The following is a 57,671-nucleotide window of genomic DNA, read 5'->3' on the forward strand; positions in this document are numbered from 1 at the left end:
TTGAGCATGCGTGCGCAGCATCTGCATCACACGCACAGCAACGCGCACCACGACGCAGACGTCATGAAAGTCGCCATGGTCTCGACCGCGGCGGCGCTGGCAGTGGTGCTTGCTGCCCTGCTGGCAGTTGGATTCGGGTCAGAAATGGCCCGATGGATGGGCCTGGAATAAACCGGTGCCCTTGCGCGTCTTGACGGACGCAGCCCCGGCCCTCGCGCAAAGCGAGATACGGCCACCCCTGAACGGCCTGTCCGATGGAAATCGGCAGGCCGTTCAACTTTGGGTGGCGCGGTGAGTTACTTCAGGAACGCCTCAAGCGCTTCGGGCGTGCGACCGATGGTGGCGCGACCGTTGCGAACGAGCACCGGGCGCTGCAGCAGCTTCGGGTGGGCTGCGATGGCCTTGAGCAGCGCGTCGTCTGACGTATCGGCCAGATTGAGCTGCGCGTATTCGTCTTCGTTTTCGCGGATCAGGCTGCGCAGCGGTGTGTCGAGTTGCGCTGCGAGCTGCTTGAGGTCGGCCAGCGTGGGCGGCGTGGTCAGGTATTCGATGACGTCGAGTTGTTCGCCGTTTTTCGCCGCGAAGGATTGGGCTTGTTCGAGCGCAGTGCGGGATTTGGAGCAGCGGGGGTTGTGGTAGATCTGCATGGTTTTTGGGGCTTTGGTGCTGGCTTGGATGTGGTGTGCCGCAATCTTAAGGGGTGGCGGTTGGGTGGGGGTTTCGTTGTTGGTGTTGGGGGGATTCGTGCTTTTTTGTTTTTTGTGGTGCATCCCTTGTTTCATCCCCTGCTGGGACCGAAAGAGGGATGAACCACCAACGCACAAACCCAAAACCCAAAAAACAAAAGGGCCGACCAACGTCGACCCCACAAACCAAAGCCATCAAGCAATATGAATCACCCGCCCAACAACTCCCCCACAGCACACCCCACCACCACAGTCGCGCCCCGCAGATCATTCAACCGCAGGTTCTCATCCGTGTTGTGTCCCCGCGCTTCCATCAACGTACGCGGGCCCGCGCCATACAGAACCGTCGGCACGCCATGCGCCGTGTAATGCCGTGCGTCGGTATACAGCGGCACGCCATGCACCGGCACATCGCCACCAAACACCGCCAACGCATTCCGTCGCAGCGCGCCAATCAGCGCGTCTACGCCAGGCAGTTCGGCAAGCGGCTCGGCCAACAGGATGCGTTCCACCGAAACCTCGATCCCCGGCCGCTCTGCCGCCGCACGCTCGATCACCGCGCGCAGTTCGCCCTCTGCATCTCGCCCGGCTTCTTCAGGAATCATCCGGCGGTCCACGCGGAACGTCACCAGATCGGGCACCACGTTGGTGTTGATGCCGCCCTGGATCAACCCGACGTTGAGCGTTGCGTGGTCGATGCCCGGCACGGCGGATTTGCGCGTTGCGAGTTCCGCGCGATAGGCATACACGGCCTGCAGGATATGCGTGGCCGCTTCGATGGCATCGATGCCCGTATGCGGCATGGCGGCGTGCGCCTGCCTGCCGCGCACCGTCACCTGCACGTGCAGGCAACCGTTATGCGCCGAGGTGATGCCGTACGCAAAGCCAGCGGAGATGGCGTAATCGGGCTTGCTCAAGCCTTGATCCAGCAGCCACTTGGGGCCGATGTCGCCGCCGGTTTCTTCGTCGTACGTGAAATGCAGTTCGACCGTGCCGTTGAGTTTGGCGCCGCGCTTTTCCGCTTCGATCAGCGCAAGCAGCGCCCACGTGTACGTGGCGAAGTCCGACTTGGACACCGCCACGCCGCGGCCGAACATGGTCGGGCCGTGTTCGGTCTCGACGATCTCGCCGCCGTATGGGTCGTGCGTCCACCCCAGGCCTGGCGGGACGACGTCGCCGTGTGCGTTCATGGCGATCGTGGGGCCGCCGCTGCCGAACGTGTGGCGTACGATCAGGTTGGTGGCGCTGACCATGCCGGCGGCACGGACCTGCGCCTGCGGCACGGCATGTGCCTCGACCGTCAGGCCCAGCGCTTCCAGCAGTGCCTTGGCGCGCGCGGCATGCGGGGCGCAATCGCCGGAGGGGTTATCCGACGGCACCTTCACCAGCTCGCGCAGGAAATCAATCTGCTGCGCGTGCGCGGCTTCGACAAATGCGCGGATGTCCGCATCGATGCCGGGGTTGGCAAGTTGGGCCTGGGTCATGTCGATGTCTCGCTGATTGGGTAGGACGGAGATTGAAAGTGACTGAGCCCCCGTTGTGCGGGGGCTCAGGATCGGCACGATGACGCGATGCTTACAGCGCGGCCTGCATGGCCTCGGCGGTCAACCACACCGATTCGGCCAGGTCTTGCTCGTCGCAGTTATGGCCTTCGCCACCACGATCGACAACGAGGAAATCGCTCACCTCGCCCAGGGCCAGCAGCGGGTGGTGCCACACGCCGCGCGCGTAGTTCACGCCTTGCCAGCCGCGCGAGACGAACGCGCGCAACTTCGACGGGTCCAGCTCGCCGGCCGGCGCCACAACCACCAGATACGGCTTGTCGTTCTGCGGGATGAAGGCCTGGCTGCCACGCGGGTGGCGCTCCAGCATCTTGACCTCAAACGGCAGCGTGCGCGGCTGACCACGGAACAGGCTGATCAGCGCACGGCCGCCCTCGCCCACGTCCACGTTGGCGAGGTCATGAAAGCGGATGGTCGTGCCCTGGTTGATGGGGAATTGCTTGGCCCCGTCCAGCTCGATCACGTCGCCGAACGGCGCGAAGGCTTCGCGCGTGAGCGGCTCGATGGTCAGCGCAATGCGTGCTGCGGTCTCTTGACTCATTCGAGCACCCCCCACAGGCGCAGACGCGACACGCCGCCGTCCGGGAACATGTTGAAGCGCACGTGCGTGACGATGCCGAGATCGGCGATTTCCGCTTCGTAGTAGTGCTGCAGATCCATCTGCAGCTTCTGCTCGGGCAGCAGCGTTTGCCAGAACATCGCCTGCGTCTTCAGTGAGCTGTCGGTGCCGCCCACCACGCGCGCGGCCTGGATGGAAACGCGGTCAGCAAAGTTGCCCTTGAAGTGCGCGGTGTCGACTTCGATCTTGCGGATGCGGCCCGGGTTGGCCAGCGCGATCACGCACCAGTCGTTGCCCGGTTCGCGGCGGCGGCGCGTTTCCCAGCCGTCGCCCATGTTCACGCCGCGGCCCGGCATCAGCATGCGCGAGGCCGGCCCGAAGTGTTCATTGTTGGCTTCCACCACATAGGCGCCGTTTTCCATGGCGGCCAAGTCGAACAGCTTGGTGCGATCCGCGCCCTTCCAGTCGACTTGCGGCTGCCCGTACACGCGCAGGCGCGCGATGCCGCCGTCCGGGAAGATGTTCACGCGCAGGTGCGTGAAGGCCTGCGTGTTCATCACGGCCACGTAGGCGTGGCTGTTGCCTTGCAGCGTGGTCGACGGAACGATTTCAGTCCACTGCGTGGCCTCGGTCGGTTCGCCATCCGGCAGATAAGCGGCTTCAATGGAAGCGGCCGGCGGGAAGTTGCCGGTGAAGTGGCTCGTGTCGATATCGACACCCTTCACGACGCCGGGGCGGGCCAGGCGGACGATGCAGTGGTCATAGCCGCCGTTACGGCGACGGCGCGTTTCCCAGCCATCCATCCACTTGCCGTGGTCGTCGTATTTGCCCGGAATGAACACCGCCGGCTCGGGGTTGAGCATGCGGTCTTTCGGCGCGAAGAATTCGTCGGTCGCGAACGTGGCCTCTGCGCCAAGGCGGGGGTCCGCCAGGTTCGGATATCGGCGCGTGAAATCCGGCGCGTTCGGATCGAGCGTGGGCATCGCCATGTGGAACTCCTTGGTGTTTTGTCTCTGGATGTTATACGGCCGGCCCATCGAACAAAAACAGCGAGTAAGGACACTCGAAACTGTAGCGATGGGAACGCCGGAAGTGCAGCGTAAACGGCGGAAGCACAAGGCTTCGCGGGACTGCATGAGTCGATCCTAGCATGTGAATTCAAAAATTGCATACAAAAATTGGATCGCCTATGATGCCGTCAACGCTCAACAATTCATCGCGACAATTTGTTGCGACGCAGCGAGCGAAACAAGGCCGTGACGACAATCGCAACCAACTGAATTAGACGATTGGGCACGGCTTGAGACACCAGTAATCCAAAGGAGGATTCACCATGCAACGCTTTACGCGCCCGTTGTTCGGGCAGGTTTTGATTGCCCTGGCGTTGGGCATCGCGCTGGGCATCTGGGCGCCGGAGTTTGCCCAGAAACTGCAGCCGCTCGGCGATGGCTTTCTGAAGCTGATCAAGATGCTGATCGCGCCGATCGTGTTCTCCGTGGTGGTGGTGGGGATCTGCGGTGCCGGCGAGCTGAAGAAGGTTGGGCGCGTAGGCGGCAAGGCCGTCATCTACTTTGAGATCGTCACGACGATTGCGCTGGCACTGGGCATTGCGCTGGCCTATCTGTTCGGCCCGGGCCACGGTATGAATGTGGACCCGAAGACGCTCGATCCGGCAGCCATGGCGTCGTACATGACGACCGCCAAACAGGTGGAATCGACCGGCGTGGCAGCGTTCTTCCTCAAGCTGATTCCCGATACGTTCGTCAGCGGCTTTGTGAAGGGCGACATCCTGCAGGTGCTGCTGGTGTCGATCCTGTTCGGCTGCTCGCTGTCGCTGCTGGGTGAGCGGACCAAGCCGCTGGTCAACCTGATCGACCAGCTCTCGCATGTGCTGTTCCGCATGATGGCCGTGATCATCCGTCTGGCACCGCTGGGCGTGCTGGGCGCGGTGGCCTTTACCGTCGGCAAGTACGGTGCGGGCTCGCTCAAGCAGCTTGGCTTCCTGGTGCTGCTGTTCTATGTGGCCGTGGCACTGTTCGTGTTCGTCGTGCTCGGCACCATCCTGCGCATGGCCGGCTTCAACATCTTCAAGCTGATCCGCTTCCTGCGCGCCGAACTGCTGGTGGTGCTGGGCACGGCATCGTCCGACGCGGTGCTGCCGTCCATCATGAACAAGCTGGAGAAGATGGGCATCAAGCGCTCGGTGGTCGGCCTTGTCATCCCGACGGGCTACTCGTTCAACCTCGATGCGTTCTCGATCTACCTGACGCTGGCCGCCGTGTTCATCGCGCAGGCGACCAACACGCCGCTGGCGCTGCAGGATCTGCTGCTGATCCTGGGCGTGGCGCTGGTCACCTCCAAGGGCGCGCACGGCATTCCTGGTTCGGCCATCGTGATCCTTGCGGCCACGCTGTCGGTCATTCCGGCCATTCCGGCGATCGGCCTGGTGCTGGTGCTTTCCGTCGACTGGTTCATCGGCATTGCCCGTGCGCTGGGCAACCTGATCGGCAACTGCGTCGCCACGGTGGTCATCGCCGCGTGGGAGAAAGACATCGACCGCGTGCGCGCCAATGCGGTGCTCGACGGCAAGATCGACATCACCGAAGAAGGCGAGGCGATTGCGCACGGCCACGGTGTGGCTGCACAAGCCGCCCACACGCTGCCGCATGCCTGAAGCGGCGCTGCTGTCGGACGGCGGTAAAATCGGCACCATGACCGAAACCACCGCCGCCGACATCTCCTCCGAAGGCATTGCCGACGACATCGCCCAGGCGATCGTCGCGCATCGGCTGCCGCCGGGCACCAAGCTGCGGGAAGAGGCGCTGGCGCGGGTCTACCACGTCAGCCGCACGAAGATTCGCGCAGCGCTGCTGATGCTCGCAAAGGACAAGCTGATCCGCATGGAGCCGGATCGCGGTGCGTTCGTTGCCAAACCTGACGAGACCGAGGCGCGCGAGGTGTTTGCCGTACGCCGCGTGCTGGAAGTCGCGCTGGTGCGCGAGTTCATCGCCAAAGCGACGCCGGCCGACTACAAGCGGCTGGAGAAGCACCTGGCCGAAGAACACAAGGTGGCGGCAAGCGGCGACTTATCTGACGTCCCGCGCCGCAATCGCCTGATGGCCGACTTTCACCTCCTGATGGCCGACGTGGTGGGGAATAGCGTGCTCAAGGAAATGCTGTATGAGCTTTCCGCCCGCAGCTCGGTGATCACGATGATGTACCAGTCGACGTACGACGCCGTGCGTTCGTCCGACGAACACACTGCTTTCCTGGACGCCGCCAAGCGCGGCGACGTGGAAGGCGCCATCGCACTGATGGAAGAGCACATGGCGCACACCGAGGCGTCGCTCAAGTTCGAATCGCCGGGCGGCCGCGCGACGGATCTCGTAGCCGCTCTCCTAGCCTGATCGCGCGTGCCGACGTACACGCTGCGCGCGCCGGTTTCCGCCGAGCTGGAAATCAAGAAAAGCCGCTTTATCGGGTTGGCCGTGCCGGTGGAAGACCGGGCTGCCGCCATGGACGTGATTGCACGCCTGCGCGCCGAACACCCCGCTGCCACGCACGTCTGCTGGGCGCTCCTGGCAGGTGGCCAGTCAGGCATGTCCGACGATGGGGAGCCCTCTGGGACGGCGGGGCGCCCCATTCTGGAAGTGCTGCGCCATCACGATCTGGATGGGACGCTGGGCGCCGTGGTGCGTTACTTCGGCGGCGTGAAGCTCGGCGCCGGCGGTCTGGTGCGCGCCTACACGGATGCCATTGCCACCGCCCTCATGCAGGCCGAACGCGTGGAGCGCATCGCCAGCACCACGCTCACCCTCGCCACCGATTACGCCGATGAGGCGCGAATCCGCCGCTGGATCGACGATGGCGGGTATGCGCTCGTCGATGCTGCGTACGATGCAGGTGTCACGCTCACGGTGCGGTTGCCGGTGACGGACGAGGCCGCCGCGCGGGTCACGCTGCGGGATCTGACGCAGGGGCGTGTGGTGATTACCTAGCGCTTACGCTCGGGAGCGAGCGGAGCGGCGGGCGCGGAGCCCGGGCAACACGGGTTCTGGCAGTCCGGTTGGAAAACAACGTAGGCGGCGGTCGGCATTTTCGGGGCGACGCCCTCGCGTTCAGCGGCACGCAGATGCGTATCGGCTTCGGACGACTCGACTTTCTCGCCCTCGATTCCGACAGCGTCCAGCACGGCCTGGATGCTTCTGAGGCGCAGCACTGCCAGCTCTGGGTCGGACGCAGGCTCCGACGCCTCCCGCAAGCGCACCCGGTACTTGCCGCCGCTGCGAAAATCTTCTTTGAGCTGCGAATCCCATTCCGCCAGTTTCAGGATTTCGGCGGTCGGCAGCGCAGACTCGCCGGGCGAGAAGACCAGCGGGTGCTCAAGCCCGGTCAGATCGCACGCCAGGGCGGAGGTGCTGAGCATGAGAGCGCCGAGAACTGCAGTTCTGTGTAGCATCTTCCGTCTCCGGCATTGAGCGCGCCACCCGCGATGCGTCTGATGACAAGTTTAGGAACCGTCATCCATTTCCGCACGGTCAACGCGTTCGCGACCAATACCCCGCCTGCCCGTACACCGTCTTCAGGTGCTCGATAAAGAACCGGATCTTTGCCGGCACCGGCCGCTGCTGCGGGTACACGGCAAGGATGTCGTAGTCGGGCAGCGCGTAGTCGTCGAGCACCGTCATCAGCGCGCCGGATTCCAGCTCAGGCTGGATCTCCCACGTTGAGCGCCAGCCCAGGCCCAGGCCTTCGCCCATCCAGCGGTGCAGCAGTTCACCGTCGTTGCAGTCGAGGTTGCCGTTCACCTTCACGGTGACGGCCTTGCCGTTCTGCTGGAAATACCAGCCGCGCTGCTGACCGCCCTGCAGGTTGAAGGCGAGGCAGTTATGGCGCGCGAGGTCATCCAGCGTGCGCGGCACCCCGTGCTTGGCGAAGTACGCAGGCGTGCCGCACACCACGCGCTTGTTCGACGCCAGGCGGATCGCCACGAAGTTCGGATCGATCGCGCCACCAATGCGGATGCCCACGTCGTAGCCTTCGCGCACGAGGTCGACCACGCGGTCGGTCAGGTTGAACGAGATGCGCACGTCGGGGTTGGCACGCAGGAAGTCCGGGGCGTGCGGTGCGACGTGCTTGCGGCCGAACGCAGCCGGCGCCGAGACGATCAGGTGCCCGGTCGCCTTGTGACGGCCTTCGGCAACCAGCAGCTCCGCGCGGTCCAGCTCGCCCAGCGCCTTCTTGCACTGTTCCATGAAGACCGCGCCCTGCTCCGTCACCGCAATGCGGCGAGTCGACCGGTGCAGCAGCTTCACGCCCAGGCGGGCCTCCAGCGCGTTGATGCGGCGTCCGATCATGACGGGCGTCACGTCTTGCGTGAGCGCGGCGGCGGCCATGCTGCCGTGTTCCACCACGGCGATGAACGCTTCGATCTGCTTGAGCTTGTCCATTCCATCATTCCAGTTCGCAATGTCTGACCATTTTAGTGAGCATTCCGTACCAGGATTGCGGCTTTCTGGCGCATATCACCTGTGACGAATGGCAAAAATAGTGGACGCCGATGTGATCGATGCGAGCGGGCCGCGCCCCATTGCTGCGTCGCATCAAAGCGCCTGAAAGCGTTTTGAATTCAAGGTTTTCCGGCATATTGGCTGCCTTGGTATTGGTGCAGCACGCAAATCCATTCAGTATTCTCAGTTAGCAATCAACTGACGAAATCTGCGTTTATCCATATCGGCATGCGGGAATAGGATCGGCTCCAACTGATTCCCACCTTCCATTCCTGGAGACACCCCATGCCGAAGATGAGAGCGATTGATGCCGCAGTTGCGGTGATGGAAAAAGAAGGCATCACCACCGCCTTCGGCGTGCCTGGTGCCGCCATCAACCCGTTGTACTCGGCGCTGCGCCGCGCCGGCAACATTGACCACGTGCTGGCCCGCCACGTTGAAGGCGCCTCGCACATGGCCGAGGGCTACACCCGTGCGGAGCCGGGCAACATCGGCGTGTGCATCGGCACGTCGGGCCCCGCCGGCACCGACATGATCACCGGCCTGTACTCGGCCTGGGCAGACTCGATTCCCATCCTGTGCATCACGGGCCAGGCACCCCGCGCCCGCCTGTACAAGGAAGATTTCCAGGCCGTCGACATCGAGTCGATCGCCAAGCCGGTCACGAAATGGGCCGTCACCGTGCGCGAGCCGGCGCTGTTGCCGCGCGTGTTCCAGCAAGCCTTCCACCTGATGCGCTCGGGCCGCCCGGGCCCTGTGCTGATCGACCTGCCGTTCGACGTGCAAGTCGCCGAAATCGAATTCGACCCCGACACGTACAGCCCGCTGCCGGTCTACAAGCCCGCGGCCACGCGTGCCCAAGCCGAGCGCGCCATCGCGATGCTGTGCGAAGCCGAGCGCCCGCTGCTGGTGTGCGGCGGCGGCGTGATCAACGCCGATGCGGCCAAGCTGATGGTCGAGTTTGCCGAGCTGGTGAACGTGCCGGTGGTCCCGACGCTGATGGGCTGGGGCGTGCTGGCCGACGACCACCCGCTCAACGCCGGCATGGTCGGCCTGCAAACGTCGCACCGTTACGGCAACGCCACGCTGCTCGCATCCGACTTTGTGTTCGGCATCGGCAACCGCTGGGCCAACCGCCACACCGGCAGCGTCGACGTGTACACCAAGGGCCGCAAGTTCATCCACGTCGATATCGAACCGACCCAGATCGGCCGCGTGTTCGGGCCGGACCTGGGCATCGTTTCGGACGCCAAGGCGGCACTGGAGAAGTTCATTGAAGTCGCGCGCGAGCTGAAGGCCGCCGGCAAGCTGCCGTGCCGCAAGCGCTGGAACGCCGACGTGCAGAAACGCAAGCGCACGATGCTGCGTCGCTCGGACTTCGACAACGTGCCCATCAAGCCGCAGCGCGTGTACCGCGAGATGAACCAGTACTTCCCGCGCGACGTTCGCTATGTGTCGACCATTGGCCTGTCGCAGATCGCTGCCGCGCAGTTCCTGTCGGTCAACCAGCCGCGCCACTGGATCAACTGCGGCCAGGCAGGCCCGCTGGGCTGGACGATTCCCGCCGCCATCGGCGTGAAGGTGGCCTCGCCCAACAGCGACGTGGTGGCCATCTCGGGTGACTACGACTTCCAGTTCATGATCGAAGAGATGGCGGTGGCCGCGCAGTTCAAGGTGCCGTACATCCACGTGGTGGTGAACAACTCGTACCTGGGGCTGATCCGCCAGGCGCAGCGCAACTTCGACATGGACTACTGCGTCCAGCTCGCCTTCGACAACGTCAACGCACCCGAGCTGAACGGCTACGGCGTCGACCACGTGAAGGTGGTGGAAGGCCTGGGCTGCAAGGCAATCCGCGTGTTCAAGCCCGAAGACATCGAACCCGCCTTCGCGCAGGCCCGCCTGCTGATGGCCGAGTTCTCGGTGCCGGTGATGGTGGAAGTGATTCTCGAGCGCGTGACCAACATCGCAATGGGCACGGAGATCGACAACGTGGTCGAGTTTGAAGAGGTGCTCGACCTGGAAGACACCCTCACGGAAGCCGAAGGCGTCACCGCATAAAGACGGCGCGTCGTTCCCTCACCGTCCGATAACAGGAGAAACCATGACAAAGCTGGCAGCCAACCTGACCATGCTCTTCAACGAGCAGGCCTTCCTCGACCGCTTCGAAGCCGCCGCGCGTGCGGGCTTCCGCGGTGTGGAGTTCCTGTTCCCCTACGCGTTTCATGCCGACCAGATTGCCGATCGCCTGAACCGCTTCCAGCTCGACCTGGTCCTGCACAACCTGCCGGCCGGCAACTGGGACGGCGGCGAGCGCGGTATCGCCATCCTGCCGGATCGCGTGAGCGAGTTTCAGGACGGCGTGGGCGAAGCCATCAAATACGCCAAGGTGCTCGGCGTGAAACAGCTCAACTGCCTGGTGGGCATTCGCCCCGAAGGCGTGAGCGAAGACGCTGCGCGCAAGACGCTGGTGGAGAACCTGAGGTTTGCGGCGAAGGCACTGAAGGCCGAGAAGATCGACCTGCTGATCGAGCCGATCAACACGTTCGATATTCCGGGCTTCTACCTGAACCGCACGCAGCAGGCGCTGGACCTGATCAACGACGTGGATGCGTCCAACCTGTACGTGCAGTACGACATCTATCACATGCAACGGATGGAAGGCGAAGTGGCTAGCACGCTGAAGCGCCATCTGGACAAGATCAAGCATGTGCAGTTGGCGGACAACCCCGGGCGCAATGAACCGGGGACTGGCGAGATCAACTATCAGTTCTTGTTCAAGTGGCTCGATGAGATTGGTTACACCGGGTGGATTGGGTGTGAGTACAAGCCTAAGGCTGGGACTGTGGAAGGCTTGGGCTGGCGCGCTGCGCACAACGTTGCTTGAGACTTTTGTTTCGGTTTGGTTTTGCTCCGGTGGTTCATCCCTTGTTTCATCCCCTGCCGGGGCTGACTCACTTTCTTTGTCTTGCCAAAGAAAGTAAGCAAAGAAAGGCGCGCCCGAGATGGCGAAGGATTCCTTGAATTTCTGTCGCAGGGAGGGAGGAGAGGCAAACTCGCTTCGCTCAAACAGCCTCCCCTCTTTTTCCTCCCTGCAACAGAAATTCAAGGCGCCATCTAGGGCTCCAACGGCCACACCATCGACCACAAGTGCAGTAGGAACCAGCAGCACAACGCGAAGCAAAGCGAGCAACAACAGCACCAAACGAGAGCCAGCTGGGACAGCGCACAGATTGTGTGGCCGTACCCTGCCCTAGATGGCGCCTTGAATTTGTGTAAGCGGGCGGAAAAAGGAAGGAGGCCTGTCTGAGCGCAGCGAGTTTGCCTCCTTCCCCGCACGGTTACACAAATTCAAGGAAGGGGTCGCCATCTCGGGCGCGCCTTTCTTTGCTTACTTTCTTTGGCAAGACAAAGAAAGTGAGTCGCCCCCGGCAGGGGGTGAAAGAGAGTGGACCACCAAGGCCCAATCCAACAACCAACGAACCAACACCCAAACCAAGGAGATCCCTCACCATGGCAAACAATCTCAACCTCGGTTTCATCGGCCTCGGCATCATGGGCGCCCCCATGGCAGGCCACCTGCGCGCCGCCGGCCACACGCTGTTCGTGCACGACGTCAACCCGGCCCCGGCCGCGCTGGTGGAAGCCGGCGTGACGGTCTGCACGAGCGCCGAGGAAGTCGCCAAGCGCGCCGACATCATCTTCATCATGGTGCCGGACACCCCGCACGTTGAAGCCGTGCTGTTCAGCGAGAAGGGCGTCGCCAAGGCGCTGAAGGATGCCGGCAAGGACGCTGCTGCCAACAAGATCGTCGTCGACATGAGCTCGATCTCGCCGATCGCGACGAAGGACTTTGCAGCCCGCATCAACAAGACCGGCGCGCAATACCTGGACGCTCCGGTGTCGGGTGGCGAAGTGGGCGCGAAGGCCGCATCGCTGACGATCATGGTGGGCGGTGAGCAGGCTGCGTTCGATCGCGTGGCTCCGTTGTTCAACCTGATGGGCAAGAACATCACGCTGGTCGGCGGCAACGGCGACGGCCAAACCACCAAGGTGGCCAACCAGATCATCGTGGCGCTGAACATCCAGGCCGTGTCGGAAGCGCTGCTGTTCGCGTCGAAGGCCGGTGCCGACCCCGCAAAGGTGCGTCAGGCGCTGATGGGCGGTTTCGCTGCCTCGCGCATTCTCGAAGTGCACGGCGAGCGCATGGTCAAGCGTACGTTCGATCCGGGCTTCCGCATCGAGCTGCACCAGAAGGATCTGAACTTGGCACTGCAAGGCGCGAAGGTTCTGGGCGTGGCGCTGCCGAACACCGCCACCGCACAGGAGCTGTTCAACACCTGCGCTGCCAACGGCATGGGCAAGCAAGACCACTCGGCGCTGTGCCGCGCGATCGAGATCATGTCGAATCACGACATCGCCTGAATGCGTGCCTAAGTTGTGTGCACTGTCGCAGCCTTCGGGCGGCGGCAGTTCTTTTTGCTGTCTCCCCGCTTCCTGCCATGCACCACGACCAGTCTGCCCAGGCCGCCCTGCGCGCTGTCTTGCCCAATCCGTCGCCGCGCGCGTTGCTGCACGGCCTGTTTGATACCGCGGTGGCTGCGGTCAGCGCTGCGCAATGCCTGCCTGCATTCCTGCCCGAACCGCCGCGTGGCCGCACCATCGTCATCGGTGCGGGCAAGGGCGCAGCGGCGATGGCCGAGGCGGTGGAGCAGCACTGGAAGGGCGAGCTGTCTGGCCTGGTCGTCACGCGTTACGAGCACGGCCGCGCGCCCGGCACGCAAGGCCGCATTGAAGTGGTGGAAGCCTCGCACCCCGTGCCCGATGCCGCCGGCCAACGTGCCGCGCAACGCATGGTCGGCCTGCTCGAAGGTTTGACGAAAGACGACCTCGTCCTGTGCCTGATCTCGGGCGGTGGCTCGGCCCTGCTGGCTGCACCGGCCGAAGGCTTGACGCTGGCCGACAAGCAGTCCGTCAACCGTGCGCTGCTCAAAAGCGGCGCGAGCATCGGCGAGATGAACTGCGTGCGCAAGCACCTCTCATCGATCAAGGGCGGGCGACTGGCACTGGCGTGCGCACCGGCGCGCGTCGAGACGCTGCTGATCTCCGATATTCCCGGCGATGACCCGACGCTCATCGCCAGCGGCCCGACGCTGCCCGACGCGACCACCTGCGTGGATGCGCTGGCCGTGATCGACAAATACGGCATCGACGTGCCCGAAGCGGTGCGCCGTCATCTGGAAACCGGCGCGGGCGAAACACCCAAGCCCGGCGATGCACGTTTCGAAGGCCATCGCAGCCATGTCATTGCGACAGCGCAGCACGCGCTGGAAGCCGCCGCAGCACAGGCACGCGCGCTCGGTTACGAGGCGCACATCCTGTCGGACAGCATTGAAGGCGAAGCGCGCGATGTGGCCGAAGTGCACGCCGGCATCGTGCGGCAGATCGTGGCGCGCAACCAGCCGTTCACCAAGCCGTGCGTGATTCTGTCGGGTGGTGAAACCACGGTGACGGTGCGCGGTAACGGCCGCGGCGGGCGCAATGCCGAGTTCCTGCTGGCGCTGGGCGTGGCGTTGGATGGCCTGCCCGGTGTGTACGCAATTGCCTGCGATACCGATGGCATTGATGGCTCGGAAGACAACGCGGGTGCGATGTTGACGCCGGATAGTCTCGCGCGTGCTGAAGCGCTTGGGTTGAAGCCGAAGCAGTTGCTCGACAACAACGATGGGTATGGGTTTTTTGATGCGTTGGGCGATTTGATTGTGACTGGGCCTACGCGGACGAATGTGAATGATTTTCGGGCGGTTTTGATTACTGGCTGATGTTGGATTGGGGGGATGGATTGATTGATGTTTGTGGTTCATCCCTTGTTTCATCCCCTGCCGGGGCTGACTCACTTTCTTTGTCTTGCCAAAGAAAGTAAGCAAAGAAAGGCGCGCCCGAGATGGCGAAAGATTCCTTGAATTTATGTCGCAGGGAGGGAGGAGAGGCAAACTCGCTTCGCTCAAACAGCCTCCCCTCTTTTTCCTCCCTGCAACAGAAATTCAAGGCGCCATCTAGGGCAGGAACGTCAACGGCCAAACCGTCGATCACGAGTGCAGCAGGAACCGGCAACACAACGCGAAGCAAAGCGAGCAACACAGCAACAAACGGAGCCAACTAGGACAGCACACAGATTGTGTTGCCGTACCTTGCCCTAGATGGCGCCTTGAATTTGTGTAAGCGGGCGGAACAAAGACGGGGAACTGTCTGAGCGCAGCGAGTCTTCCCCGTCTCCGCCCGGTTACACAAATTCAAGGAAGGGGTCGCCATCTCGGGCGCGCCTTTCTTTGCTTACTTTCTTTGGCAAGACAAAGAAAGTGAGTCGCCCCCGGCAGGGGGTGAAAGGGAGATGGACCACCAAGGTCCGCAAACGCAGCAAGCAATAGCCAGCCCACCGGAGCCATCAACGATGCGCCGCTTCCGCAACACCAAAATCCTCGCCACCCTAGGCCCCGCCAGCAGCGACAAAGACACCATCCGCGCCCTCTTCGACGCCGGCGCGGACGTCTTCCGCCTGAACTTCAGCCACGGCTCGCACGAAGACCACCGCAAGCGCTACGACACCGTGCGCGCGGTGGAGGCCGAGACCGGCCGCCCGATCGGCATCCTCGCTGACATGCAAGGCCCGAAGCTGCGCATCGGCACGTTTGCCGACGGCCGTGTCGTGCTCAAGAACGGCGATCGCTTTGTGCTCGACCGCGATCCGACGCCGGGGGATGTCACGCGTGTGCATCTGCCGCATCCGGAGCTGTACGCGGCTGCCGCGCCGGGGCAATCGCTGTTGCTCGATGACGGCAAGATCCGCCTGGCCGTGGAAGCCGCCGACCCGACGGCCATCGTCACGCGCGTGGTCGATGGCGGCCCGCTGTCGGACCGCAAGGGCGTGAACGTGCCGGATGCCGTGATCCCCATCCCTGCGCTCACCGAGAAAGACCTGCGCGATCTGGACTTCGCGCTGTCGTTGGGCGTGGACTGGATTGCGCTGTCGTTCGTGCAGCGCGCCGAAGATGTGATCGCCGCACGCGAGATCATCGGCGACCGCGCCGGCCTGCTCTCCAAGATCGAGAAGCCCGCAGCGCTACTGCATCTGGAAGACATCGTGCAGGCGTCCGATGCGCTGATGGTGGCGCGCGGCGACTTGGGCGTGGAGCTGCCGCCCGAGCGCGTGCCCGGCGTGCAGAAGCGCATCCTGCGCATGGCGCGCCACCACGGCAAGCCGGTGGTCGTGGCCACGCAGATGCTGGAATCGATGATCGAGGCGCCGGTACCGACGCGCGCCGAAGCGTCGGACGTGGCCAGCGCCGTGTACGACGGCACCGATGCCGTGATGCTGTCGGCCGAGTCGGCCAGCGGCAAGCATCCGGTGGCGGCGGTCAGCATCATGAACCGCATCATTGCCGAGACGGAGCGCGACCCGCTGTACCGCAACCTGATCGACGCGCAGCATCAGCCGCCGCTGCCGACGCGCCAGGACGCCATCTGCGCGGCCCTGCGCGACGTGACGCACATCCTCGGCGCAGTGGCCACCGTCACGTATACGTCCAGCGGCAAGACGAGTCTGCGCGCCGCACGCGAGCGGCCGCTGGCGCCTATCGTGAGCATCACGCCGCGCCTGGATACGGCGCGCCGTCTGGCAATCACGTGGGGCGTGCACAGCACGGTCAGCCCCGATGTGAGCAACGTCGACGAGATGGTGGATGCAGCGTGCCGCGCCGCCGCGCGTGAAGGCTTTGCCGTGTCGGGCGACCAGATCGCCATCACGGCCGGCATGCCGTTCGGCCAGGCCGGTTCGACCAACCTGCTGCGCCTGGCGGAGATCTGGCCGCAGACGCTCGTGACTGCGCAGACGCAAGACGCTGCGCTGCAGCCCGAGCCGGCCACGGTCTGACCTGACTACGGCTCGGTAGGTCGATCAGACCACTTTGGAGTAGCGCGGGACGAAGGTGACGGGCTTGCCCTCGGCTTCCACCGCGCGCTCCGTGCCTGCCTCGCGCAGGTGCGCATCGAACACCATCGCGATGCGGCGCACCAGGAGCCGCCCTTGCGGCGTGATGACGATACGCTCGTCGCCCACCCTCACCAGCCCGGCTTCCTCCAGCGGCGCCAGCGCCTGCAGCTCGTTCGCAAAGCTGCGCTTGAAGTCCAGTCCGTGGCGCGCACCGAATGCGCGCATGTTCAATTCGAACCCGCACATCAACTCGCCAATCAGCGCGCGGCGCACGTGATCGTCCGGCGTGAGCGACATGCCGCGCAGCACGGCCAACTCTCCCGCATCGATGCGTGCGTAGTACGCGTCGAGATCCTTCTCGTTCTGCGCATACACATCGCCCACGCGGCTAATCGCGGACACGCCGAACGCCAGCATGTCGCAATCGGCGTGCGTGGAATAGCCCTGGAAATTGCGCTGCAGCCGCCCTTCCCGCTGCGCGATGGCAAGTGCATCGTCAGGCCGTGCGAAGTGATCCATGCCGATGTAGACGTAGCCCTCGGCAACGAGGCGCTCCACCGTCATTGCCAGGAGGTCGAGCTTTTCGTCGGCGGTGGGCAGCGTAAGCATGTCGATGCGGCGCTGCGCCTTGAACAGGTGCGGCAGGTGCGCATAGCTGTAGACGGAAAGCCGATCAGGCGCCATCTCCAGCACGCGGTCGAGCGTTGCGTTGAACGTTTCGGTGCGCTGATACGGCAGGCCGTAGATCAGGTCGAAGCTGATCGACTCGAAGCCCAGCCGCCGCGCCGTGTCGACCACGCGACGTGTCTCTTCCACGCTCTGGATGCGGTGGACCGCGCGCTGAACGTCGGGGTCAAAGTCTTGGATGCCGAGGCTCGCACGGTTGAAGCCGATCTCGGCCAGCACTTCAAGCGTGGCGTCGTCGGCGTGGCGCGGGTCGAGTTCGACGGAGATCTCGCCATCGCTGGCCAGGTCGAAATGCTGCCGTGTGGCGGCCATCACGGCGCGCATCTCATCGTGCGCTAGGAACGTAGGCGTGCCGCCGCCCCAATGCAATTGCGTCACGCGGCGCAGTGGGCCAATCTGGTTGGCCACCATCGCCATCTCGCGGGCAAGGGTTTCAACGTAGCGTGCGCTGCGCGAGCGATCCTTTGTGATGACCTTGTTGCAGCCGCAGTAGTAGCAAAGGTTCGCGCAGAACGGCAGGTGCATGTACAGCGACAGCGGGGCATGCAGCGCGGGTGCAATCGCCGCGCGACGGTGCAAGGCGTCGAGGTAATCGGCGTTACCGAATTTGTTGTGAAAGCGGTCGGCGGTCGGGTACGAGGTGTAGCGCGGGCCGTGCGTATCAAAGCGCTGGGCCAGCGCGCGCACCTCCGGCGCAGACCAGCGGAAAGCGGTGTCATTTGCGGCGGACGGATCATCGGCCGGCTTGGCGAACGGAAACATGGGGCGGTTCTTGTGGGGGCGATGGCTCATCCTAAAACTGCGATGTGCGCGCCGCGTTGATGTGTGTCAACGTCGGTCGATGCCTGTCCCAAAGCGTTGCGTGCTGCACGCGGGCCGTCACGATGGCACAACAGCGCTGGCCTTCGACGGTGTTTTCAGGGTTTTGGGTTGTCGGTGCATCCCTTGTTTCATCCCCTGCCGGGGCTGACTCACTTTCTTTGTCTTGCCAAAGAAAGTAAGCAAAGAAAGGCGCGCCCGAGATGGCGAAAGATTCCTTGAATTTATGTCGCAGGGAGGGGAAGGGAAAAACTCGCTTCGCTCAGACAGTTTCCCTTCCTTTTTCCTCCCTGCAACAGAAATTCAAGGCGCCATCTAGGGCAGGGAAAGTCCAAAGACAAAAGCCGCACCATCTAAGCGCACGCCCAAACGACAAAGGCCAACCGCGCGATGGGTTGGCCTTTCTCTTTTGACGTTGAGCCCTAGATGGCGCCTTGAATTTGCGTAAGCGGGCGGAAAAAAGGTGGGGAACTGTCTGAGCACAGCGAGTTTTCCCCACCTCCGCCCGGTTACGCAAATTCAAGGAGTCTTTCGCCATCTCGGGCGCGCCTTTCTTTTGCTTACTTTTCTTTGGCAAGACAAAGAAAAGTGAGTCGTGCCCGGCAGGGAACGAAAGGGGGATGGACCACCAACGCAAAAACCAAAAACCCAATCACGAAACCACCGGCTTCTTAGCCGCCAGCAACCCTTTCAACGCCCCCAACCGGTCCTTCGGCGACATCGCTGACATCGTGTCCTCCGGCGTCGGCCCCGCGTCTTCGCCAAGCTTCATCTCGGCGATATAGCGCGACGGCTCACACACCACCGTCTCGCGCGCACGCTTGCGCTTCTTGCACCAGCTGATATGCAGGCTGCGCTGTGCCCGCGTAATGCCCACATACATCAGCCGCCGCTCTTCTTCGATCTTCTCGTCGGTCAGGTCGTCGTCTTCGCGGCAATGCGGGAGGATGCCTTCCTCCACGCCCACCAGGAACACGTGCGGATACTCCAGCCCCTTGCTCGCATGCAGCGTGGACAGGCGCACCGCATCCGGGTCTTCTTCCTTGCCTTCGAGCATGCTGATCAGCGCGATGGTCTGCGTGAGTTCCAGCAAGTTCTTGCCAGTGTCCATCAGGCCATCGGCGTTATCGAAACCGGTGGCCTCTTCGTCATCGTTCTTCTCGGGCTTGGTGCCCTTGCGCTTGAGCCAGTCGAGGAACTCCAGCACGTTGGTCCACTTGTTCTGCGCCTGGCGCTCGTCGTAGGTGTCGTACAGGTAGGCCTCGTAGTGGATGCCTTCCATCATCTCGTCGAGCAGCGTGGCGGCCGGCTCCTTCGCAGCGCGGTCGGACAAGCGCACGATGAATTCGCAGAACACCCGCAGCGGCTCCAACTGGCGCGGCGCGAGTTGCGCTTCGATGCCGCCCATCATCGCCGCCTCGAACAGCGACACCTTGGCCTGTCCCGCGAATGCGCCCAGCACTTCCAGCGTCGCATTGCCCACGCCGCGCTTGGGCGTGGTGATGGCGCGAATGAACGCAGGATCGTCATCCGCATTGGCAATCAGCCGCAGGTAGGCGCACAGGTCCTTGATCTCGGCCTTGTCGAAAAAGCTCTGGCCGCCCGAGAGCACATACGGAATGCGCTCGCGGCGCAGGATCTGCTCGAACAGGCGCGCCTGGAAGTTGCCGCGATACAGGATCGCGTAATCGCGAAACTGCGCGCGACGCTCGAACTTGTGGGCGGACAGCTTGAAGACCACGCTCTCGGCTTCGTGCTCTTCGTCATTGGCGCTCGTCACGTTGATGGCGTCGCCCATGCCGTGCTCGCTCCACAGCGTCTTCTCGAACAGCTTCGGGTTCTGCGCGATCACGGCGTTGGCCGCGTTCAGGATGCGCACCGTGGAGCGGTAGTTCTGCTCCAGCTTGATGACCTTCAGGTTCGGAAAATCCGTCTGCAACAGCTTGAGGTTGTCGAGCGTGGCGCCGCGCCAGCCGTAGATGGCCTGGTCGTCGTCGCCCACCGCCGTGAAGGCCGGCGCACGCAGGTGGGAGCCACCCGCCAGCAGCTTCAGCAGCTGGTACTGGCAGGCGTTGGTGTCCTGATATTCATCGACGAGGAAGTAGCGCAGGCGGTTCTGCCACTTCAGCCGCACCTCTTCATTGCGAGCGAATAGCTCGGCAGGAATGCGGATCAGGTCGTCAAAGTCCACCGCCTGATACGCGTGCAGCGTCGCAACGTAATTGCGGTAGACGAGCGCCGCCTGGTGGTCATCGACGTTGTTGTTGGCGAGCGCCTCGGCAATCGCGGTGTCCGGGTCGACGAGACCGTTCTTCCACAGCGAGATCGTGCTCTGCACGCGGCGGATCAACTGCTTGTCGGTCGTCGCCAGCTGCTCCTGGATCATCCCGAAGCAATCGTCCGAATCCATGATCGAGAAACGCGGCTTGAGGCCGACATGCTCGGCCTCAGCCCGCAGGATCTGCACGCCCAGCGAGTGGAAGGTACAGACCGTCAACTGCTTGATGGGAATGCGCTTGCCGTCTTCGCGTGTCTTGCCGTCCATCAGCTTGGCCACACGCTCCTGCATTTCCTTGGCCGCCTTGTTGGTAAACGTAACGGCGGCGATGTGCTTGGGCTCGAAGCCCTTGTCCAGGATCAGGTGCGCGATCTTCTGCGTGATCACGCGCGTCTTGCCCGAGCCTGCCCCGGCAAGCACCAGGCAGGGGCCGTCGAGGTAATGCACACCTTCGGATTGGGCAGCATTGAGCCCGTGGGCGAGACCGGAAGACATGGGGAACAGGCAGAAGAAAAAGCAGGCGGGAACGACAGCGGAGGGCGATGGTAGCACGGCGTCTTTGCATCGATCGGGCCGGTGCCGCGCCACCCGCGTGGGGCCCCACGGACGTGCTCGACACTGCACCGAATGCGTTTGCGCCCCCCGCTTTTCGCACCGGCGTTACACCGCTTACGCGCCGTTACACGAACCCCGTAAGCGGCCGGGCGCGGCACGCCGTTATGGACGGGACAGCGGCTGAATCGGTCGGCCGCCCACCGGAGAAACCACCATGCACCGCATTGTTAAAGCCCTGGCCGTTACCGCCGTCGCCCTGTCTGCCACCACCGGCGCCTTCGCCCAAACGCAGTGGCAAAAAGACCACCCGCGCCGCGCCGAGGTCAACCACCGCCTTGCCAACCAGAACAGGCGCATCCACAACGAAGTGAAGGAAGGCGAGATCACCAAGGGCCAGGCGCGCCAGCTGCACCGGGAAGACCACCAGATTCGCCAGGAAGAGCGCGACATGGCGGCTCAGAATGGCGGCGGCATCACCAAGCAGGAGCAGCGGACGCTGAACCAGCAGGAAAACCAGGTCAGCCGCCAGATCGGCAAGTAAGCCAGAGCACGACCGCCAACACCCGCACTCCGGCCACACCCTTGGAGCTTGGCGACCCCGCCAGCGCCCCGAGGGTGTGGCTGTTGTCTTTGGCATTTGGCCTTTGACGTACCAGCCCTTGATGGCGCCTTGAATTTTCGTAAGCGAGCGGAAAAAAGGCGGGGAACTGTCTGAGCGCAGCGAGTTTTCCCCGCCTCCGCCCGGTTACGAAAATTCAAGGAGGCTTTCGCCATCTCGGGCGCGCCTTTCTTTTGCTTACTTTTCTTTGGCAAGACAAAGAAAAGTGAGTCGGTCCCGGCAGGGAACGAAAGGGGGATGGACCCAAAGCATAAAACCGGCCCTCCTCTCAAAAACCGCCGAATCCCCCCCAATTGACAATCCCATCCCCCTTCCGTACATTCGCGCCATCCATCCGGGAGAGCGTGCCCGCCGTATACGGCAAGGCGCCGCCGAAGGGGTAGCACCCGAAAACTCTCAGGCATCCAGGACCGGGCGGATCGGCGGACATGCGTCCGACCGCACTCTGGAGAGCTGGCGCCGCACGACCACTGCGGGCGCCCACCGAAGGGGCTCACGAACGGCGCGCACCGCTATGCGCCCCGCTTCGCAATCTCTCAGGTACCAAGGACAGAGGGGCCATCTGCGCAGCTTGTTGATCTTCATGGCGTCACCATGAGGGATCAGGCTGCGCGGGTGGCCTTTTTGCTTTTCTGGTTCCCGATCCATGCGCCGCGCCCAAGCCACGGCGGCGCGCTCAGCCGAGAGATTCCATGACGCTCCAACACACGCCGCTCAATGCCATCCACCGCTCGCTGGGCGCCCGCATGGTCGACTTTGGCGGCTGGGACATGCCCGTCAACTACGGCTCCCAGATCGAAGAGCACCACGCCGTGCGCCAGGACGCCGGCATCTTCGACGTCTCGCACATGTGCGTGGTCGACCTCACCGGCGCGCGCGTGCGCGACTTCCTGCGTGGGCTGCTCGCCAACAACGTCGACAAGCTGCAGACGCCGGGCAAGGCGCTCTACAGCTGCATGCTCAACCCCAAGGGCGGCGTGATCGACGACCTGATCGTCTATTTCTTCCGCGAAGACTGGTTCCGCCTGGTGGTCAACGCCGGCACCGCTCCGACGGACCTGGAATGGATCGTCGCGCAGAACGCGGCCGCCGGCACCGACGTGACCATCACGCCGCGCCGCTCCGACAACAACGCTGGCGCCGAGCCGCTGGGCATCCTGGCCGTGCAGGGCCCGAACGCGCGTGCCAAGACCTACGCTGCGCTGCGCGGCACGCAGGCCGTGGGCGATGCGCTCAAGCCGTTCAACGCGGGCTTCGTCACCGTGGAAAACGTGGGCGAGATCATGGTGGCCCGCACCGGCTACACCGGTGAAGACGGTTTCGAACTCGTCGTCCCGGCCTCGCAGATCGCTGGCGTCTGGGAGCGCCTGCTGCAGGCCGGCGTGCGCCCGGCAGGCCTGGGCGCGCGCGACACGCTGCGCCTGGAAGCCGGCATGAACCTCTACGGCCAGGACATGGACGAGCACGTGTCGCCGCTCGACGCTGGCCTCGCCTGGACGGTCGACCTGCAAAGCGAACGCGACTTCACCGGCAAGGCCGCGCTGCAAGCCGGCGGCCAGCGCGAACAGTTCGTCGGCCTGATCCTGCGCGACAAGGGCGGCGTGCTGCGCGCCCACCAGAAGGTCATCACCGCTGCCGGTGACGGCGAGATCACCAGCGGCACCTTCAGCCCGAGCCTGTCGCTCTCCATCGCACTGGCGCGCCTGCCCAAGGACGTGGCCATCGGCACCGACGTGCAGGTCGAAATTCGCGACCGCAAGTTGACCGCGACTGTGGTTAAACTGCCGTTCGTGCGCAATGGCAAGGCGCTGGTCAGCTGAACACCGAATCTGCATCCCCCAATACCCATCTTCCGGAGAAACCTTTCATGAGCAACGTCCCCGCCGATCTGAAGTACACCGAACACGACGAGTGGATCCGCGTTGAAGCCGACGGCACGCTGACCATCGGCATCACCGACTTCGCGCAGGACGCGCTGGGCGACATCGTCTTCCTGGAGCTGCCGGACGCTGGTCGCGCCGTCGCCAAGGACGAGGCGATTGCCGTGGTCGAATCGGTCAAGGCCGCCTCCGACATCTACGCCCCCGTCTCGGGCGAGATCATCGCCAACAACGCCGACGCCGCGGGCGCGCCCGAGTCGGTCAACGCCGGCGCCTACGACGCCTGGCTGTTCAAGATCAAGCCGACCAACGCCGACGATGTGAACGCGCTGATGTCGGCCGAGCAGTACGCCGCCAAGATCGGCTAAGCCGGTCACCGAAGCCGATGTGCCTGACCCGCACATCGGCGCTTTGCCTGAATTTCGAGCCCTTGCCATGAACGCTCCGCACCCCGCTTCCTCGGCGCTTGCTGCCGAACGCCCCACCCTCGCCGCCCTGGAGGCGTGCGACGCCTTCGCGCACCGCCACATCGGCCCGTCGCCGGAAGAGCAAGCGCAGATGCTTGCTGCACTTGGTTTTGATAGCCGCGCCAAGCTGATCGACGCCGTGATCCCGCCCGCCATCCGCCGCCAGGACGGCATGCCGCTGGGTGAATTCACGCAGCCGCTGACCGAAGAAGCGGCGCTCGCCAAGCTGCGCGGCATCGCGGGGCAGAACCGCGTGGTCAAGAGCCTGATCGGCCAGGGCTACTACGGCACGCATACGCCGGGCGTCATCCTGCGCAACATCCTCGAGAACCCGGCCTGGTACACGGCCTACACGCCGTATCAGCCGGAAATCTCGCAAGGCCGCCTGGAAGCGATGCTGAATTTCCAGCAGATGGTGATCGACCTGACGGCCATGGACATCGCCAATGCGTCGATGCTGGACGAAGCGACCGCCGCTGCTGAAGCCATGACGCTGCTGCAGCGCATCGGCAAGTCGAAGTCGACCGTGTTCTTCGTGGCCGACGACGTGCTGCCGCAAACGCTGGAAGTCATTCGCACGCGCGCCGAGCCGATCGGCGTGCAGGTGGTGACCGGCCCGGCGGCCGACGCTGCCAAGCACGATGCGTTCGGCGTGCTGCTGCAATACCCGGGCGCCAACGGTGCGCTGCTGGGCGATCTGGCGACGTACCAGGCGCTGACCGATGCCGTGCACGCTGCCGGCGGCCTGGTGGTTGCCGCCGCCGATCTGCTCGCGCTCACGCTGCTGGCTGCGCCGGGTGAATGGGGTGCCGACGTGGTGATCGGCAACACGCAGCGCTTTGGCGTGCCGTTTGGCTTCGGCGGCCCGCACGCCGGTTACATGGCCGTGCGCGACGCGTTCAAGCGCTCGATGCCGGGCCGCCTAGTCGGCGTGACGATCGATGCGCAAGGCAACCCGGCCTACCGTCTCGCGCTGCAGACGCGCGAGCAGCACATCCGCCGCGAGAAGGCCACCTCGAACATCTGTACCGCGCAGGTGCTGCTGGGCGTGATGGCATCGATGTACGCCGTCTACCACGGCCCGCAAGGCCTGAAGCGCATCGCGCAGCGCGTGCACCGCCTGACCGCCACGCTGGCCGCCGGCCTGCGCGCGATCGGCTACACGCTGGAATCCGACGCCTTCTTCGACACGCTGACCGTCGCCACCGGCGCGCGCACCGCCAACCTGCACATCGCTGCGCAGGCGCACGGCATCAACCTGCGCCAGATCGACGACACCCGCCTGGGCATCTCGCTGGACGAGACGGTCACGCGCGCCGATGTCGTGGCGCTGTGGGAAGTCTTCGCACATGCCGCCCACGCCGCCGCGCCGGACTTCGACCAGACCGAAGCGGGCGTCGCCGATGCGTATCCGGCATCGCTGGTGCGCCAGAGCGCGTACCTGACGCACCCGGTGTTCAACGCACACCACTCCGAGCACGAAATGCTGCGCTACCTGCGCAGCTTGGCCGACAAGGATCTCGCGCTGGACCGCACGATGATCCCGCTGGGCTCATGCACGATGAAGCTCAACGCCACCGCAGAAATGCTGCCGGTGACGTGGCCCGAGTTTTCGAACATCCACCCCTTCGCACCGGCCGACCAGACCGTCGGCTACCGCGAAATGATCGACCAGCTCGAGCAGATGCTGTGCGCCGCCACCGGCTACGCCGCCGTGAGCCTGCAGCCGAATGCCGGCTCGCAGGGCGAATACGCCGGTCTGCTGATCATCCACGCCTACCACGCCAGCCGTGGCGAAGCGCACCGCAACGTGTGCCTGATCCCGTCGTCGGCGCACGGCACGAACCCGGCATCGGCGCAGATGGCCGGCATGCAGGTCGTCGTCGTGGCGTGCGATGAGCGCGGCAACGTCGACCTGGCCGATCTGGAGAAGAAGGCCGCCGAGCACAGCAAGAACCTGGCGGCGATCATGATCACCTACCCGTCCACGCACGGCGTGTTCGAGGAAGGCGTGAAGCGTGTCTGCGAAATCGTGCACAGCCACGGCGGTCAGGTGTACGTGGACGGCGCCAACATGAACGCCATGGTCGGCACGGCCGCACCGGGCCACTTCGGCGGCGACGTCTCACACCTGAACCTGCACAAGACGTTCTGCATTCCGCACGGCGGCGGCGGTCCGGGCGTGGGTCCGGTGGCCGTGGGCGCGCACCTCGCGCCGTTCCTGCCCGGCCGCGCGGCTTCGGGTGAAGACGCCAGCCAGAACATCGGCAACGTGTCGGCTGCGGCATTCGGCTCGGCGTCGATCCTGCCGATCTCGTGGATGTACATCGCGATGATGGGCGCCGCGGGCCTGACCGCCGCCACCGAGACGGCCATCCTGTCGGCCAACTACGTGGCCAAGCGTCTGGCGCCGTACTACCCGGTGCTGTACACGGGCGCGCACGGCCTGGTGGCGCACGAGTGCATTCTCGACATCCGCCCGCTGCAGAAGGAATCGGGCATCAGCAACGAAGACATCGCCAAGCGCCTGATGGACTTCGGCTTCCACGCACCGACGATGAGCTTCCCGGTGCCGGGCACGCTGATGATCGAGCCGACCGAGAGCGAGCCGAAGGTGGAGCTCGACCGCTTCATCGACGCGATGATCGCCATCCGTGGCGAAGTCGACAAGGTGATCTCGGGCGAATTCGACCGTGAAGACAACCCGCTCAAGCATGCGCCACACACGGCAGCCGTGGTGATGGCCGACGACTGGTCGCACAAGTACACGCGTGAGCAGGCCGCCTACCCGGTGGCATCGCTGCGCAAGCAAAAGTACTGGCCGCCGGTCGGCCGTGCCGACAACGTCTACGGCGATCGCAACCTGTTCTGCGCTTGCGTGCCGATGAGCGAGTACGCGCAGGACTGATGCCCCTCGAAGTGAGATGAACGCGGCGGCGGGGCGGCATGCTCCGCCGCCGTGTCATATGTAACGTGGCGCAACCCCTGTAACCTGCTCTCACAACCGCTGTTTTGAGAGTTCCTCGCCGTTTATGGTGACGACAGTTCACCCGATCGACGAGACCCTGCCATGCCGATGCTTCAGCCTGCCCCACTCTTCCGTTTGCTTGCCTGTGCCGCCGTTGTCGCGGTATGCGGTGCGTGCTCGCCGATACAGGCGGGGGCTGCGGCATCGGTGTACGCCGGCACGCACAACACGGCGGGGCCGGCACGCGATTGGTGCAGCATTTCGCCTGCGCTGTCCGGCGAACCTGCCGCTGTCAAGCTGATCGCCCGCGCCACCCAGCACCTCGGGCAGACGCCGCACCCGTTGCCGCGTCTGCACACCGAGGGCACGCTGCCGCACCAGGGCATCTACGACGAATCCGTTGTTGCCGCGCGGGACTTTCCGGTCATGCGCGACGCTGCAATTGCCTGGCGTCTCACCGGCGACAAGCGCTTCGCCGAACAGGTCGACACCTTCCTGCACGCGTGGGTCGGCACGTATGTACCGAGCTTCAACCCGATCGACGAGACGAAGTTCGATGCGCTGATTCAAGCCTACATGCTCGCGCGCGACGGCCTGACGCCAAGCACGCGTGAAGAGACGCAACGCTTCCTGCGTACGCTGGCCGAAGGCTATATCGCCCGCACCGATGCCGCCCGCCAGCCGCTGTCCCATACGTGGATCAACAACTGGCAAAGCCATCGCATCAAGCTGATGGCGATGTCGGCTGCCGCGCTGGGTGACCACGCGTTGCTCGCGCATGTACATCGCCTGTTCCTGCAGCAGGTCGCCAATAACGTGCGCCCGGACGGGTCGGTGGAAGATTTTGAAGACCGCGACGCGCTTCACTACGTCGTCTATGACCTCGAGCCGCTGACGATGGCCGCGATTGCCGTGCAGCCTTTCGGCCAGCAGTGGCTACGTGAGCGCGCAGCCAACGGCGTCTCGCTCGCTGCCGCCCTCGATTGGCTCGTGCCGTATGCCGACGGCAGCCGCACGCACGAGGAATACGTCCACTCGCACGTTGCCTTCGACAAGAAGCGAGCCGATGCAGGCCTCGCCGGTTTCTCCGGCATGTGGGAGCCGAAAAGCGCCGCCACACTGTATTGGCAAGCCGCGCGGCTGGACCCGAAATACCGCACGCTGGCCGAGCGTCTAGCGGCTACTGCGCCCGACTGGCTGGCGCTGTGCGCAGCCCGTTGACTGGCGAAGCGACGCGCTGACAGCGCGCATACAACAACCTGGCGCAAGTGGCCACAAGCCGCTTGCACCCTTTAACGCCCCCGGAGCCTCACCCATGGCTGTTTCTGTTTTCGACCTCTTCAAGATCGGCATTGGCCCGTCCAGCTCGCACACTGTCGGGCCGATGCGCGCCGCGCTCATGTTCGCCTCCGGCCTCGAAGCCGATGGGCTGATGTCGCAAGTCGCCAGCGTGCGTGTCGAGCTGTACGGCTCGCTCGGTGCCACCGGCAAAGGCCACGGCACGGACCGCGGCGTCATCCTCGGCCTGATGGGCGAGGCGCCGGACACCATCGACCCCGACACCATCGATGCCAAGCTGGCGGAGCTGCGTGCATCGCAGTCGCTGTCGCTGCTGGGCCGTCACGCGATGCGCTTTACCGAAAAGGAACACATCGCCTTCTACCGCCGCGAAGCGATGGCAGAGCATCCGAACGGCATGAAGTTCCACGCCTTCGATGCGGCCGGAGAACGGCTACGCGAGGCGCGCTACCTGTCGGTGGGCGGTGGCTTTGTCGTCACGGCTGGTGCACCCAACACGCAGGTGTTGGCGGCGCACGACCAGTTGCCGCATCCGTTCCGCAGCGGCAAAGAGCTGCTGGCGATGTGCGAATCGACGGGCAAATCCATTGCCCGGCTGATGCTCGAGAACGAACTGACGTGGCGCACCGAGGCCGAAGTGCGTGCTGGTCTGCTCAACATCTGGCACGTGATGCAGTCGTGCGTGGCGCGCGGTTGCCGCACGGAAGGCGAGCTGCCGGGGCCGTTCCACGTGCGTCGCCGCGCGGCGGAATTGTATTCACGGCTTACGGTGCAGGCCGAACGCACGCTGTCCGACCCGCTGTCGGTCATCGACTGGGTGAATCTGTATGCGATTGCCGTCAACGAAGAGAACGCCGCAGGCGGACGCGTTGTCACGGCACCGACCAACGGCGCAGCGGGGATCATCCCGGCGGTGATGCATTACTACGACCGGTTCGTCCCCGGCGCGAACGACAACGGCGTGGTGGATTTCCTGCTCACCGCCGGCGCGATCGGCATGCTTTACAAGATGAACGCGTCAATCTCGGGCGCAGAAGTCGGGTGCCAGGGCGAAGTCGGTGTGGCGTGTTCGATGGCGGCGGGCGCGCTGGCGGCCGTGCTGGGCGGCACGCCTGCGCAAGTCGAAAACGCTGCGGAGATCGGCATGGAGCACAACCTCGGGCTGACATGCGACCCGGTTGGCGGGCTGGTGCAGATTCCGTGTATCGAGCGTAATGCGATGGCGTCGGTGAAGGCGGTGAATGCGGCGCGCATGGCGTTGCGTGGGGATGGCACGCATTATGTTTCGCTGGATTCGGTCATCAAGACGATGCGCGAGACTGGCGCGGATATGAAGACGAAGTACAAGGAGACGGCGCGGGGTGGGTTGGCGGTGAATATTGTGGAGTGTTGATTTTTGGTTTGGGTTTTGGGCTGTTGGTGCATCCCTTGTTTCATCCCCTGCCGGGGCTGACTCACTTTCTTTGGTCTTGCCCAAAGAAAGTAAGCAAAGAAATGCGCGCCCGAGATGGCGAAAGACTCCTTGAATTTCTGTCGCAGGGAGGGGAAGGGAAAAACTCGCTTCGCTCAAACAGTTTCCCTTCCTTTTTCCTCCCTGCAACAGAAATTCAAGGCGCCATCTAGGGCAGGAAAGTCAAAGGACAACAGCCACACCCTCTGGGCGCCAGCCCAAACGACAAGGCCAACCTCACGACGGGTTGGCCTTTTGCTTTTGACGTTGAGCCCTTGATGGCGCCTTGAATTTTTGTGAGCGGGCGGAAAAAAGAGGGAGGCCTGTCTGAGCGCAGCGAGTTTGCCTCCCTCTCCGCACGGTCACAGAAATTCAAGGGGAAGTCGCCATCTCGGGCGCGCCTTTCTTTTGCTTACTTTTCTTTGGCAAGACAAAGAAAAGTGAGTCGTGCCCGGCAGGGTACGAAACACAGATGGACCACAAGCAATAAATCTAGAGGACACCCCAAAAAAAACGCACAAGCCCCCGCCCCCATCCACTTCTATAATCCGCGCCACAAGAACCCTCTTTGGAGACCCGCAGGATGCAATCCCTCCATCCTCCCAAGCACATTCCGGCAGCGACCCTGCCGGAGCTGACGCTACGCGGCATGATCCTCGGTGCCATCATCACCGTAATTTTTACCGCTTCAAACGTGTACCTCGGCCTGAAGGTCGGCCTGACGTTCTCATCGGCGATTCCGGCAGCGGTCATTTCGATGGCGGTGCTGCGCATGCTCGGCGGCACGAACATCCTTGAGAACAACATGGTGCAGACACAGGCGTCTGCGGCCGGAACACTGTCTTCCATCATCTTCATCCTGCCCGGCCTGGTGATGATTGGGCACTGGCAAGGTTTCCCGTTTTGGCAAACGTTTGGTGTGTGCATGGCGGGCGGCATGCTGGGCGTGGTGTTCACGATTCCGCTGCGCCACGCCATGGTGGTGCAGAGCGACCTGCCTTATCCCGAAGGCGTGGCGGCAGCGGAAATTCTGCGTGTGGGTAGCGGCCAGTCGGCGGACGGTGAAGACGCCGCCGATGACGACGCGGTGCCGGCCGCCACCGGCATGCGCGACCTGGCCGCGGGCGGCATTGTCGCGGCCATCGTGGCGTTTGCAACGAGCGGCCTGCGCCTGCTGGGCGAAGGGGCAAGCTGGTGGTTCGCGGCGGGGGCCGCAGTGGTGCGCTTGCCGCTGGGCTTTTCAACGGCACTGCTGGGCGCGGGCTACCTGATCGGGCTGGTGGCCGGGCTGGCCATGCTGGTGGGCCTGGTGATCGCCTGGGGTATCGCCGTGCCGTATCTGACGTCCATCACGCAGATTCCGGCGGGCAAGGCGCTCTCGGCGTTCGGCACGGATGTGTGGCGCACGCAGGTGCGCTTTATCGGTGCCGGCGTGATTGCAGTGGCGGCCGTGTGGACGCTGGGCACGCTGATCGGCCCGGTGGTGCACGGCGTGAAGCGCTCGTTCGGTAGCTTGCGCCCGAAAGCCGATGGCGCGCTGCGTACCGAGCAGGACATGGCGCCGCGCTGGATTCTGCTGGTGACACTGGCCATGGTCGTGGTGCTGGTGATCACGTTTGCCGCGTTCCTGGCGCCGACCATGCTGTCGGCCGGCTCGCGCTGGACGCTGATCACCTGCGCGGTGATCTTTGCGGTGGTGTTCGGCTTCCTGGTGGCAGCGGCGTGCGGCTACATGGCCGGGCTGATCGGTTCGTCGTCGAGCCCGATTTCGGGCATCGGCATCATCGCTATTACGTTGGTGTCGCTGCTGCTGTTGGCCATCGGCGCGGACAACGGCATCGTGGGCTCGCCGGAAGCGAGCAAGCTGGGCATTGCGCTGGCCATTTTCACAACGTCGGCCGTGGTGGCCGTGGCGACCATCTCCAACGACAACCTGCAAGACTTGAAGACCGGCTGGCTGGTCGGGGCCACGCCGTGGCGCCAGCAGGTTGCGCTGCTGATCGGCTGTGTGGCGGGCGCGGCGGTCATCTCGCCGGTGCTGGAGCTGCTGTACAACGCGTATGGCTTTCCGGGCGCGCTGCCGCGTGCCGGCATGGACGCGGCGCAGGCGCTGTCCGCCCCGCAGGCGACGCTCATGACGGCCATTGCCACCGGCATCTTCACGCACCAGTTGGAATGGAACATGGTGATTGCGGGCATCGTCATCGGCATGCTGCTGATCGCCGTCGACTGGGCGCTCAAGCAGCGTGGCGGCGTCGCCCGGCTACCGGTGCTGGCGGTGGGCATCGGCATCTACCTGCCGCCGACGATCAGCACGGTGCTGGTGACGGGCGCGGTGCTGGCGTGGGTCATCGAGAAGATTCTCGCCAAGCGCGCGCAGGCGGCCGGTGTGCCGTACGCGCGCTATGCCGAGGTGCCGAACCGCCACGGCGTGCTGCTGGCGTCGGGCCTGATCGTGGGTGAAAGCCTGGTGGGTGTGCTGATGGCAGCCGTCATCGGGGCCACCGGCAAGGATGCTCCGCTGGCGATCGTGGGCGCCTCGTTTGAAGGCACGGCGCAATGGCTCGGGCTGATCGTCTTCGCCTTGGTATGCTGGGCGTTTGCGCGCCGCGTTCTGGCGGTGCGTCCGACTCATTGACCCCGCCACGCACCATGCTGCTCCGAGACGCAACGCAGGCCGACCTGCCGGCCATCGTCGACATCTACAACGATGTGATTGCCAACTCCAACGCGATCTACACCGAAACACCGGTCACGCTGGAAGACCGCACCGCATGGCTGGCCTTGCGCGGCACGCAGGGGTATCCGGTGCTGGTGGCTGACGATGACGGGCAAGTCGCAGGCGTTGCATCGTTTGGGGATTTCCGGCCGTACCCGGGCTTTCGCACCACCGTCGAGCACTCGGTGCACATTCACCGCGACTGGCGCGGCAAGGGACTGGGCAGCCTGCTGGTCGAGGCGCTCTGCGAGCGTGCCGCGGCACTGGGCAAGCACCTGATCGTCGGCGCCATCGACGGCGCCAATGCAGGCTCGATCCGCCTGCACGAAAAGCTCGGCTTCAAAGAAGTGGGCCGCATGCCCGAGGCCGCCATCAAGCACGGCCAGTGGCTCGACCTCGTGTTCATGCAGCGCTGGCTGGAAGCGCCCGGAACGGTCCGCAACGGCTGACCGTTCCGGGATGCATCAGGCGGGCTGCGTTGCCGCCTGCGTCCAGCGCCCGCAACCGCGTCGCACGGTCTCGTGCAGGTTGCGGGTTTCACGTTGCGCCGCGCGGATCCATTCGGCATCCGCATCGCGCGCCTCCACCACCTCCCGCACCATGTCGAGCGCGCCTTCGGACGACAGCGCTTCGGCGTGTGCCGACAGCACCTTGCTCGTCTCCAGGATGTGATCGGCCAGCGCCCCACGGTTGCCCGTGGCCGGGTCGACGTATTCGCCGGCCAGCCCGAAGCGGCACGCCTGGAAGCGGTTGAAGGTGTAGACGAGGTAATCGTCTTCCACGGGCATGAACGGGCGATCGAGCAGCAGCCAGCGGCCCAGCGCCTGAATGTAGGCGGCGATGGCGGCGGCGCGTTCGACGGTCAGCGGGGTGTCCATCACGCGGACTTCGATCGTGCCGAATTCGGGCTTGGGGCGGATGTCCCAGTAGAAGTCCTTCATGCTCTCGATCACGCCGGTGGCGTGCATCTTGTCGAAGTACGCGATGAAGGCGTCCCACGTGAGCACGAACGGCGCACGGCCCGACATCGGGAAGGCGCTGACCGAATTCATGCGTGCCGAAGCAAACCCCGTATCCACGCCCTGCACGAACGGCGACGACGCGGCCAGCGCAATGAAGTGCGGTACGTAGCGCGACATGGCGTGCAGCAGGTACAGCGCATCGTCGGGATTCGGGCAGCCAATGTGCACGTGCTGGCCGAATACCGTGAACTGCTTGGCGAGGTAACCGTATAGATCCGAGATGTACTGATAGCGCGGCGATTGCGAAATCTGGCGCTGGCTCCACTGCTGGAACGGATGCGTGCCGCCGCCGCAGATGCCGATGTTCAGCGCCGTGGCGGCTTCGGCCATGCGGTCGCGCATCTCGCGCAACTGCCAGAGCGCTTCATCGTGGCTGTGGCAGATGCCGGTGGAGATCTCGATCATCGAATCGGTGATCTCCGGCTTGATGTCGCCGGGGTATTCCTTGCCCTTGAGCATGCGCAGCAGGTCGGGCGACGCCGAGGCGAGGTCGTAGTCATGGCGATTGACGAGCTGCAATTCCAGCTCGACGCCAAACGTCAGGGCTTCGGATTTCGAGAACGGTTCGAGGGACATGGGGCTCAGTGCCTCCCTTCTTCTTGTCGCACCTCACCTGCCCAGCGCAGCGAACGCGCGGTCAGGATCGGCGCGGCAATCTGTTGGATCGCCAGCGTGCACAGGATGATGGCCGCCAGCGGCCCGCCGGTTTGTGGATACAGTGCCGCCGTATCGTGCATCAGCAACCATGACAATCCCGACATGGGGCCGAGCGCCAGGCCGAGCGCAATACTCTGCCGCATCGACAGCCCCGAGAACGAGCCCAGCGCCGTCGTGGCCGCCAGTTTGGCGATGAAGCGCGAGAGCACCAGCGCCACCGCCGCCACACCGCCGATCGCCCAGTCCGACGCCTTGAGCGGCAGACCGAGCGACACGATCATCACCACAATCAGGATGCTGCCCGCGCTGCCGAAATGCGACGGCCACACACGCGGATGATCGTCCTGGTGCTTGAACACCACGCCTGCCAGCAGCAGCGTGAGCGGCACCGACAGCTTGAGCAGCTTGGCCATCGCCAGCGCAAACAGCACCAGGCCCACCAGCACCAGGAACGCGTAGTGATCGTCACCTGCCATGCGGTGATACAGCGCGTGGCCCACCTTGCCGACCACCCAGGCTAGAAGCACGGACCCTGCCAGCAGGTACAGGGGATGGAACAGCGCCGCCGCCCAATGGCCGTATTCGCTGTGCAGCCACCCGGCGGTGAGCGGCGCCAGCACGCTTGCGTAGATGCTGTTGAGCGCGCCCAACGAGAGCAACCGCTCCGTCACCTGGCCTTCGGCGCGCAGTTCGTTCTTGAGTTGCAGCAGCACCGTAGGGGACGTGGCCACCGCGATGGCGCCCGCAGCCACCGCCACCGGTGCCGCCACGCCAAACAACTGCAGCACCCAGGTGACGAGGCCCCAGGTCAGCAGGCTCTCGAAGCCGCTGGTGAGCAAGAGCCAACGATTGGCACGCAGCCACTCGAATGACAGCCGGTGCCCCAGTTCGAACAGCGCCAACGCCAGCGCCATCTCGATCAGGATGTGGGTCTGGTCGAGCATGTCGGCGTCGATGAGCGGGCGCCCGAGCACGCCGGCCACCAGCCCCGCCGCCGCATAGCCGACGATGCGGGGCAGCTTGAGCGCGGCGCGCGCGAACTCGCCGCACAACGCCGCGCCGACCAGCGCCAGCCCGATCCAGAAGAGACCGCCAGGTGCGGGCGGCCACGAAGGGAAGAGATCGTGAAGTCCTGTCATGGCCGACATGGTACCCGAAGCACCCGATCGGAAAAGTCAGCCAAGCACTGACACGCGTTAGACCCGTGTTACGCGCTATTTAACAATGGATAGATGATTTTCGGCGCAGAAAGCGACAACTCTGCGTTTGGAGTCATTCGCTACCGGCAAAGAAAAACCGCCCCGGAGGGCGGTTTTCATACTGCGAATGGCTGAGAGCCGGTCGGATTACTTGCCGCCCACGCTCTCCAGCGGCGTCCACTTGCCACCGGTGACCTTGTAGACGGTGATGCCGCCGTCCTTCAGGTCGCCCTTCTCGTCATAGGCGTAGTGCTTGGCGGTCACGCCTTGCATGTTGGTCGCAGCCAGGATCGGCAGGTACTTGCTCGGATCCGACGAGCCGGCCTTGACCATGGCTTGCATCAGGGCCATTGCGCCGTCGTAGGCGTACGGCGAGTACGTCTGCACCGGCGTGCCGAAGCGCTTCTCATAGCGGGCCTTGTAGGCGGCGCCGCCCGGCATCTGCTCCAGCGGCAGACCAGCCAGCGAGCACACCACGCCTTCGGCCGATTGCGCGCCAGCCAGCTTGATGAAGTCGTCGGTCTTGGACATTTCGCCCGACATCAGCGTGGACTTCATGCCCAGTTCGCGCATCTGCTTGACCAGCGGAGCCGATTGGCCTTCCGCGCCGCCGTAGAACACGGCGTCAGGCTTCTTGGACTTGATCTGCGTGAGGATCGACTTGAAGTCGCTGGCCTTGTCGTTGGTGAACTCGCGACGCACGATGGTGGCGCCGGCAGCCTTGGCGGCCTTCTCGAATTCGTCTGCCAGACCTTGGCCGTAAGCCGTGCGGTCATCAACGATGGCGATGTTCTTGTAGCCCAGCTTCTTGACGGCGTACGTGCCGACCACCGAACCCTGCTGGGTGTCGGAGGTCATCATGCGGAACGTCGTCTTGTAGCCTTGCTTGGTGTATTCCGGTGCCGTTGCCATCGCGATTTCTGCGATGCCCGCGTTGTTGTAAATGCGCGAGGCCGGGATGGTCGTACCCGAGTTGAAGTGGCCCAGCATGCCCTTGATGCCGCTGTCCACAAGCTTCTGTGCGACGGTGGTGCCGGTCTTCGGGTCAGCTTGGTCGTCTTCCGAGATCAGCTGGAACTTGACTTCCTTGCCGGCGATCTTCGGATGCGTGGCGTTGAACTCCTCGACCGCCAGCGTCAGGCCGTTCTGCATGTCCTTGCCGTACTGGGCTTGAGGACCGGTCATCGGGCCGGCGTAGCCCAGCTTGATGACTTCCTGGGCCGATGCCCCACCCGCCAGCGCGCACAGGGCGGCGGCCAGACACAGTTGCTTCAATTTCATTTGTGCGTCTCCTAGTTCAAACGCAATTTGGATCAATAGCGCGACGGGATCACCGTCGCCCTCCTCCCGCTTCGCGCTCCATCCGCACCCGTCGTGCGGATGGCGCTGCGAATCCTGCTCGTGCTCCCCGTCAGCCGATGGTCATCAGGCTGGCGTTGCCACCCGCCGCGGCCGTATTGACCGACAGCGAACGCTCGATCAGCAGGCGCTCCAGCGCCAGCCCCTCCCCGCCATGCGGCAGGCCTTGCACGCCCACGATGGGGCCGGCACGTCGTGCCAGTCCTTCGCAAATGGCGCGCAGATGGTCCGAATCGCCGTGGTGCAGCACCGCATCAAACGCCGCTTCGTCGGTCGACCCGACCACGCGGACGCGCGATTGTACTGCCGCCGGCAAGCCCCGAAGTACCGCTTCGATGGCAGGGTTTTCCTGCACAACGGCCACGCTGCCAACGGCCAGAATCGCCGCCAACTGGCGCAGCCAATCGGCCGGATCGGCCGCCACGCACAGCACCGCTTCGCGCGGCAGCAGCGTGTAGGTGTTGCGCTCGCCCGTCGGGCCCGGCAGCGTGGCCGTGGCGCCCGTGGCAGACGCCGCAGCCAGGCGTTCGCACAGCGATGCCAGCTCAGGCGCCTGCTTGTGCGCCCAGTCCTTCAGTGCATCGAACGGCGCCAGCAGCGCGCGGCGCGCATCGGTATCGATGTCCGTACCGGCACCTGCGGTCAGTTGCAGCGCGGTGCGCATGCCGTCCTGCGGGCACGTCGAGAGCAAACGCAGCAGATACAGCGGGCCGCCAGCCTTCGGGCCCGTGCCCGACAGCCCTTCGCCGCCGAACGGCTGCACGCCCACCACCGCGCCGACGATATTGCGGTTCACATACAGGTTGCCGACGTGCGCGCGGTCGACCACGTGCGCGATGGTCTCGTCGATTCGCGTGTGGATGCCCAGCGTCAGGCCGTAGCCCGTGCCGTTGATCTGCTCGATCAGCTTGGTCAGGCCCGCGTTGTCACCCGAGCGCTTCCAGCGCACGACGTGCAGCACCGGGCCGAAGATCTCGCGCGTCAGGTCCGACAGGCTGTCGAGTTCGATCACCGTCGGCGGCACGAAGGTGCCGTGTGCGCACGCAGCCGGCACAGGCGCCTGATGCACTCGACGGCCCTTGGCGCGCATCGCTTCGATGTGGCCGACGATGTTGTCGCGGGCTTCGGCGTCGATCACCGGGCCAACGTCCGTGGCAAGGCGATCCGGATTGCCCATCGCCAGCTCGGCCATGCCGCCCTTGAGCATCGCGAGCACCCGGTCGGCAACGTCATCCTGCAGGCACAGCACGCGCAGCGCCGAGCAACGCTGGCCTGCCGAATCAAACGCAGACGACAGCACATCCGCCACCACCTGCTCGGCCAGCGCAGAAGAATCGACAATCATCGCGTTCTGACCGCCAGTCTCGGCAATCAGGGGGATCGGCGCGCCGTTGGCATCCAGGCGGCCGGCCAGCGTGCGCTGCAGAATGCGCGCGACTTCGGTCGAGCCGGTAAACATCACGCCCTTGGTGCGCGTGTCCTTGACCAGCGCGGCGCCGACGGTCTCGCCGCGGCCCGGCAGCAGTTGCACGGCACCGGCCGGCACGCCGGCTTCGCGCAGAATGCGCACAGCCTGGGCCGCAATCAACGGGGTCTGTTCAGCGGGCTTGGCCAACACCGGGTTGCCGGCGGCCAGCGCGGCGCTGACCTGGCCGGTGAAGATCGCCAGCGGGAAGTTCCACGGGCTGATGCAGACCACCGGGCCCAGCGGACGGTGCGTGTCGTTGGAGAAACCGCCGCGCACCTGCGCCGCGTAGTAGCGCAGGAAGTCGACGGCCTCGCGCACCTCGGCGATGGCGTTGGACAGCGTCTTGCCCGCCTCGCGGATGATCAGCCCCATCAGGTGCTGCATCTCGCCTTCCATCAGGTCGGCGGCGCGATCGAGCAACGCGGCGCGCGCTTCCGGCGGCGTGGCTTGCCAGATCGGGGCGGCGGCGGCGGCGGCCGACAGGGCGGCATCCACGTCGGCTTCGGTGGCTTCCGTCACATGGCCGACGATATCGCGCAGGTCGGACGGATTGCGTACCGGCTGTGCCGTGCCGCCCACGTACGGCGCATCGCCAATGGTCGGCTCGGCGTTCCAGACCGTGCTCGTGCCCGCAAGAAGCGCGGACGACAACGACGCCAGGCGCTGCTCGTTCGCCAGGTCGATGCCCGACGAGTTGGCGCGCACGTCACCGTAGAGGTGGCGCGGCAGCGGAATCTTCGGATGCGGCAGGCCGAGCGTCCCTTCATCGGCGTGCATCTTTTCCACCACCGCCACCGGGTCGGCGACGAGGTCGTCCAGCGGAATCGACTCGTCCGCAATGCGGTTCACGAACGAGGTATTGGCGCCGTTTTCCAACAGGCGGCGCACGAGGTAGGCCAGCAGCGTTTCGTGCGTGCCGACCGGCGCGTAGATGCGACACGGGCGGTTCAGCTTGCCCGGCTTGTTGCCGACCACTTGCTCGTACAGCGGTTCACCCATGCCGTGCAGGCACTGGAATTCGTATTGGCCGGGGTAATAGTTCTGGCCGGCCATGTGATAAATGGCCGCCAGTGTGTGTGCATTGTGCGTGGCGAACTGCGGGAAGATCGCCTCCGGCGCGGCCAGCAGCTTGCGGGCGCAGGCCAGGTACGACACGTCGGTGTAGACCTTGCGCGTGTAGACCGGATAGCCCTCCAGGCCGTCGACCTGGGCGCGCTTGACCTCGCTGTCCCAGTACGCGCCCTTCACCAGGCGGATCATCAGGCGGTGCTTGCTGCGGCGGGCCAGATCGATGATGTAGTCCAGCACGAACGGGCAGCGCTTCTGGTAGCCCTGCACCACGAAGCCGATGCCGTTCCAGCCGGCAAGCTCAGGCGCAAAGCACAGGCGCTCCAGCAGATCGAGCGACAGCTCCAGGCGGTCGGCTTCTTCCGCATCGATGTTGATGCCGATGTCGTATTCACGCGCCAGCATCGCCAGTGCCTTCACACGCGGATACAGCTCGTTGATCGTGCGGTCGTACTGCGCGCGGCTGTAGCGCGGATGCAGCGCCGACAGCTTGATCGAAATGCCCGGCCCTTCGTAGATGCCACGCCCGCCCGAAGCCTGCCCGATCGCGCGGATGGCCTGCTCGTACGACGCGAGGTAGCGCTGGGCGTCTTCCTCCGTCATCGCGGCCTCGCCGAGCATGTCGTAGGAATAGCGGAAGCCCTCGGCCTCGAACTTGCGCGCGTTGGCCAGCGCTTCGGAAATGGTTTCGCCGGTGACGAACTGCTCGCCCATCAGGCGCATCGCCATGTCCACGCCCTTGCGGATGAGCGGCTCACCGCTCTTGCCGATGATGCGCGTGAGCGCCTTCGACAACCCTGCTTCGTTGTGCGTGGCAACCAGCTTGCCCGTGAGCAGCAGGCCCCAGGTGGCAGCGTTCACGAACAGCGACGGGCTCTGGCCGACATGCGAATACCAGTTGCCGTTGCTGATCTTGTCGCGGATGAGCGCGTCGCGCGTGGCCTTGTCGGGAATGCGCAGCAGTGCCTCGGCCAGGCACATCAGCGCCACGCCTTCCTGACTCGACAAGGAAAATTCTTGGATCAGGCCCTGCACCAGGCCTTCGCGGCCGGTGCCGACCTTTTGCGTGCGCAGCTTGCCGGCCAGATCGCGGGCGAGCTGCTTGGCTTCCGAGGCGAGCGCGCCCGGCAGGCGAGCCTGCTCCAGCAGCATCGGAATGGCTTCGGTTTCGGGCCGGCGGTAGGCGGCCGTGATGGCAGCGCGCAAGACCGACTGCGGTTGCACGCTCTGTGCGAATTCGAGGAACGGTTGCACCGCAGGTTCATCACCCTCGTGCACGTCCGAGACGGCTGCGGCGGCGGACGGGAGGCCATCCGCCACCGGGCCGTTTGCATCAGTTGGCAGCTGCCCCCGCTCCACTTGATCCAGATACGTGAAGATCGCCTGCTTGATCAGCCAGTGCGGCGTGCGGTCAATGGACTGCGCAACGCGCTTGAGGCGTTCACGCGAAGCATCGTCCAGCTTGACCCCGAGGGTGGTTGTAGCCATGTGGGTTCCTATCCTTAGCTGCCATTGCCAAAGCTTGTGGCCGGCAAATCGGAGCGGATCATACGCCCGGCAACTCAGAAGGTGCAACCTAGTAGAACCCCTTGCTTCAAAAGGGCTAGATTTGGTGCAACCGCACATGGGCCAAGGTGGGGAAATGCGCACCTTCGGGGGAAAGTGAAGGAGACCCAGGCGCGCCACGGTTGAACGCTGACCGTTCAGCCTCCGAGCCTCGTGCTCGAGCGTTTTCTTGTGGCGTTCCACGGTCTGAGCCTCGCATTTCACCGTTTCAGGCTCATGCATGATGCTCGGACGGTCGCGCTCCAGGGTTTTATCGTGGCGTTCGAGGCTTGGATGGTCGATCGCCACGGTCCGAGGCTCATGTTCCGACCCTGGACCGTGGCGCTTCAGTCTTTTCGGGTCGCGCCCCAGCCTCGGAGATTCGTTGAGTTCATGGTTTTCGGCCCATGCGCAGGCCTCGGACCGTCGCGCTCCGCGGTTTCAGGGTCGCGCTCCACGCTTGAAGGCTGACGTGCCACAGTTTTAGGTCGAGATTTTGGAGCTCGGACAGTGGAGCATCGCGGTTTGACCCTCGCGTTTCGCGGGGTGGGGTCCACCGCCCGTGTTCCGACCCCGGGATCAGATCCGCAGTGGATCGATCTCCAACTGCCAGCGCACGCCTTTCACGGTCTTGCTGATGCCGGCAAACCCGTCCGTCCAGGCGGATAGCAGCTTTTGCAGGGCCGCGCGCGAGGCACTTTCCACCAACAGTTGCGCGCGCTCCCGGTTGGCCAGCCGCACCATGGTCATCGGCACCGCGTCATGCAGGAAAACGGGCGCCCCCAGCTCGGCCGCCAGCGCTTCGCCAGCCTCCCGCGCGGCGCAGAGAAATTCCAACGCCCGCGCGACCTCTTTGTGTTCAGCCGTCAGCAACGCCTGATACGCAAACGGCGGCAGCCCGGCCTGCTTGCGCTCACGCAGAAGCTGGCGCGCGAACCCGGCATAGTCGTGCCGGACCAGCGCCTGCAGCGCCGGCGCATCCGGATACCGCGTCTGGATCAGCACCTCGCCGGCCAGCCCGGCCCGGCCGGCACGGCCCGCCACCTGCATCAGCGAGGCAAATAGGTGCTCGCCGGCGCGAAAGTCATGGCTGAAGAGCGAGGGGTCCGGCGCCACCACGCCCACCAGCGTCACGCGCTGAAAGTCATGCCCTTTGGCGACCATCTGCGTGCCGATCAGGATATCGACGCTGCCTTCGTGCACGGTGTCGAACAGCGCTTCGGCGCTGCCCTTGCGGCGGGTGGAATCGGCGTCGATGCGGGCGACGCGGGCTTGCGGAAACAGTTCGCCCAGCGTCTCTTCGATGCGCTGGGTGCCGCGCCCGAGCGGGGCGATATCAACGTTGCCGCAGTCGGGGCAGTGATGCGGAATGCGGGATTCGTACCCGCAGTGGTGACAGCGCAGGCGCCGCTCCGGCTTGTGCAGCACCAGGTACGCCGAGCAACGCGGGCAACCCGAGAGCCAGCCGCACGCGTCGCAGGACAGCACGGGCGCGTAGCCGCGGCGGTTGAGGAACAGCAGGCTTTGTTCGCCACGCGCCAGACGATCGGCAATCGCATCGACGAGCGGTTTGGACAGCCCATCGCGAATCTGGCGCCCGGCGCGGCGCTCGAGGTTCAAATCGATGAGCGACACGCGCGGCAGCACGGCTTCAGCCTGCGCGCGTTGCGAGAGCGTCAGACGCGTGGTGGCGGTCTGCTCGGCGCGCCACCAGGTTTCCAGCGACGGCGTGGCGGAGCCCAGCACCACGGGGATGTTCCGCTGCTTGGCACGCCATAGCGCCAGGTCGCGTGCGGAATAGCGCAGCCCCTCCTGCTGCTTGTACGACGTGTCGTGTTCTTCGTCGACGAGGATGAGCGCGAGGTTGGGCAGCGACGCCAGCATCGCCAGCCGCGTGCCGAGCACGATGCGGGCCTCGCCGCGATGCGCGGCCAGCCAGTTCAGCGCACGCGGCTGCTCGGCCAGGCCGCTGTGCAGCGCCGCCATCGGCACGCCGGGAAAACGTGCGGCGATGCGCGCTTCCAGTTGCGGCGTCAGGTTGATCTCGGGCACCAGCATCAGAACCTGTGCGGCCGGGTCGCGCGCCAGGGCATCGGCGATCGCGTGCAGGTAGACCTCGGTCTTGCCGCTGCCGGTGACGCCGTACAGAAGGAACGGGCTGAATGTGCCAGCCGCGCCAGCTTGGGCAATGGCGGCCACGGCGGCAGCCTGTTCGTCGTTCAGGGCGGGTGCGACCGAAGGCGCAGGCAATTCGAGCGGTTGCGGCAACAGCGCCTTCGGCCGCAGTTCTGCGCGCAGCCATCCGACCGTCGCCCAATCCCGCAGCTTGGCGACGGCTTGCCCGTGCAATTCGACGGCAGCGCTGGTGGTCAACTCGCCATCGCCGGTGAGCGCTTCAACCAGGCGCATCGCGCCCGAGGCTCGTTTCGGAATGCTGTCCAGCAACGCGGCCCGGGCCGGCTCGAACATCACATAGACGGTTTCGTTGGCCTGTCGGGCAAGGTTGTCCCAGCTTCCGGGCGTGCGCCACAATGGCGGCAGCGCCGGCAACGTCACCTCGCCCAGTGCACGGTGGTAGTAGCCGGCAGCAAATTCGGCCAAGGCACGCCATTCACCATCGAGCGGCGGTACCCAGTCGAGCACGCGCTCCACATCGCGCAACTTCTCTTGGGGCACATCGGTGGTCGCGGCAGTGTCGACCACCAACGCCACCACGCGCCGGTTGCCAAAGGGCACCACAACCAACTGCCCCGGCAGCACAGGCGACGCACACCGGTAGTCGAACACGGCATCCAGCGGCGTATCGATCACCACCCGCACGATGGCGGCCGACGCCTTGGCATCAGAAAACGCAGCGTCGACTTGGGTGGTGGTCATGCAAAGCGCAAACGGTTGAATTGCAAAGGGATTGTTGCGATGCAGCGGCGGATTGTGCACCTGGGAAATGCGTCTTGCCCATCTCACCTTGCCTTCACAGCCATTGCCGTGGTCGGCTCAATGTTCAAGTATTACTTGAGGTTTGTGCCTTGGCGCCCTGATCGGCGACCGTTTTCCCGGCTATCCACACGGCCTGTGGATAACTTTGTTGAAAAGTCGCCTGCCGCGCCCGTGAAGGCCAATGGATTCACCGTTTTTCTAGCTTGCACGATTTACGCGCACGCGGCTTTCTTTTATAAAAATCAAACACTTATGCGTTGGATGCACACAGGCCGCCCTGCTGCGCCGCGGAAAGAACCAGCCGCGACAGCTTTGTGCATAAGTCAAGTCTTGACAGCCGGCTTACGCACCAGAAAGCGCGAAATAAATCGCTTGACACCCCTTTCGGGCCAGATGGGGCCACCAGCACGCGAGTAGTCACTCACCCCGACTGCACCAAAGCGGCGAAGATTCCACCCGTGCCCCCGGCTTCACGCACAACTGCGGCCCAATTCAAACGCTATCGCACCGCAACATTGATCTCAATCGTGTTATTTCGCTTTCGTGCGAAGCGCGCGGCTGAAGCTGTGCACTTCGTCCACCAGCACCGTCACGGCTTCGGGTGGCGTGAACTGCGAGATGCCGTGGCCGAGGTTGAAGATGTGGCCGTCGCTGTCGCCGCTGGCGGCGTAGTCTTCCAGCACGCGGCGCACTTGGGCGCGAATGGCGTCGGGTTCGGCAAACAGCACCGTCGGGTCCAGGTTGCCCTGCAGGGCGACGCGCCCTGCCGTTCGCTGGCGGGCGAGCTGCAGGTTGACGGTCCAGTCCACGCCCAGCGCGTCGGCACCGGTCTCGGCCATGGCTTCAAGCCACAGGCCACCGCCCTTGGTGAACAGGATGACCGGCACGCGCTGGCCGTCGGCCCCGGGGCGGATGCCTTTCACCACGCGTGCCATGTAGGCCAGCGAAAACTCCTGGTAGATGCCGTCGGCAAGCGCCCCGCCCCAGGTATCGAACACCTGCACAGCCTGGGCACCCGCCTCGATCTGGGCGTTCAGATAGTCGATCACGGCTTGCGCGTTGATCTCCAGGATGCGGTGCATCAGGTCCGGGCGCGCATAGAGCATCGACTTGACGGTGCGGAAGTCGTCCGAACCGCCGCCTTCCACCATGTAGCAGGCGAGCGTCCACGGGCTGCCCGAGAAGCCGATGAGCGGCACGCGCTGGCGGCCGTCCTGCACGAGCGCACGGCGGATTTCCGCCACGGCATCGAACACGTATTGCAGCGACGACATATCCGGCACCGACAGCGCCGCCACATCGGCTTCCGTGCGCACCGGCTTGGCAAAGCGCGGGCCCTCGCCCTGCGCGAACGACAGGCCCAGGCCCATGGCGTCGGGCACGGTCAGGATGTCGGAAAACAGGATTGCCGCGTCCAACGGGTAGCGATCGAGCGGCTGCAGCGTCACTTCCGTCGCATACGCCGGCGACTTGGCCAGACCTAGGAAACTGCCGGCCCGCGCACGCGTGGCGTTGTACTCGGGCAGATAGCGGCCCGCCTGGCGCATCAGCCACAGCGGCGTGTAGTCGGTCGGCTGGCGGCGCAGGGCGCGCAGGAAGGTGTCGTTGGCGAGCGGGGCGGACATGGCGATGGACTCTTGAGGAGGGCGCCATTGTAAGGGATGGTGTTTTTATCCCGCCCTGACCCAGGCCAACATGTCGCAGATCACGGGTGCAGATATCACGGCACCTTGTGCGTATCGCCCGCGCGCTGCGGCGGCAGCTTGATCGCCATCGCCTTGAAATCCGTGCTGGTGGTCAGCGTTCCGTGCACCACACCACGCGGAATCACGATCAGATCGCCCGCCCGCACCTCGCGCGGCGCGCTGTCGAGCCAGACGGTGGCCGTGCCGGACATCACGTACTGGATCTCGTCGGAGTACGTATGCGTGTGCCTGGCCACGGTCCCCACCTGGATGCCCACCGTGCCGTTGGCCGCCGTCACCAGTGTTTTCGTGCGCAGCGTGCCCATCTCGGCGATGACGGGGCCGATCTCGTCCGGGGTCATGCTGCCCATGTTGACGATCTGCGCCGAAAGCGTCGGCGCCGAGGCTGGAGCCGCTGCCGCAGCCGGTTGGGACGCTTGCGCAAACGCGCCGGCGCAGCCGGCAAAGATGGCGGCGGCAGAAACCGCCCGGATCACAGCAACAGGACGATGGCGATTCATGGTTGGGCTCCTCATGACGCGGTCGCCGTCAAGGCGCGGCGGTCAGCGGCGCGCTGGTTGGCTCATTCGTTTGGCGCGCTCGCGGCGATTGTCGCATCGGCACGCGCAGGCGTAGACCTAGGGCGATTCCCGAGAATCCGGGGCGCCGCCCCCAAACCGGCTCGCCTATAGTGGACGGCGCCAAGCCCGCCACAAAACGCACATCACAGGAGACCGGCATGACACACAAAGGAAGCTGCCACTGCGGCAACGTCGCGTTCGAAGTCGAAGGCCATCCGGAAAGCGCGATGGCATGCAACTGCTCGATCTGCCAGCGCAAGGGCTCGCTGCTGTGGTTCGTCGCGCGCGACAAGGTTCGGCTGCTGACGCCCGAAGACAACGCAAGCACCTACCTCTTTCGCAAGCACGTGATCAAACACCGCTTCTGCCCGACCTGCGGCATCCATCCGTATGCCGAGGGCGTCATGCCCGACGGCACGCCGATGATTGCCATCAACGTGCGCTGTCTGGAAGACATCGATCTGGCCAGCGTGCCGGTAACCCAGTTTGACGGGCGGTCGATGTAGCGCCGCAGTGCGCTACAGCCACATCTGCATCACCCGCTCGCCCGCCTCGACGGGGTTGCCGCCCGGCATCCACACCGCATCCAGCATCGGCCGCACGAGATCGAGTTCGGTGGAAATGCCGTCCTGCCGGCCAAAGCGCACGCTGTTGGCGGCCTGCGCTTCAACAATGCGACGGTCCTGCTCCGCCACCCGGTACAGGAACGGCCAGACGAACCAGCGCACGGCCCAGGCCGGGGCCCAGCGGTTTTCCACGTGCAGCGTGGCGAACAGGCGCGTGCGCATCTCGTCTTCGGGCGTGAAGTGCAGCGTGAAATACAGCGAACTGCCGTTGGCGTAGCGGTATTCGAGCTGGGCGGTCGCCGGGGCGGCGATAGCGAAATGTGCACGCTCCATCGTGCGCGGCGATTCGAACAGGCGGTACAGCAAGCCGCTTTGCTGCGCCTGGCCGGCGTAGTCGACCTGCAGGCCATCTGCCGATTGAGTGACGGTCACCGTCATCGGCTGGCGCGCGCCGTGGTTGCGCACGAGGCCCGGATGCACGAGATGCGTGTGCAGCGGATCAAGAAAATTCTCCAGCGCATCGGCCGGACGCGCCTGCCACAGCGTGCTCCAAAGAAAGCGACGGCTCCCCGCCGGTAACCGATTCAGGAATACGGGCAAGGCAGCAGGCGCAGCCTCACTCGGCGCCCGCGCGCTCATCCAGATCAGCCCGTCGTGCTCGAACGCCTGCCAGGCATTCACTTGCACGGCGGGCACGGCGGCGCCTGGGCACATGCCCGGCATGGCCGTGCAACGGCCATCGGCGCCGAACGTCCAGCCGTGGTACTTGCACTGCAGTGTTTCGCCAACGAGCTGGCCGTCGGACAACGGCACATGCCGATGCGGGCAGCGGTCATCGAGCGCAAGCAGTCCGCCCGAGGGCAAACGCGCAAGCACCACTGCGCGGCCAAACAGGGTCACGCGCATCGGCCTGTCGCGCAGCCGATGGGCCTCGGCGACGGGGTACCAACCGCGCAGCAGCGTAGCGTTCCAGGCGGTCATAACTGAAAGCGTTGCATGATCGGCACGCCGATCCGGGTGGTGAGAGCACGCAGCACGGCGATGGCACGGCGGGTGGCGGGTGGCAGGTGCCTGCAATAGACGGCGCTCATTTCAATGGCCGGCACGCCGCCGCGCAGGCGTTTGAAGTGCGCGGCGCCGGCGCTCAGGTTCAGCTCGGCATCGCGTGTGATGGTCAACCGCAGCACGTGCGCCATCAGCAGGCGATACAGCCCTGCTTGCTGGGGCCACGTCGTGTCGTAGCCGACGATGGGTGCAGTCAGCAACGGCCCTTGCCCAAACACGCCAACCACCGCGCGCAGCACGCCGTGCGCATCGCGAAAGCCTGCGCACTCCAGCAGCCCCGCTGCGTGCCATGCGCGCAGAAACGCTGCCGTGTAACGCGGATTCAGCGCGGAATACTTGTCGAGATAGAGCTGCGCATACAGCTGCTCGGCCTGGGCGAAATCGGCATCGGTAAAGCCGTCGTGCGGCACGAACGTCAGCGGGGTCGCGTCGAGCAGCTTGAGGTCCCGCCGCAGATCGCGACGCAGCTCCGACGTGCGCGAAGCACGCTGCAGGTGCCGAAACAGATAGACCTGCCGCGTGGGGATCAAATCGAAGCCGGCAGCGGTGGCAGCGCGTAGCCAGTCGGCATGCTGGATCGTGTTGAGTGAACGCAGCCAGATCGCGCGGTCCGGCCAACGCTCGCGGCACGTACGCACCAGCGCACCCAGATCGAAGCCCGCTGCCGATGGATACAGGTTCGTACTGACGAGCCAGTTGTTGACAACCACCGCGCGATCCAACTGCGCACGCCGCATCCACGCGTCGGCCAAGCCGATGGCGCCACGCAGCAGCGGCCGCACCATGCGCGGCATCAGACGCTCGGACTCTTCCGCCGCATAGCGGCCGTATGTCGTGATGGGCGAGCAGACCCAGGCGTTTTCGCCATGGCCGGCGCGATCCTCACTGCCGTTGATGGTCACGGGCAACGGCAGACCACCAGCCTCCACCACATCGACCTGCGTCACCAGGTTGGCAACGAACGGCGCCGACGCCTGCCCGCGATGCACGTGCAGGAACGCGCCGGCCTTGTCGGCAAAGCACGCATGGGGCACGGCGCCAGGTGCGTTCATACCTCGGGCAACTCCTGACCGTCCCACTCGATGTCTTGCGTGGCGGCTTCGCGCATGTTGCAACGCTGGGCGATGGCCATGCGCGCATAAGCGGCGAGATCGCACACGCCGCCCCACAGCGGGCGGCGGTCGCCTGGTGTGGCGATGACGTCGGTGGCGGCGCGCCAATCCTGGCGCCATTGGCGCAGCGTGCCGTGGCGCAATGCATCGAACAGCCCTGCCGATGCCATCACCGCCGCCGCCATGCGCGGTGCACCCAGCGACGGTTCGATGCAGCCGTCGAGCGTGCCGGCCAGCGCGGCGGGCAACGCATCGTCCAGGCCGAACAGGTGGCACCCGCTGGTGGCGCGCGGATTGCATTCGAGCGGGCTCACGCGGCCATCGGCCTGCTGGATCCAGTCAAACGAGAGCTGCCCTGTGAAGTCGAGCTTGCGCGCGAAGTTGGCAACGAAATTGCGTACCGCGTCGATGCGTGCGGGCGCGAAGTAGAAGCTCGCGCTGGTCGACATGCGCCAGTCGGGGCGATACAGCGCATGGGCCACGAGCCGACCGCGATCGGCCACGCTATACGAGCAGAACTCCTGGCCCGCCACCAACGTCTGCACCACCCAGGCGCCGAGGTCGGCCAGCGGCGGCCCATCATCGGGAATGCCGTCGCGGTACAGGCGCACATGCACGCCAAAGCGCGAGAACTCCGGCTTGAGCACAACAGGGCGGCCGGCTGCCCAGGCGCGCGCTTCCTCCAACGTACGCACCAGCGCGGAGACCGGTACATCGGCCCCGCAATCCTGCGCGAGTTCAAGGAACGTCCATTTGCTGTGCACCGCGCGCAGCTTGTCGAAGTCTTCGGCCAGCACCCGCACGTGGGTCGGCAAGTGATGCCGGTAGCGCGATACGAAGAAGACTTCCTCGCAGGTCGGCACCAGCAGATCGATGGAACGTTCGTGCACGATGCGTGCGAGGTCGGCCGCAAACTGCGCGGGCGCATGGCGCGGCGATGCAATGCGAAAGCTGGCCGAAACCGCCTTGGAAGCGCCGCTGATCTGGCACGGAATGCTGTCGGCAATGCAGACCGTCCACCCCTGGTGGGCAAAGCGGCGGGCGTGGTCGAGCGCCACCGGCGCGCGGCCACCGAGGATCAGCACATTGGGCATGCAGGCGGAGCGTTGAGGTCAGGCAACGTCCGCCGAAAGCGAGGGGCGCGGGGAAGTTGCCGGGGCTCCATTCTAGGCAAAGGCGCACCCGGCCCGGGCGCGTTGAAGAGGGGTACGGTGCGTCAGACGCCGCGCAGCTTGAACAGGCCCACTGTGCGTGCCAGCCCCTGCGCTTGCTCGTTAAGCATCGACGATGCGGCCGTCGACTGCTCCACCAGTGCGGCGTTCTGCTGCGTGGCCTGGTCCATCTCGGCCACGCTGCGATCGATCTGGCTGATACCGGTGCTCTGCTCGTGCATCGCGCCGTCGATCTCGCCGATGATGCGCGCGACACGCTCGATGCCCTGCACGATCTCCTGCATCGTGGCGCCGGCGGCCTGCACGCGTTGCGCGCCGGTCTTCACGCTGGCTTCCGATGCCTGGATCAGGTCTTTGATCTCGCGGGCGGCCGTGGCGCTGCGTTGTGCCAGCGTGCGCACCTCGCCGGCCACCACGGCAAAGCCGCGGCCGTTCTCGCCGGCCCGAGCGGCTTCCACTGCGGCGTTCAGCGCGAGGATGTTGGTCTGGAACGCGATGCTGTCGATCACGCCGATGATCTCGGTAATACGCGCCGACGACTTGGCGATCTCGTCCATCGTGCTGACGGCGCTGGAGACCACCTCGCCGCCGCGCGTGGCGGCATCGCTTGCATCGCTGGCCAGCCGCGTGGCCTGCACGGCCGCATCGGCGGAGTTCTTCACGCTGGTCGTCAGTTCGGTCAACGCGGCAGAGGTTTCCTGCAGGTTGCTGGCGGAGACCTCGGTGCGGTTGGACAGATCACGGTTGCCCGCTTCGATCTCGCCGGTGGCGGATTTCATGCTGTCGACGCTGGCGCGCACGTCCAGCAGCACTTCGCCGATCTTGTCGATGAACGTGTTGAACGACGCGCTGATCTGCGCGACTTCATCGTTACCGACCACGGGCAGACGGTGCGTCAGGTCGCCGCCGCCGGAGCCGATGGTGTCCATCGCATCACGCACCTGCGACAGGCGGCGGAACGACTGCGACGTGAAGAATGCGGCAATGCCCAGCGCCGCCAGCGTCAGCAGCACGATGGCGATGGCCAGGGCACGTACGACACTGCGCAAACCCGCGGTGGCCTCGGCCTTGTCCAGTGCGATCACCAGGCTCCAGTCGGTCCCCTGCACGGCCTGGGCCTTCAGCAGCTTCGGCGCGCCAGCAAGCTCCACTTCCAGCGGAGCATTCGCTTTGGCAAGCGATGCCAGCACATCGGCATTGAGCGCCGCCGACACATCGGACACCGGCTTGAGCATCAGCTTGGCGTCGGGGTGGGCGATGACTTGCCCGTCCTTGGCCACGACAAACGCCAGGCTCGACGGGGTCGGGTGCACGGCGGCCACCACGTCGCGTACACGGTCCAGCGGCACGGCGCCGCTCACAGCGCCGGTGGCTTCGCCATTGCGCATCAGCGGGGCAGAGAACGAGACGTACTTCACGCCCGTAGACACATCACCGTAGGGCTTCGTGACGAGCAGCTTGCCAGCGGCAATGGCTTCCTTGTACCAAGGGCGGACGGTGGGGTCGTAGTCCTTGGGGGTGGTGCTGCTGGTGGACAGGAACGATTTGTCGGTCCAACCAATGGTGGTGATGGGAAAGCCGTCCGCATCGCCCATGTGCTTGACCAGGCCGCGCGGGTCGCCATGTTCGACGACGTCCGCCGTCGTCTTTACAGCACGCGCTTTGGCCGCCACCCATTTGTCGATGACGAGCGTGTTGGCGCTGGTGATGGCGGCAAGATTCTGATCGATCGATTCCATCGTGTTCGAACGCACGATGGAATACGTGGCGGCGCCGGACAGCGCCAGGGCACCGACCACGGTGGCCGACGAGATGAGGAGAATTCGGGTGCGGAGAGAGGAGATCATGTTTCTTCTAGGCCAAACGTTTTCCATGAATCTGACTGCGTACGGTATTTGCCGCAGCGCCCTCCAGATCCGACTGCCGGCTGTCGGGGGCCACTCCAAGCTGCTACGGCACCGCGCAAGCGAACTTGAGGCGGCGAAACCCTCCCCCACGAAGGGATGACTGCTATAAAAGGAAGCGCCCCGCATGATTGCCCAGGCAATCCATTCCCCTGAAACTGAAGCCCATGCACGACGCCGTCCACATCGACCCCGCCACCGGCGAAATCCGGCTTGCCGACATCCGCATCACACCGCAGACAAAAGCGGATGCCCTGCCCGCGCGCTTTACAGTCGGGCCTGTACGGTCCGTGAGCGTCGAAGGCAGAGACGTCCCCTGCCAATTCGCGACAGTGGCTGCGCTGGACGACGCCACGCCCGTGACCGTCAGCCTGCGGTTTGAAGCCGATGCGCTCGTCAGCGTATTCGTCGAGCTGGCGCAGCCGGTCTCGTACGACGACATCGACGTGGTGGAACAACGCCACCGCCGCTGGATTGCCGGCAAACTCGGCCAAGACCCGGGTGGCCTGACCCGCTACTCCTGGGGCAGCGCCGGCGTGGCGCAAGACAAGAGCGGCGGCGTGCACATCTTTCTGCACAACTGCAACAACACCTGGGGGCGATGAATACGTTGTAAGAAGCCCCGGCGTCGGCCCCAATTGCCGCTCCGGTATCGTTTGCAGTACCGTCGCTGGCATTCCTACGGAGCCGGGAGCCCTGCGCCATGGCCGTGCTGTTCACCATCCTGAAGATTGCCGTCGTGCTCGTGCTGGTGTCGTCACTGGCCGAGGCCGTCGTGCTGTCATTGAGAAAAGGCTGGGCCAACTACGATTGGAAGGCCGCTGGCGTGTCGGTGGTGGATTTCCTCGTACGCGAGTACCCACTGCGCTGGCTGCTGCCGCTGGCGTTCTGGATGCAAGGTCTGGAATGGGTCTACCAGCATCGTCTCTGGACGCTGCCGATGGACCACTGGACGGGCTGGGCTGCGTGCTTTCTTGGCCAGGAGTTCTGCTACTACGGGTACCACCGTGCCGCGCACCGCGTGCGCTGGTTCTGGTGTACGCATGCCATCCACCATTCGCCCAATGACCTGAACCTGTCGGCGGCCTACCGCTTCGGCTGGACAGGACGGTTGACCGGCACGCTCGCCTTCTTTGCGCTGGCGCCGCTGCTGGGCATGCCGCCGCGCATCGTGCTGATGCTGCTGTCGCTCAATCTGCTGTACCAGTTCTGGATTCACGCCACGTGGATCCCCCGCCTGGGGCCCCTGGAATGGGTGCTGAACACGCCCTCGGCACATCGCGTGCATCACGCGTCCAACCTCGAATACCTCGACGGCAACTACGGCGGCGTGCTGATCGTGTTCGACCGGCTGTTCGGCACCTACATCCCCGAGCGCAAGGACGTGCCCTGCCGCTACGGCCTCGTGCACCCGATGCGCACATACAACCTGCTGGTGATCGAATTCGCACATTGGCGCGCGCTCTGGCAAGACCTGAAGACCGCACGCTCGGTCAGCGAAGTGCTGGGTTACCTGTTCCGCCCACCGGGCTGGCGGCCCGATGGCAATGGCGACACGACGGAGGATTTGCGCCGCCGCGCCGCGCTCATTCCCGAAGAGCAACCAATCGCCCCGGCCGTTGCAGCCAACTGAATCAGGGCAAACGCAACGTCTGCGCCAGGTGGCCATACACCACGGCAATCCGCCGCAGGTGGCGCGATTCCGGATGCGTCAGCAGCCACAGCTCCGACTGATTGGCGTCTTGCAGATCGCGCAGCGCGACCAGATCGCTGCGCTCCTGCGCCATCACCACGGGCAGAATCCCGACGCCCATGCCCATGCCGACCATCTCGGCCGCAATCTGCAGGCTGTTGACGAAGTACGTGGGTATGACCTTGGGGAAATGCCGTTTGCGCCAACTCACTGACGGGTGATCCGGAATTGCATCGTCAATGGCGAGCCACGGCGTGCGGCCCGCTTCGACATCGGCGTAGGTGATGCCGCTTGCGCGCCCGGCGTATAGCCCCACGCGAATCGACCCGATGTGTTTGCCCACCAGATGCTGCGGCGGGCGCCGCGTGGCCCGCACGGCAATGTCGGCATCGCGCCGGGTCAGGCTGGCCAGCTCATTGCTCACACGAAGGTCGTAGCTCAGGTTCGGATGCTCGGCTTGCAGCGCCTTTAACGCGGGCGCGACCATGCCGACCAGGATCGTGTCCGTGGTGGTGATGCGCACGGTGCCGGATACCTGATCCGGCACCGCATGCACCGCCGATCGCGCAACCTCGAGCGCCGACTCCACCTGCTCGGCTTGTTCCGCCAGCGCGTGCGCCAGGTCGCCCGCCAGATAGCCCGTGCGGGAGCGCGCAAACAGCGTGGCGCCCAGGCCGCGCTCGATGCGCTGCAATGAGCGGAACACGGTGGACGCATCCACGCCAAGCCGTTCACCGGCCCCCGCCAGCGTGCCTGTGCGCACCATCGCCAGTACGATCTCAAGGTCGGCTGCGCTCAGCCGGTATTGCGTCTGCGCAAGCATGATTTGCTGTTCTGCCTATTTCATTGGCAACGGCGCAATCCTACAGTGTCGTCACCGCCGCCGTTGGCGGCTTTCCCAACCGTTCACGAGACCAAGACCATGAAGCTCTATTACTCCGCCGGCGCCTGCTCGCTGGCCGTGCATATCGCCCTGCGCGAAGTGGGCGCGAAGTTTGACCTCACCGCTGTCGACCTTGCCAAGCACCTCACCGCCGACGGCACGGATTTCTACACGATCTCGCCGCGCGGTTACGTGCCGCTGCTGGAGCTGGCCGATGGCTCGCGCCACACCGAAGCCGCGGCGCTGCTGCAATACGTGGCCGACCTCGACCCGGCGCAAGCACTGATCGGCAAGCCGGGCAGTGCGCATCGCCTGGCCGTGATCGAATGGCTCACGTTTGTCAGCACCGAGCTGCACAAAGGCTTCGGCCCGCTCTGGTACAAGGAAACGCCCGAAGCCACCCGCCAGGGCGCCAAGGACAAGCTGGCCAAGCGCTTTGCCGAACTCGATGCCCGCCTTGCCAAACAGCCTTACCTGGCCGACACCTACAGCGTGGCCGACGCCTATGCCTTTGCGGTGCTGAACTGGACGAACTTCCTCTCGCTGCCGATGGGCGCGTATCCGAACGTGCAGGCGTATATGGCGCGGGTGGGTGCCCGGCCGCAGGTGGTTGAAGCCTTGACGGCCGAGGGCCTGATCAAGGCCAGCGCCGTCGCCTGACCGATCGTCCGGATCGGCGGTCCTAAACAAAACCGCCGATCCCACCCCCTACTCCGCCTAACGTTTGCGGAACGTCTTACAACACATCTCCATGTTGTAGATGGGCTCTATCCGGGCTGCACGCCGTGCTGTCACAGGTGCGTCGCTACAATCGCACGCTTTGCGTCTTCTGCAGTCCGCAGCTCTCCCATGTTCAAGCACATTGTTCTCGCCGTGGCCGTTGCGGCTGCCGGCTTGCCCCTCCTCGCTCGCGCAGATGTGCGCGGTGCAGGTTCGACCGCCGCTGCGCCGGTCTATCGCGTCTGGTCGGAGGGGTATGCCGCATCGTCGGGCGTGACGCTCAGCTATGACGCGGTGGGCTCAGGTGAAGGCCTGAAGCGCATCCGCGCGGGCGCGGTGGATTTCGGTGCGTCTGACGTGCCGCTCTCCAGCGCAGAGGCTGCCAAGGCCGGCCTCGTCTGCGTGCCGTCGGTGGTGACGGGTGCGGTGCCGTTCGTGAACGTGCCAGGTGTGCCGCGCGGACAACTCAAACTGACGGGTGAACTGCTGGCGCAGATCTTCCTCGGCAAGGTCGAGAGCTGGGATGCGCCTGAACTGCGTGCGCTGAATCCGGGCGTGACCCTGCCCAAGCTGAAGATCCATCCCGTCGTGCGCTCCGATGGCTCAGGCACGACGTACCACTTCACCGACTACCTGAGTGCCGTCAGCGCCGACTGGAAACGCACTTACGGCACCAAGTCGACCATCAACTGGCCGGCAGGCTTCACTGCCGCAAAGGGCAGCGGCGATGTGGTCAAGGCGGTGCAGGCCACGTCCGGCGCCATCGGCTATGTCGACTACAACTACATCCTCGACAACGACCTGAGCGGCGTGCAGTTGCGCAACCTGGCAGGCCGCTTTGTCAGCGCGCAGGTGAGCGGCTTTCGCGAAGCGGTGATGCAGAGCGCGTGGAACCGCAAGGGCGATTTCACCGCGCCGCTGGTCAACCTGCCGGGTGCGGAGACATGGCCGATCACCATGGGCACCTTCATCGTCGTGCCGGCGGTCAGTGCATCGGGCCCGCGCACGCTGGCCGCGCTGAAGTTCCTGACGTGGGGTTACTTCCACGGCGACGAGCTGGCCGCGCGTGCGAAGTTCGTGCCGCTGCCCGAGCGCGTACAGGCGATTGCGTATCGTGAGCTGGCGCGCGTGACGGATGCGTCGGGCGTCGCCATCGGCCTGCAGAGCATGCCCGCGAACTGGAGCAAATGATCCTTGCCGGCGCGGTGTCTGTGCCGGCAACCGCACCGTTTTGATGCCGCACGGGCACCCCGCCGAAAGCTTTGCAACAAGGCTGGATTGTTCCGATGCGTTTCCTATAGTGGTCACTCGCCGCGCAAGCAGCCCCGCGCGTCATTGCCAAAGCAAGGACGGGAAGCAAACATGGGCACCGCCATCGCAGACCAGGACGAGCAGATCCACCAGATCGCACAGGACACCGGCGTACCGGCCGATGTCGTCCGCGAGCAGTACATGCAGACAATGCGCACATTGGCGGCCGACGCCAGCGTGCACGACTATCTCTCGCTGTTTGTCACACGCCGGGTGCTTGCCGCATTCCGCCCGCGCCGCACGCCGACGCGTTAGCCCGGCCCTGCTTATTCCTCGCTATTCCTCGCTGATCATTCCGACGAATGCGTGCGCTGCGCGGCGCATCCATTCGCGTGCGCGCTCGGCCTCGAACTGGATGCGCGCAAAGGCGTGCGTCATGCCGGAGGCTTCGATGGTGATGACCTGCGCGCCGTGCTGCACGAGGTAGTCGGCGTATTGCAGGCCGTCGTCGCGCAGCACGTCGTGCGCGGCCACGATGACAACGGTGTCGGGCGGCGTATAGGCCGGCGCGCGCGCCATCAGGAAAATGCGGGGGTCGTGCTCGGCGAGGGGCTTGGCGAGTGCTTCGGCACCGATGTATTTCTCCCAGTACCAGCGCATTTCATCGCGCGTGAGGCCGGGGCCCTGTGCAAACGCGTTGTAGCTTTCGCTGCCGAAGGCCGGCGTGGTGACGGGGTACAGCAGCAGCTGCGCATTCACGAGGCCGGGGCGCATGCCCTGCGCGGCCTGCACCGCAAGATGGCCGCCCGCGCTGTCGCCGCCCACGGCCAGGAAGTCCGGATCAAGGTCGAGGTCCGCGCGCTGCTCGGCCAAGTACGCGAGCGCGTCGCGTGCATCGTCCGCCGGCGTGGGAAACGCATGCTCGGGCGCGAGGCGGTAATCGACACTCACCACGGCGCAGACGGTGTCTTGCGCGACCAACGCGGCCAGCATGCGATGCGTTGTGCGCGGCGCGCCAACCACCCAGCCACCACCGTGGAACCACACCAGCAGGCGGGGCGTTGTCACGCCTTTTGGACGAAAGACGATGGCGTCGAGCGTGCGCCCCGCAAGCGGCAGGCTGAGGTCCGAAACGTCAACGCCATCAGGATCGGGGCGGTCGGATACCGCAGCAATCGCCTCGAAGCGCGCGCGTTGCGCGGCGGCGTCTTCAGGCGGAGGCAAGGCGCCGAACTGTTCGGCAAGGCGTTGATAGAACTGCAGGATTTGCGGATCGACGGCCATGATGTAAGCAGGATGCGATGACCGCCAGAGTGTAGCGCGCCGGGTCGGCTTGAACCTTCAGATGGGCCCGGACCCAACCCACGCGAGCGGTGGGGAAGCGTCAGTCCGGTGCGCCGCCGCATCGGTCAAAAGGCCGGGGGGCCAGCGCTTATTTTTGCTCGGCGACACCGAGTCGCCAGTGCTCGATCTTCGTGCAGCGGTCTTGCACGGCCGGAATGCCTGCGTTGCGCGCGACGGCCATTGCCTCGTCATTCACGATCCCAAGCTGCACCCAGATGCCGCCCACGCCCAGGGTCACGGCTTCCTGCACGACAGGCAGGACTTGTTCCGAGCGACGGAAAATATCGACCAGATCGATGCGCTGGCCGGCGGCGGCAAGGGTTGTCGCCGCTTCGGTGAGCGAGGCATAGCAGGGCTCACCGAGCACGTCTTCGCCCGCGTGTTGCGGGTTG

At 64.9% G+C, this 57,671-nt stretch carries 46 protein-coding genes and 2 riboswitches (2 of these 48 cut by a window edge); of the genes, 23 read left to right on the forward strand and 23 right to left on the reverse strand.

The window, feature by feature from the left end:
- Positions 1-171, forward strand: the 3' portion of a protein-coding gene (locus ACTJK6_RS21565) for a hypothetical protein (RefSeq protein WP_313903712.1). 96 nt of this gene lie to the left of the window's left edge; only the last 171 of its 267 coding nucleotides appear in the window; its start codon lies beyond the left edge, outside the window; the stop codon is at positions 169-171.
- Between the two features lie 125 nt (positions 172-296).
- Here the strand turns inward: ACTJK6_RS21565 and arsC are convergent, their stop codons facing one another.
- From arsC to alc, 4 genes are all read right to left on the reverse strand, one after another.
- Positions 297-647 carry an arsenate reductase (glutaredoxin) gene (arsC, locus tag ACTJK6_RS21570; RefSeq protein WP_322018709.1) on the reverse strand — a complete coding sequence of 117 codons (351 nt, stop codon included), beginning with the start codon at positions 645-647 and terminating at the stop codon, positions 297-299.
- 248 nt (positions 648-895) lie between these two features.
- Positions 896-2,170 (reverse strand): M20/M25/M40 family metallo-hydrolase, encoded by a 1,275-nt coding sequence (locus ACTJK6_RS21575; RefSeq protein WP_343620507.1) that lies wholly within the window; start codon positions 2,168-2,170, stop codon positions 896-898.
- A gap of 91 nt (positions 2,171-2,261) precedes the next feature.
- Positions 2,262-2,789 carry an ureidoglycolate lyase gene (locus ACTJK6_RS21580; RefSeq protein ID WP_232041351.1) on the reverse strand — a complete coding sequence of 176 codons (528 nt, stop codon included), beginning with the start codon at positions 2,787-2,789 and terminating at the stop codon, positions 2,262-2,264.
- Entirely contained in the window at positions 2,786-3,796 is a 1,011-nt protein-coding gene (gene alc / locus ACTJK6_RS21585; RefSeq protein WP_260803943.1) for an allantoicase, read from the reverse strand. Before alc ends, ACTJK6_RS21580 begins: the two co-directional genes overlap by 4 nt.
- A gap of 344 nt (positions 3,797-4,140) precedes the next feature.
- On the opposite strand from alc, the gene ACTJK6_RS21590 reads away from it, so the two are divergent.
- The 3 genes from ACTJK6_RS21590 to ACTJK6_RS21600 are packed head-to-tail and all read left to right on the forward strand — an operon-like array spanning position 4,141 to position 6,805.
- Entirely contained in the window at positions 4,141-5,481 is a 1,341-nt protein-coding gene (locus ACTJK6_RS21590; protein ID WP_232041353.1) for a C4-dicarboxylate transporter DctA, read from the forward strand.
- A 37-nt stretch (positions 5,482-5,518) separates the two neighbouring features.
- Entirely contained in the window at positions 5,519-6,214 is a 696-nt protein-coding gene (locus ACTJK6_RS21595; protein ID WP_024977277.1) for a GntR family transcriptional regulator, read from the forward strand.
- A gap of 6 nt (positions 6,215-6,220) precedes the next feature.
- Positions 6,221-6,805, forward strand: coding sequence for an IMPACT family protein (locus ACTJK6_RS21600; protein WP_440840138.1), 585 nt, complete (start codon positions 6,221-6,223; stop codon positions 6,803-6,805).
- Here the strand turns inward: ACTJK6_RS21600 and ACTJK6_RS21605 are convergent.
- Positions 6,802-7,233 carry a hypothetical protein gene (locus ACTJK6_RS21605; protein WP_440840139.1) on the reverse strand — a complete coding sequence of 144 codons (432 nt, stop codon included), beginning with the start codon at positions 7,231-7,233 and terminating at the stop codon, positions 6,802-6,804. The genes ACTJK6_RS21600 and ACTJK6_RS21605 overlap by 4 nt on opposite strands.
- A 112-nt stretch (positions 7,234-7,345) precedes the next feature.
- The gene (locus ACTJK6_RS21610) at positions 7,346-8,257 is read right to left on the reverse strand and encodes a LysR family transcriptional regulator (protein ID WP_004628698.1); all 912 of its coding nucleotides are present in this window, start codon (positions 8,255-8,257) and stop codon (positions 7,346-7,348) included.
- A 345-nt stretch (positions 8,258-8,602) separates the two neighbouring features.
- Here ACTJK6_RS21610 and gcl point away from each other — a divergent pair, with 345 nt between their 5' ends.
- The 4 genes from gcl (at position 8,603) to ACTJK6_RS21630 (ending at position 14,139) form a co-directional block, all read left to right on the forward strand.
- Positions 8,603-10,378 (forward strand): glyoxylate carboligase, encoded by a 1,776-nt coding sequence (gene gcl, locus ACTJK6_RS21615; protein ID WP_440840140.1) that lies wholly within the window; start codon positions 8,603-8,605, stop codon positions 10,376-10,378.
- Positions 10,379-10,421: 43 nt separating this feature from the next.
- On the forward strand, positions 10,422-11,204 hold the full coding sequence (gene hyi, locus ACTJK6_RS21620; protein ID WP_440840141.1) for a hydroxypyruvate isomerase: 783 nt from the start codon (positions 10,422-10,424) through the stop codon (positions 11,202-11,204).
- A 626-nt stretch (positions 11,205-11,830) separates the two neighbouring features.
- Positions 11,831-12,742: a 2-hydroxy-3-oxopropionate reductase gene (gene glxR, locus ACTJK6_RS21625; protein ID WP_232041358.1), complete on the forward strand. Its 912-nt coding sequence runs from the start codon at positions 11,831-11,833 to the stop codon at positions 12,740-12,742.
- 77 nt (positions 12,743-12,819) lie between these two features.
- The gene (locus tag ACTJK6_RS21630; protein WP_232041359.1) at positions 12,820-14,139 is read left to right on the forward strand and encodes a glycerate kinase type-2 family protein; all 1,320 of its coding nucleotides are present in this window, start codon (positions 12,820-12,822) and stop codon (positions 14,137-14,139) included.
- Here the strand turns inward: ACTJK6_RS21630 and ACTJK6_RS21635 are convergent.
- Entirely contained in the window at positions 14,129-14,476 is a 348-nt protein-coding gene (locus tag ACTJK6_RS21635; RefSeq protein WP_440840142.1) for a hypothetical protein, read from the reverse strand. The two genes, ACTJK6_RS21630 and ACTJK6_RS21635, sit on opposite strands and share 11 nt — an antisense overlap.
- Positions 14,477-14,768: 292 nt before the next feature.
- Here ACTJK6_RS21635 and pyk point away from each other — a divergent pair, with 292 nt between their 5' ends.
- A complete protein-coding gene (pyk, locus tag ACTJK6_RS21640; protein WP_232041360.1) occupies positions 14,769-16,247 on the forward strand; it encodes a pyruvate kinase in 1,479 nt (492 codons plus the stop codon).
- Between the two features lie 24 nt (positions 16,248-16,271).
- Here pyk and hemN read toward each other — a convergent pair whose 3' ends face one another.
- Both hemN and ACTJK6_RS21650 read right to left on the reverse strand, forming a co-directional pair.
- The gene (hemN, locus tag ACTJK6_RS21645) at positions 16,272-17,756 is read right to left on the reverse strand and encodes an oxygen-independent coproporphyrinogen III oxidase (protein WP_440840253.1); all 1,485 of its coding nucleotides are present in this window, start codon (positions 17,754-17,756) and stop codon (positions 16,272-16,274) included.
- A 709-nt stretch (positions 17,757-18,465) separates the two neighbouring features.
- A complete protein-coding gene (locus tag ACTJK6_RS21650) occupies positions 18,466-20,586 on the reverse strand; it encodes a UvrD-helicase domain-containing protein (RefSeq protein ID WP_440840143.1) in 2,121 nt (706 codons plus the stop codon).
- 274 nt (positions 20,587-20,860) lie between these two features.
- Here ACTJK6_RS21650 and ACTJK6_RS21655 point away from each other — a divergent pair, with 274 nt between their 5' ends.
- The 8 genes from ACTJK6_RS21655 to ACTJK6_RS21690 all read left to right on the forward strand — a co-directional run bounded on the left by ACTJK6_RS21655 (position 20,861) and on the right by ACTJK6_RS21690 (position 32,497).
- Positions 20,861-21,187, forward strand: coding sequence for a hypothetical protein (locus ACTJK6_RS21655; RefSeq protein WP_232041362.1), 327 nt, complete (start codon positions 20,861-20,863; stop codon positions 21,185-21,187).
- A 403-nt stretch (positions 21,188-21,590) separates the two neighbouring features.
- A riboswitch (glycine riboswitch) is annotated at positions 21,591-21,688 on the forward strand.
- 12 nt (positions 21,689-21,700) lie between these two features.
- A riboswitch (glycine riboswitch) is annotated at positions 21,701-21,828 on the forward strand.
- A gap of 129 nt (positions 21,829-21,957) precedes the next feature.
- Complete coding sequence (gcvT, locus tag ACTJK6_RS21660) at positions 21,958-23,085, forward strand: glycine cleavage system aminomethyltransferase GcvT (protein WP_440840144.1); 1,128 nt, start codon at positions 21,958-21,960, stop codon at positions 23,083-23,085.
- A gap of 47 nt (positions 23,086-23,132) precedes the next feature.
- Entirely contained in the window at positions 23,133-23,513 is a 381-nt protein-coding gene (gcvH, locus tag ACTJK6_RS21665) for a glycine cleavage system protein GcvH (RefSeq protein ID WP_260803953.1), read from the forward strand.
- 67 nt (positions 23,514-23,580) lie between these two features.
- Complete coding sequence (gene gcvP, locus ACTJK6_RS21670) at positions 23,581-26,520, forward strand: aminomethyl-transferring glycine dehydrogenase (protein WP_316658149.1); 2,940 nt, start codon at positions 23,581-23,583, stop codon at positions 26,518-26,520.
- A 162-nt stretch (positions 26,521-26,682) separates the two neighbouring features.
- Positions 26,683-27,801, forward strand: coding sequence for an alginate lyase family protein (locus ACTJK6_RS21675; RefSeq protein WP_440840145.1), 1,119 nt, complete (start codon positions 26,683-26,685; stop codon positions 27,799-27,801).
- A 94-nt stretch (positions 27,802-27,895) separates the two neighbouring features.
- On the forward strand, positions 27,896-29,272 hold the full coding sequence (locus ACTJK6_RS21680; protein ID WP_440840146.1) for an L-serine ammonia-lyase: 1,377 nt from the start codon (positions 27,896-27,898) through the stop codon (positions 29,270-29,272).
- Between the two features lie 640 nt (positions 29,273-29,912).
- A complete protein-coding gene (locus ACTJK6_RS21685; protein WP_440840147.1) occupies positions 29,913-31,967 on the forward strand; it encodes an OPT family oligopeptide transporter in 2,055 nt (684 codons plus the stop codon).
- A 14-nt stretch (positions 31,968-31,981) separates the two neighbouring features.
- The gene (locus ACTJK6_RS21690) at positions 31,982-32,497 is read left to right on the forward strand and encodes an N-acetyltransferase family protein (protein ID WP_440840148.1); all 516 of its coding nucleotides are present in this window, start codon (positions 31,982-31,984) and stop codon (positions 32,495-32,497) included.
- A gap of 15 nt (positions 32,498-32,512) precedes the next feature.
- Here ACTJK6_RS21690 and ACTJK6_RS21695 read toward each other — a convergent pair whose 3' ends face one another.
- The 7 genes from ACTJK6_RS21695 to ACTJK6_RS21725 all read right to left on the reverse strand — a co-directional run bounded on the left by ACTJK6_RS21695 (position 32,513) and on the right by ACTJK6_RS21725 (position 45,509).
- Positions 32,513-33,646 carry a YbdK family carboxylate-amine ligase gene (locus ACTJK6_RS21695; protein ID WP_232041369.1) on the reverse strand — a complete coding sequence of 378 codons (1,134 nt, stop codon included), beginning with the start codon at positions 33,644-33,646 and terminating at the stop codon, positions 32,513-32,515.
- A gap of 5 nt (positions 33,647-33,651) precedes the next feature.
- Positions 33,652-34,875 (reverse strand): cation:proton antiporter, encoded by a 1,224-nt coding sequence (locus tag ACTJK6_RS21700; RefSeq protein ID WP_260804353.1) that lies wholly within the window; start codon positions 34,873-34,875, stop codon positions 33,652-33,654.
- 198 nt (positions 34,876-35,073) lie between these two features.
- On the reverse strand, positions 35,074-36,207 hold the full coding sequence (locus ACTJK6_RS21705) for a branched-chain amino acid ABC transporter substrate-binding protein (RefSeq protein WP_232041371.1): 1,134 nt from the start codon (positions 36,205-36,207) through the stop codon (positions 35,074-35,076).
- Between the two features lie 130 nt (positions 36,208-36,337).
- Positions 36,338-40,309, reverse strand: a complete 3,972-nt coding sequence (putA, locus tag ACTJK6_RS21710; protein ID WP_440840149.1) for a trifunctional transcriptional regulator/proline dehydrogenase/L-glutamate gamma-semialdehyde dehydrogenase — start codon at positions 40,307-40,309, stop codon at positions 36,338-36,340.
- Between the two features lie 636 nt (positions 40,310-40,945).
- Positions 40,946-43,243 (reverse strand): primosomal protein N', encoded by a 2,298-nt coding sequence (locus ACTJK6_RS21715; protein ID WP_440840150.1) that lies wholly within the window; start codon positions 43,241-43,243, stop codon positions 40,946-40,948.
- 590 nt (positions 43,244-43,833) lie between these two features.
- Positions 43,834-44,928, reverse strand: a complete 1,095-nt coding sequence (gene hemE / locus ACTJK6_RS21720) for a uroporphyrinogen decarboxylase (RefSeq protein ID WP_232041374.1) — start codon at positions 44,926-44,928, stop codon at positions 43,834-43,836.
- A 95-nt stretch (positions 44,929-45,023) separates the two neighbouring features.
- Complete coding sequence (locus tag ACTJK6_RS21725; RefSeq protein WP_440840151.1) at positions 45,024-45,509, reverse strand: cupin domain-containing protein; 486 nt, start codon at positions 45,507-45,509, stop codon at positions 45,024-45,026.
- A 218-nt stretch (positions 45,510-45,727) separates the two neighbouring features.
- Between ACTJK6_RS21725 and ACTJK6_RS21730 the strand changes: the two genes are divergently transcribed.
- The gene (locus ACTJK6_RS21730) at positions 45,728-46,075 is read left to right on the forward strand and encodes a GFA family protein (protein WP_232041376.1); all 348 of its coding nucleotides are present in this window, start codon (positions 45,728-45,730) and stop codon (positions 46,073-46,075) included.
- A gap of 12 nt (positions 46,076-46,087) precedes the next feature.
- Here ACTJK6_RS21730 and ACTJK6_RS21735 read toward each other — a convergent pair whose 3' ends face one another.
- The 4 genes from ACTJK6_RS21735 to ACTJK6_RS21750 all read right to left on the reverse strand — a co-directional run bounded on the left by ACTJK6_RS21735 (position 46,088) and on the right by ACTJK6_RS21750 (position 51,331).
- Positions 46,088-47,116 carry a Rieske 2Fe-2S domain-containing protein gene (locus ACTJK6_RS21735; protein WP_440840152.1) on the reverse strand — a complete coding sequence of 343 codons (1,029 nt, stop codon included), beginning with the start codon at positions 47,114-47,116 and terminating at the stop codon, positions 46,088-46,090.
- Complete coding sequence (locus ACTJK6_RS21740) at positions 47,113-48,252, reverse strand: hypothetical protein (protein ID WP_440840153.1); 1,140 nt, start codon at positions 48,250-48,252, stop codon at positions 47,113-47,115. The genes ACTJK6_RS21735 and ACTJK6_RS21740 overlap by 4 nt, the downstream gene beginning before the upstream one ends.
- Positions 48,249-49,406 carry an ATP-grasp domain-containing protein gene (locus ACTJK6_RS21745; RefSeq protein ID WP_440840154.1) on the reverse strand — a complete coding sequence of 386 codons (1,158 nt, stop codon included), beginning with the start codon at positions 49,404-49,406 and terminating at the stop codon, positions 48,249-48,251. Before ACTJK6_RS21745 ends, ACTJK6_RS21740 begins: the two co-directional genes overlap by 4 nt.
- Positions 49,407-49,528: 122 nt before the next feature.
- Positions 49,529-51,331: a methyl-accepting chemotaxis protein gene (locus ACTJK6_RS21750; RefSeq protein ID WP_440840155.1), complete on the reverse strand. Its 1,803-nt coding sequence runs from the start codon at positions 51,329-51,331 to the stop codon at positions 49,529-49,531.
- Between the two features lie 224 nt (positions 51,332-51,555).
- Between ACTJK6_RS21750 and ACTJK6_RS21755 the strand changes: the two genes are divergently transcribed.
- Positions 51,556-51,993: a hypothetical protein gene (locus ACTJK6_RS21755; RefSeq protein WP_440840156.1), complete on the forward strand. Its 438-nt coding sequence runs from the start codon at positions 51,556-51,558 to the stop codon at positions 51,991-51,993.
- A 98-nt stretch (positions 51,994-52,091) separates the two neighbouring features.
- Complete coding sequence (locus ACTJK6_RS21760; protein WP_440840157.1) at positions 52,092-53,021, forward strand: sterol desaturase family protein; 930 nt, start codon at positions 52,092-52,094, stop codon at positions 53,019-53,021.
- A 1-nt stretch (position 53,022) separates the two neighbouring features.
- On the opposite strand, the gene ACTJK6_RS21765 is transcribed toward ACTJK6_RS21760, so the two are convergent.
- Positions 53,023-53,904: a LysR family transcriptional regulator gene (locus ACTJK6_RS21765; RefSeq protein WP_414561272.1), complete on the reverse strand. Its 882-nt coding sequence runs from the start codon at positions 53,902-53,904 to the stop codon at positions 53,023-53,025.
- Positions 53,905-54,003: 99 nt separating this feature from the next.
- On the opposite strand from ACTJK6_RS21765, the gene gstA reads away from it, so the two are divergent.
- From gstA to ACTJK6_RS21780, 3 genes are all read left to right on the forward strand, one after another.
- Positions 54,004-54,624, forward strand: coding sequence for a glutathione transferase GstA (gene gstA / locus ACTJK6_RS21770; RefSeq protein ID WP_316880621.1), 621 nt, complete (start codon positions 54,004-54,006; stop codon positions 54,622-54,624).
- A 189-nt stretch (positions 54,625-54,813) separates the two neighbouring features.
- Entirely contained in the window at positions 54,814-55,875 is a 1,062-nt protein-coding gene (gene pstS, locus ACTJK6_RS21775; protein ID WP_433865718.1) for a phosphate ABC transporter substrate-binding protein PstS, read from the forward strand.
- A gap of 171 nt (positions 55,876-56,046) precedes the next feature.
- Positions 56,047-56,250, forward strand: coding sequence for a DUF3562 domain-containing protein (locus tag ACTJK6_RS21780; protein ID WP_232041386.1), 204 nt, complete (start codon positions 56,047-56,049; stop codon positions 56,248-56,250).
- 21 nt (positions 56,251-56,271) lie between these two features.
- Here the strand turns inward: ACTJK6_RS21780 and ACTJK6_RS21785 are convergent, their stop codons facing one another.
- Together ACTJK6_RS21785 and ACTJK6_RS21790 are read right to left on the reverse strand one after the other, a co-directional pair.
- The gene (locus tag ACTJK6_RS21785) at positions 56,272-57,219 is read right to left on the reverse strand and encodes an alpha/beta hydrolase (protein ID WP_440840158.1); all 948 of its coding nucleotides are present in this window, start codon (positions 57,217-57,219) and stop codon (positions 56,272-56,274) included.
- A 148-nt stretch (positions 57,220-57,367) separates the two neighbouring features.
- A protein-coding gene (locus tag ACTJK6_RS21790) for a CoA-binding protein (RefSeq protein ID WP_322016925.1) crosses the window boundary here: on the reverse strand, positions 57,368-57,671 show its 3' portion. Its footprint extends 158 nt past the window's final position; the window shows 304 of its 462 coding nt (coding positions 159-462); the start codon falls outside the window, past its right edge; the stop codon is at positions 57,368-57,370.

Origin of the sequence: Ralstonia sp. 22086, assembly GCF_052045975.1 — a bacterium.
Classification (GTDB): Bacteria; Pseudomonadota; Gammaproteobacteria; order Burkholderiales; family Burkholderiaceae; genus Ralstonia; species Ralstonia wenshanensis.

What these genes read in the sequence shown, in the direction of transcription:
- ACTJK6_RS21700 (WP_260804353.1), bottom strand. Translation starts at nt 34,875, where the DNA reads ATGTCGGCCATGACAGGACTTCACGATCTCTTCCCTTCGTGGCCGCCC.
- ACTJK6_RS21785 (WP_440840158.1), bottom strand. Translation starts at nt 57,219, where the DNA reads ATGGCCGTCGATCCGCAAATCCTGCAGTTCTATCAACGCCTTGCCGAA.
- gcvH (WP_260803953.1), top strand. Translation starts at nt 23,133, where the DNA reads ATGAGCAACGTCCCCGCCGATCTGAAGTACACCGAACACGACGAGTGG.
- ACTJK6_RS21590 (WP_232041353.1), top strand. Translation starts at nt 4,141, where the DNA reads ATGCAACGCTTTACGCGCCCGTTGTTCGGGCAGGTTTTGATTGCCCTG.
- ACTJK6_RS21680 (WP_440840146.1), top strand. Translation starts at nt 27,896, where the DNA reads ATGGCTGTTTCTGTTTTCGACCTCTTCAAGATCGGCATTGGCCCGTCC.
- ACTJK6_RS21575 (WP_343620507.1), bottom strand. Translation starts at nt 2,170, where the DNA reads ATGACCCAGGCCCAACTTGCCAACCCCGGCATCGATGCGGACATCCGC.
- hyi (WP_440840141.1), top strand. Translation starts at nt 10,422, where the DNA reads ATGACAAAGCTGGCAGCCAACCTGACCATGCTCTTCAACGAGCAGGCC.
- ACTJK6_RS21650 (WP_440840143.1), bottom strand. Translation starts at nt 20,586, where the DNA reads ATGTCTTCCGGTCTCGCCCACGGGCTCAATGCTGCCCAATCCGAAGGT.
- pyk (WP_232041360.1), top strand. Translation starts at nt 14,769, where the DNA reads ATGCGCCGCTTCCGCAACACCAAAATCCTCGCCACCCTAGGCCCCGCC.
- alc (WP_260803943.1), bottom strand. Translation starts at nt 3,796, where the DNA reads ATGGCGATGCCCACGCTCGATCCGAACGCGCCGGATTTCACGCGCCGA.
- ACTJK6_RS21750 (WP_440840155.1), bottom strand. Translation starts at nt 51,331, where the DNA reads ATGATCTCCTCTCTCCGCACCCGAATTCTCCTCATCTCGTCGGCCACC.
- gcvP (WP_316658149.1), top strand. Translation starts at nt 23,581, where the DNA reads ATGAACGCTCCGCACCCCGCTTCCTCGGCGCTTGCTGCCGAACGCCCC.
- ACTJK6_RS21705 (WP_232041371.1), bottom strand. Translation starts at nt 36,207, where the DNA reads ATGAAATTGAAGCAACTGTGTCTGGCCGCCGCCCTGTGCGCGCTGGCG.
- gstA (WP_316880621.1), top strand. Translation starts at nt 54,004, where the DNA reads ATGAAGCTCTATTACTCCGCCGGCGCCTGCTCGCTGGCCGTGCATATC.
- gcvT (WP_440840144.1), top strand. Translation starts at nt 21,958, where the DNA reads ATGACGCTCCAACACACGCCGCTCAATGCCATCCACCGCTCGCTGGGC.
- gcl (WP_440840140.1), top strand. Translation starts at nt 8,603, where the DNA reads ATGCCGAAGATGAGAGCGATTGATGCCGCAGTTGCGGTGATGGAAAAA.
- ACTJK6_RS21695 (WP_232041369.1), bottom strand. Translation starts at nt 33,646, where the DNA reads ATGTCCCTCGAACCGTTCTCGAAATCCGAAGCCCTGACGTTTGGCGTC.
- ACTJK6_RS21730 (WP_232041376.1), top strand. Translation starts at nt 45,728, where the DNA reads ATGACACACAAAGGAAGCTGCCACTGCGGCAACGTCGCGTTCGAAGTC.
- hemN (WP_440840253.1), bottom strand. Translation starts at nt 17,756, where the DNA reads ATGTTTCCGTTCGCCAAGCCGGCCGATGATCCGTCCGCCGCAAATGAC.
- ACTJK6_RS21685 (WP_440840147.1), top strand. Translation starts at nt 29,913, where the DNA reads ATGCAATCCCTCCATCCTCCCAAGCACATTCCGGCAGCGACCCTGCCG.
- ACTJK6_RS21580 (WP_232041351.1), bottom strand. Translation starts at nt 2,789, where the DNA reads ATGAGTCAAGAGACCGCAGCACGCATTGCGCTGACCATCGAGCCGCTC.
- putA (WP_440840149.1), bottom strand. Translation starts at nt 40,309, where the DNA reads ATGGCTACAACCACCCTCGGGGTCAAGCTGGACGATGCTTCGCGTGAA.
- ACTJK6_RS21610 (WP_004628698.1), bottom strand. Translation starts at nt 8,257, where the DNA reads ATGGACAAGCTCAAGCAGATCGAAGCGTTCATCGCCGTGGTGGAACAC.
- ACTJK6_RS21725 (WP_440840151.1), bottom strand. Translation starts at nt 45,509, where the DNA reads ATGAATCGCCATCGTCCTGTTGCTGTGATCCGGGCGGTTTCTGCCGCC.
- ACTJK6_RS21780 (WP_232041386.1), top strand. Translation starts at nt 56,047, where the DNA reads ATGGGCACCGCCATCGCAGACCAGGACGAGCAGATCCACCAGATCGCA.
- ACTJK6_RS21760 (WP_440840157.1), top strand. Translation starts at nt 52,092, where the DNA reads ATGGCCGTGCTGTTCACCATCCTGAAGATTGCCGTCGTGCTCGTGCTG.
- ACTJK6_RS21755 (WP_440840156.1), top strand. Translation starts at nt 51,556, where the DNA reads ATGCACGACGCCGTCCACATCGACCCCGCCACCGGCGAAATCCGGCTT.
- ACTJK6_RS21715 (WP_440840150.1), bottom strand. Translation starts at nt 43,243, where the DNA reads ATGACCACCACCCAAGTCGACGCTGCGTTTTCTGATGCCAAGGCGTCG.
- ACTJK6_RS21675 (WP_440840145.1), top strand. Translation starts at nt 26,683, where the DNA reads ATGCCGATGCTTCAGCCTGCCCCACTCTTCCGTTTGCTTGCCTGTGCC.
- arsC (WP_322018709.1), bottom strand. Translation starts at nt 647, where the DNA reads ATGCAGATCTACCACAACCCCCGCTGCTCCAAATCCCGCACTGCGCTC.
- glxR (WP_232041358.1), top strand. Translation starts at nt 11,831, where the DNA reads ATGGCAAACAATCTCAACCTCGGTTTCATCGGCCTCGGCATCATGGGC.
- pstS (WP_433865718.1), top strand. Translation starts at nt 54,814, where the DNA reads ATGTTCAAGCACATTGTTCTCGCCGTGGCCGTTGCGGCTGCCGGCTTG.
- hemE (WP_232041374.1), bottom strand. Translation starts at nt 44,928, where the DNA reads ATGTCCGCCCCGCTCGCCAACGACACCTTCCTGCGCGCCCTGCGCCGC.
- ACTJK6_RS21655 (WP_232041362.1), top strand. Translation starts at nt 20,861, where the DNA reads ATGCACCGCATTGTTAAAGCCCTGGCCGTTACCGCCGTCGCCCTGTCT.
- ACTJK6_RS21690 (WP_440840148.1), top strand. Translation starts at nt 31,982, where the DNA reads ATGCTGCTCCGAGACGCAACGCAGGCCGACCTGCCGGCCATCGTCGAC.
- ACTJK6_RS21735 (WP_440840152.1), bottom strand. Translation starts at nt 47,116, where the DNA reads ATGACCGCCTGGAACGCTACGCTGCTGCGCGGTTGGTACCCCGTCGCC.
- ACTJK6_RS21605 (WP_440840139.1), bottom strand. Translation starts at nt 7,233, where the DNA reads ATGCTCAGCACCTCCGCCCTGGCGTGCGATCTGACCGGGCTTGAGCAC.
- ACTJK6_RS21595 (WP_024977277.1), top strand. Translation starts at nt 5,519, where the DNA reads ATGACCGAAACCACCGCCGCCGACATCTCCTCCGAAGGCATTGCCGAC.
- ACTJK6_RS21740 (WP_440840153.1), bottom strand. Translation starts at nt 48,252, where the DNA reads ATGAACGCACCTGGCGCCGTGCCCCATGCGTGCTTTGCCGACAAGGCC.
- ACTJK6_RS21765 (WP_414561272.1), bottom strand. Translation starts at nt 53,904, where the DNA reads ATGCTTGCGCAGACGCAATACCGGCTGAGCGCAGCCGACCTTGAGATC.
- ACTJK6_RS21630 (WP_232041359.1), top strand. Translation starts at nt 12,820, where the DNA reads ATGCACCACGACCAGTCTGCCCAGGCCGCCCTGCGCGCTGTCTTGCCC.
- ACTJK6_RS21745 (WP_440840154.1), bottom strand. Translation starts at nt 49,406, where the DNA reads ATGCCCAATGTGCTGATCCTCGGTGGCCGCGCGCCGGTGGCGCTCGAC.